Origin of the sequence: Succiniclasticum ruminis DSM 9236 (assembly GCF_900112895.1) — a bacterium.
GTDB lineage: Bacteria > Bacillota > Negativicutes > Acidaminococcales > Acidaminococcaceae > Succiniclasticum > Succiniclasticum ruminis.
Map to the genome: position 1 here is coordinate 1 of NZ_FONL01000011.1, position 57,671 is coordinate 57,671.

Consider the following 57,671-nt stretch of genomic DNA (forward strand, 5'->3'; position numbering starts at 1 on the left):
GAAATATAAATTTGGAAATCGAAAATTCTGGGCAACCGGATATTACGTTAGTACGGTAGGGCTGAATGCGCAAACCATACAGAAATATATCCGGGAACAGGATAAGATGGATCAAATGGAAGATTCGTTATTCAGTAAAGAATACGAAGACCCTTTTAAGGGTAGCAAGTAGTCATACCACTGCGGCTTGAACAAAGTGAAAGCCAGCGTCATTTAGGCGCTGGCCTGTGTTGGGCCCTTATAGGGCTAAGCGAACCACCCCTTGAAGGGGTGGAAGCGATTTGAATTACACTTTTTCCGCTTCGCCCATTTCGCTCCAGCCGGTGCGCAGTTCCGGCGGGCGCTGTACGGTGTGGTCGGTGCGCTGGGTAAAGCCCCGGCCGAACACGTCGCTGGCGTCCTGTACGATCATGAAGGCAAAGGGGTCCAGCTTTTTGACCAGCTGTTTGATCTTGGCCACCTGGGTCAGCTTGACCACGCAGAACAGCAGTTTCCGGTGCTGGTGGGTGTAGGCGCCTTCCCCTTCGATATAGGTGACGCCCCGGCCTACAATCTTGATGATGGCTTCCGCGATTTCTTCGTTGCGGTCGCTGATGATGATAATATTTTTCTTGAAGTCAAAGCCGTCGGTGAAGGCGTTGGAAACTTTAAATACGATGAAGTACGCGGTGAGGGTGTACAGGGCCGGTTCCAGTCCGAAGAAGAAAGCCCCTGCCGTCAGCAGCACAATGTTGATCAGGAAACCGGTGGTGCCGATGCTGATGCTGTAGAATTTCTGGACGATGGCGCCAATGATGTCGCTGCCGCCGGTACTGCCGCCCACCCGGTACAGGGTGCCCAGCCCGATGCCGTGGAGCACGCCGCCGGCGATACAGCTCAGCATGGGGTCGTGGACCTGTGTCAATTGCTGCAGCGGCGCGAACAGCTGCAGGAAGAAGGACAGGACCAGGGTGCCGTAGATGCCGCTGATGAAATAGTTGCGGCTCATCAGTTTATAGGCCAGGATGAACAGGGGGATATTGAAAATAATGTTGGTGACGCTGACCTGCCAGCCGAACAGGTAGTACAGGATCATGCCCAGGCCGGTGATGCCGCCGCTCAGTAAATGGTGGGGCAGGAAGAAAGCATTCAGCGCGATGCCGGAGATACAGGTTCCCAGCGTGATAGTGAGGTAACGTTTTATTTGTTTATTCATGCTATATAGCTCCTTGAAGTCAAACAGATTTCTATGTGTAAACGTTTTCAGAAAATGCATCAGTTCCTGTTGCCGGTTAAATTTCATAAACAGGTCAAACAGAAAATACTTACATAGCATACCACTCCCGCAAAAAAATGCAAGGGGGTAGTTTAAATAATTTGGCCGGTTCAATTAGGCAAAATCATTTTTTCCAAAGCAAATATTTAAAAAATGGCTGTAATGTGCTAAAATATGGTAGGTATTTTGTATACAGTATTATTTTGCTTTTGGGTAAGGCGATCCGGCCGGACTGTTTTCACATAACGCGCGGGTTGCCGAAGAGATAAGGAAATCGTGAATGAAGCTGACGGAAACAGGGTATGCCAAAATCAATCTGGGGCTTGATGTATTGGGGCTGCGTCCGGACAAGTACCACGAAGTGGCCATGGTGATGCAGACGATCAGCCTGGCGGATACGGTAACCTTTACGGAGAGTCCGGAACTGAAAGTGACCACGGACCTGGCCGGTCTGGAGGGGGGACCGTCCAACCTGGCCTGGAAGGCAGCGGTGCTCATGGGCGAATATGCCCACCGGGAGCCGCGGGTGCATATCCATATAGAGAAAAAAGTGTTCCTGGCGGCCGGGCTGGCCGGGGGAAGCACTGACGCCGCCGCGGTGCTGCGGGGCCTGAACCGGTTCTGGGAACTGGATCTGTCCGGTGAAAAACTGGAGAGGCTGGGCGCGAAGCTGGGTTCGGACGTTCCTTTTTGTGTAGCCGGGGGAACGGCGCTGGCAACCGGCCGGGGCGAGATACTGACCCCGCTGCCGGATTTACCGCCGCTGCAGCTGGTGCTGGCAAAACCGGCCTTGGAGATTTCCACGCCCTGGGCGTACCGGGAGTTTGACAAGCAGAAAAATGTGGTCCATCCGGATATCGAAGGTATGACGCAGGCGGTACGGGACGGTGACGTGCAGGGTGTGCTGCGCCGCTTCGGCAATGTGCTGGAGCCGGTGACGGCAGGCGCCCATCCGGAGATCCGGGAGATTCAGCGGCAGATGCTGGAGAACGGGGCGGAGCCTGCTATGATGAGCGGCAGCGGTCCCACGGTTTTCGGAATTGTAAAAGATAAAGAGACCGGCGAGAAGATAGCCGGGATATTGCAGGCGCAGCGTCTGGAAACGGCGGTTGCGTATATGACGGGGAGGAAGAATGTATGAGCGGACATCTGGAACAGATTCGTCTGGACAGTTATAAACCTTTGCGGGAGCTGGTGTGCGAACACATCAGGGAAGCAATCATCAACGGCGTCTTCGCGCCGGGGGAACGCCTGATGGAAATCCAGATGGCGGACGAGATGGGCGTAAGCCGCACCCCGGTGCGGGAAGCGATCCGCAAGCTGGAAATGGAAGGCTTTGTGGTGATGATTCCCCGGCGGGGCACCTATGTTTCCAATATGTCCATCAAGGACATCAACGACGTGTACGAGATCCGCATCAGCCTGGATACCCTGGCGGCGGGACTGGCGGCCGAACGCATCAGCGATGAGGAACTGGAAGAACTGCAGCGCCTGCTGGTAAAGGTGGGCAATGCCATTGAAGAGAATGATATGGCCAAAGTGGTGGAAGCGGATATCGAATTCCACGATGTGTTATACAAGGCCAGCCGCAACGAACGGCTGCGCAACATCATCAATAACCTGCGGGAACAGATTACGGTGATCCGGGGCGTATCCATGCGCTATCCGGGGCGTCTGAAAGATACCCAGGAAGAGCATCGACGCCTGGTGGAAAGCATCGCGGCCCGTGACGTGGAGAAGAGCCAGGAAGCCGCCCGCATCCATCTGGAAAACGCGGAACGGACTCTGATGGCTGCCATGTCGGAGCGGAAGGGCGGCGAGGAACTCCACAATTCCCTTGCGGCTAAACAGTGACGGAAAACCATGAATACAGAAATGACGAAACCTGGGGAGACGCTGGACAGCCGGCGTCTCTTTAAATATGATTTGATCATCCTGGCCGGCGGGGCGGGCACGGTTACCCTGCCGGGGCAGGGGGAACGGGCCAGGGCGCTGGCGGAACTGAAGGGCCGGCGTCTGCTGGATTATATCGTGGACGGCGTGCGGAAAAGTTCGCGTATCGCGTCCGTGGTCCTGGTGACCCACAGCGCGCATCGGGAAGCGTTCCGGCAGGCGGCCGTTCCGGGTCTTCTGTTATGCGCCTGTGACGGCAGCATGGCGGAATGCGCGGCGGCGGCGATCCGGAAACTGCAGGAGCAGCCGGGGCATGAAAATATTACAAAAGTTGCAACGGTATGCGATGACCTTCCGTTTCTGACCGGCGAAGCCCTGGACGACTTTATTGCCCGGGCGGAAGCGGCGGAGGCGGACGGGGTCTATGCCATTGTGCGGAAAGAAGCCTGTCTGCGGGAATTCCCGTCGTTGCGTCGCACGTTCTTTCATTTAAAAGAAGGTGATTTTACCGGCGGCAATGTTTCGCTGGTTTCCGTAGATTTATTTCCGGGCTGCATCGAAAAGATGAAAGAGGTTTTTGCCCTGCGCAAGAACCCGGTGAAACTGGCAGCCTGGCTGGGCCCTTTCTTTATTCTGAAGATGCTTTTGCATCAATTGTCTCTGGAAGATGTGGAGAAAAAGGTCTCGGACCTGTTCGGTTACCGGGGCCGGGCCGTTATCACGGATCACGCCTGCATCGGCACGGATCTGGATAAGGCGGAAGAATGGTCGGAAGCGGAAAAGTATTTGTAATTCTGTCCGCTGCATATTATAATGAGGCGAATGGATAAGCAGGTTTTGCGTTTTCAAATAACAATCTGGGCAGGCCAGAATAACCTCAGGGATTAAAGGAGAGAAGAACGATGGCAAACTTAACGGCGGTAATTCTCGCGGCAGGCAAAGGCACACGGATGAAGTCCAAACTGCCCAAGGTATTGCATAAAGTAGGCGGGCATCCCATGCTGGAGCATGTGATGGACGCGGCGGAAGCGGCAGGCTGCCGTGACAACGTGGTAGTGATCGGCCACGGCGCGGAACTGGTACGGGAACTGGTAGGCAGCCGGGCCCGGATTGCCCTGCAGGCCGAACAGCTGGGGACTGGTCATGCGGTGCTGCAGGCGGCGGATACCCTGAAAGATTTTACCGGCACGGTGATGATCCTGTGCGGCGACACGCCGTTATTGGAAGCGGAAGAGCTGAAGAAGTTTTACGCGGAGCATGTAAAATCCGGCGCGGCGGCCACCGTAATGTCCGCCATGATGGAAGATCCCTTCGGCTACGGCCGTATCCTGCGGAACGCCAACGGGGACGTGGCCGGCATCGTAGAGCAGAAAGACGCTTCCGAAGAACAGAAGCTGATTAAGGAAATCAACACCGGAAACTACTGTGTGGAAGCCCCGCTCCTGTTTGAAGTGCTGCGGACACTGGGCAACAATAACGCCCAGGGCGAGTATTACCTGACGGACGTGCTGGCCAAACTGCGGGCCATGGGCAAAAAGGTGGGCGGTGTGGTCACTGCCGACAGCGAGATGATCATGGGCGTAAACAGCCGCCGCCAGCTGGCCGAAGCGGAAAGCGTCATGCGCCGCCGCATTCTGGAAAGACTCATGGACGAAGGCGTAACGGTTATGGATCCGGCATCAACCTTTATTGAAAAAAGTGTAAAGATATCGCCAGATACCACCATTTATCCGTATACCTGGCTGCAGGGGAAAACCGTGATTGGGGAAGACTGTGAGATTGGTCCCAATGTGCGCCTGGAAAACGTGAAAGTGGCAGACGGATGCCGCTGCGGGTTTACCCATATGCATGACTGTGAAGTGAAGAAATAAGGAAGCATAAACTTATTTAGAAGAAGTATAAACATATTTAACCCATTTTTTCCGTAATAAAAATACTTGTAGGAAACAGGGGATTTGGTATATACTAAATAGGGATTTTAAAAAAGAACTTTGCGGCAAGTCATTTCAGGAATCCATGGGAGACGGGGAGGAAGTCCAAATGTTGGCAAATGAAGACAAATTCAGGATTTTTACGGGTAACGCAAATCCGGACCTGGCACGGGAAATCGCGGCTTATCTGGGGACTACGCTGGGTGATGCGGTCATCAACCGGTTTAACAACGGCGAAGTGCAGGCAATGATCAATGAAAGCGTTCGCGGCAAAGATGTGTTTATTGTCCAGCCCACATGCGGACCCATTGTCAATGATAACGTAATGGAACTGCTGATCATGGCAGATGCCTTCAAACGGGCTTCCGCCAATCATATTATTGCGGTGATCCCCTTCTACGGATATGCCCGTCAGGACCGTAAGGCCCGGGGCCGCGAGCCCATTACGGCCAAGCTGATGGCGGATATCCTGCAGTGCGCAGGCATTACCCGCGTGGTGACCATCGACCTGCATGCGGCCCAGATCCAGGGTTTCTTCAATATCCCGCTGGATCATATGCCGGCAGCTCCCGTACTGGCTGATTATATCAAACAAAAAAATCTGAAGGACATGATCGTAGTTTCTCCTGACCTGGGCGGCGTAAGCCGTGCCCGTGTCTTCGCGGAACGCCTGAACTGCGGTCTGGCCATTATTGATAAACGCCGTCCGGAACCGGGCGTGGCGGAAGTCATGAACCTTATCGGCAGCGTGGAAGGCAAGACGGCCATCATGGTAGACGATATGGTAGATACGGCAGGTTCCCTGACTGAAGGCGCCAAGGCGCTGAAAAAGTTTGGGGCCAGGGAAGTCTATGCCTGCTGCACCCATCCCATCCTGACCGCTCCGGCCATAAGCCGTATTGCTGCTTCGGATATTACGGAACTGGTAGTGACCAATACCATACCGCTGGCTCCGGAGAAAAAACACTCCAAGATCAAGGTGCTGTCTATTGCCCCGATCCTGGCAGAAACCATGCTGCGCATCTTTAACGACTGGTCGGTAAGCCAGCTGTTTGAAGAGGTATAAGAGGATTTTATCAGGCTCCGTGTCACGGTATGCGGAGCCTTTCTTTTATTTTTGGTAAGTAAGGGATTCTGATTAAGGAAACCGCGGTGCATGCGTCTGCGCATTTGTTTCCGTGCAGATGCAGTGACGGGGTTCCTCTTTAAAGGGTAGTATTTATGCGAGTATTATGTATCATGGGGGCCTTTTATCTGGCGGCCCTGGTTATTCTCTGGGCCGGGCGCCGGGGAAATGTGTCCCGTAAGCTGGCGGCGGTGGCCTCAGTGGTCTGCCTGCTGGCAGGTTCCGGCGCGCTGGCGGCGGCTGTGTACCCGTGGGGAAACAGTTATGGGATCACCGTGAACCGTCTGCAGGATCTGCCCGGCAAAGGGGTGGTTCCGGCAACAGCCGGGTATATGGCCCTGACCTTTGACGACGGACCTTATCCGCCTTATACGGACCGCCTCCTGGATGTACTGAAAGAGAAGAAGGCGCATGCCACGTTCTTTCTGGTGGCGGAACAGGCGCAGCGGCATCCGGAGCTGGTGAAACGCGCGCTGGCCGAAGGACATACGGTGGGTCTGCATGCCTTCCGGCACCGGGACTTCCTGAAGCTGACGGAAGAAGAAAGACAGAAAGATCTGGCGCTTGGGAAAAAAGTGCTGCATGACATTACCGGTAAAGAACCGGTGTACTGGCGGCCGCCCCATGGCTTCCGGGATTTTTCCGTGATGGAAGTGGCTGCCGCGGAAAAACTGACGGTGGTGAACTGGTCGGTGATTCCCCGGGACTGGACGGGGATCGGCAAACAGGAAATCCATAACCGGGTGATGGATAAGGCGGAAAACGGAGCCATCGTCCTGCTGCATGACGGGGACAGCCCTTTTTACAAAGCATCCCGCAAGGCAACGGTGGACGCAGCCGCGCTTCTCATTGACAGCCTGCGGGAAAAAGGGTATCATTTGGTATCGTTGGAAGAATATGTTCAGGCGGAGAAGCGGCCCGGACAGTAACGCGGAACTACAGCGCGGGATAAGATATAAAGTTTGAGGGATAAACAGATGAAAATCATAGCGGGACTGGGGAACATCGGAAAGGAATACGATAAGACCCGGCATAATATCGGATTTATGGTAGCGGACGAACTGGCCCGGCGCTGGAATCTGGAAGGAAACTGGCGGACGGACCGGAACGCCATGTACGTGGAGTACCGGGCGCCGGAAAAGGTGTTTCTGCTGAAACCGACAACCTATATGAACCTGAGCGGCAATGCCGTGGGTCCCTGGGCCCACTTCTTTAATATTGCCCCGGAGGACGTTGCGGTGGTCCATGACGATATGGACCTGCCCCTGGGAACCATCCGGATCCGGAAGAACGGTTCCAGCGGCGGGCATAACGGTATCAAATCCATTATCAGCAACCTGGGGACGGATGCCTTTCCCCGTTTCCGGCTGGGCATCGGCCATCCGGTCCACGAGCAGCAGGCGGTAATCAGCCACGTGTTGCAGCGTTTTGCCGGTGATGACAGGCAGCTTATTGAAGAAGCGGTGAAAAAAATGGCGGACGCATTAGAGCTGTGGTTGAAAGAAGACGGCGATCTCAGCAAGGTGATGCAACAGTTCAACACCAAACCGGCCAAAGCGAAGAAACGCGCGGCAAAAGAAGCTGAGGAAAAAGAAGCAACTGAAAAAGTTGCTGCAGAACAAGAAACGGCTGAAAAAGAAGTTGTAGATAGTACAAATGAGTGAGGCAGGCAGAAAAAGACATCGCAAAACGCTCACGGTTTGCTATTCCATGGATTCATTCGCCTGTGGCTTCGGAACTCGGGACTCCGTCCCTCAAACAGCCTCGCCACGACGTCGCATTTCATCTCATGGAATGACGCAACCCGCTCGAAGTTTTGCTTATGTCTTTCCCTGCCGGCATCACTTACATACATATAACAAAATTTTTCAAAACTGCCACTTGCGCTCTGCAAAAGAGTGTGATATTATAGTGAAGCGTTAATGTCGGGTAATATTAATGCAAATAAAAAAAGAGGTGCATAGAAATGAAAGAAAAAATCCATCCGAAATTTTATACTGACTGCAAAGTAACCTGTGGCTGCGGCAACACCTTCATCACCGGCTCCACCAAACCGGAGCTGCGCGTGGACGTATGCAGCAAATGCCATCCGTTCTATACCGGCCAGCAGCGCAGCGTAGCCGCCCGCGGCCGTATCGAAAAGTTCAACAAGCGTTACAATGTAGAAAGCAAATAAAAGCAACTCACACAGCAGAGCTTCGGCTCTGCTGTAGTTGTATTCAGACCTTTTTTGACAAAAGTGTAAACTATGGCAAAACTGAGTATTGGCGGGCAGGCGGTCATCGAAGGCGTGATGATGCGCGGTCCCAAAGACGTGGCGGTGGCAGTCCGCAAGGCGGACGGTACCATTGACGTGGACGTGAAACCGGTCAACAGTATCGCCGACCGCTATCCTATTCTTAAAAAGCCGCTGCTCCGGGGCGTGGTGGCTCTGGTGGAATCGCTGGTCATGGGCATGAAGGCCCTCAGCTATTCCGCCCAGGTGTCCGGCGAGGAAGACGAGCAGATGGATGATAAAGAGATGGCCCTGACCATGGTGACCTCCGTGGCCCTGGCTGTCGGTCTTTTTATTGCTGTTCCCACCTGGTCCATGCGCTTTCTGCAGCAGTGGACCCAGAGCAGCCTGACCCTGAACCTGGCGGAAGGCTTTCTGCGCATGGGCATCTTTCTGGTTTATATTGCCGCCATATCTTCCATGGAAGATATCCAGCGGGTGTTCAAGTACCACGGGGCGGAGCACAAGACGATTTTCACCTACGAGGCGGGCATGCCCCTGACGGTGGAGAATGTGCGGACCTTTCCCCGGCTGCATCCCCGCTGCGGCACCAACTTCCTGATGATCGTCATGCTCATCAGCATCTTTATCTTTGCCTTTTTAGGCTGGCCCGGCCTCTTGGAACGGATCCTGTCCCGGATCGTGCTGATGCCGGTAGTGGCGGGCCTCAGTTATGAACTGATCCGCTTTGCGGGGAAGAATAACGACAAACCCTGGGTGCACCGGCTGATTATGCCGGGACTTCTGCTGCAGAAACTCACCACCCGGGAACCGGACGATGAGATGATCGAAGTGGCCATCGCTTCCGTAAAAGCGGTGCTGCCGGAGGATGAGCTGCAGAAAGTGGAGATGCAGGTGCCGGACGCGATTGCGCTGCAGGCGCCGGCTGTGGCGGAGACGGTGTCTGTACCGGTCTCCTGTGAGGAAAAGACATGTTAGAAAAATTACACGGGGTCGAAGAAAAGTATCTGGATCTGGAAGCGAAGCTGTCCGACCCGGAGGTGGTTTCCGACCCGAAGGAATATCAGAAATACGCGAAGGCCCATGCCAAACTGCAGGAAATCGTAAACGTGTACCGGGAATATAAGGAACAGAAAGCCCTGTATGACGACGATATGGCCGTGGCGGAAGAAAACAGCGATCCGGAACTGGCGGAGATGGCCCGGGAAGAAGCGGAATCCCTGAAACCGGTGTTGGAGGACTATGAGAAGAAGCTGACTCTGCTGCTTTTGCCCGGCGATCCCAACGACGACAAGGATATCATTCTGGAGATCCGGGCCGGGGCCGGCGGGGAAGAAGCGGCCTTGTTTGCGGAGGTTCTGTTCCGCATGTATACCCGGTATGCGGATACCATGGGCTGGTCCGTGGAACTGATGGACGCCAACCCCACGGAGCTGGGCGGCTTTAAGGAAGTGGTAGCCCAGATTTCCGGTGCCGGGGCTTATGGCCGCATGAAATTTGAAAGCGGCGTGCACCGGGTACAGCGGGTGCCGGAGACGGAATCCCAGGGGCGGATCCATACATCTACCTGCACGGTGGCGGTGCTGCCGGTGGCGGAAGAGGTGGACGTGGATATCCGCATGGAAGATATTCGGATCGATACCTACCGGGCCGGGGGCGCCGGCGGGCAGTATGTCAACAAGACGGAATCCGCAGTGCGCATGACCCATATCCCCACAGGCATCGTGGCCCAGTGCCAGGATGAGAAGTCCCAGCTGAAGAACCGGGAAAAATGCCTGCGGGTGCTGCGTTCCCGTATCCTGGAGATGAAACAGCAGGAGCAGCAGCAGTCGGAAGCGGCGGAACGGAAGAGCCAGGTGGGCACCGGGGACCGCAGCGAGCGGATCCGTACCTATAATTATCCCCAGGGCAGGGTCACCGATCACCGGATCGGCCTGACGCTGCATAAGCTGGATACCATCGTGAACGGGGATCTGTCTGAGCTGCTGGACGCGCTGGCTACGGCGAGCCAGGCAGAAAAATTACAGCAGGTAAAATGATTGCCGGAGGAAACGCAGGCTGAAGAAAACCACAGCAGCATCCTGCGGGCAGAATGGAAGAAAAGAATGACAGAACAGGCCGTTTGGACTGTAAATAAAATATTGCAATGGACACAGCAGTACTTTTCCGGAAAGGGCCTGGAGAATCCACGCCTGGACGCGGAGGTACTGCTTTGTGACGTGTTGGGCTGCCGCCGGATCGACCTGTTCATGCGCCTGCAGCAGGAACTGCAGCCGGAAGAACTGAAAAAATACAGGGAATTCGTGTTGCGCAGGGCTGCCTGGGAACCGCTGGCCTATATTATCGGAAGAAAAGCATTTTTGCAGTGGGAGTTTAACGTTACGCCCGCCGTGCTGATCCCCCGTCCGGAAACGGAACTGCTGGTGGAAAAGCTGGTACAGTGCTGTACGGGGAAGAGCCTGACCCAATTGGAGAAGGAAACGTTCTGGCGGAAAAAGGCGGAGGAGGCGAAAGCCGCCGCTGAGAAGGTGAAAGCGGTTTCTTCGGAAAAGCTGCGGGACGAAACGGACCCGGAAAAGGCGGCTGTCTGGCAGCAGGAAGTGGCAGACCGGGAAGCGGTAGCCGTCCAGGCGGCGGAGCGGGCCGGCATGGCATGGCAGGCAGAATCTGCAGCCGTGCAGGAAAAATCGGGGAACAAAGGCCCCGATATCCTGGATATGGGGACCGGCAGCGGGGCGATTCTTCTTTCCTTATTAAAATTATTGCCGGAAAGCCGGGGGCTGGCGGTGGATATTTCGCCGGAGGCCCTGGCCGTTGCGAAAGAAAACGCGGCGCTGTTGGGCGTGGGAGACCGCGCCTGGTTCCTGCAGTCGGATATCTGGTCCCGGGTGCCGGCGAAAGCGCAGTTTGACATTGTGGTGTCCAATCCTCCCTATATCCCGGCGCAGGTCATCGGTACCCTGGCCCGGGATGTGCAGAAAGAACCGCGGCTGGCGCTGGACGGAGGAGAAGACGGGTTGAATGCCTACCGTAAGATTGCGGCAGGCCTGCCGCAGCATGTGAAACCGGACGGACTGGCTGCCTTTGAAGTGGGCATCGGCCAGGGGGAAGCCGTGGCTGCCCTGTGCCGTGAACAGGGCTTTGCGGTGACGGCGGTGGTGAACGATTATGCCGGCATTGACCGGATGGTCTTTGCCGCGAGGCCGGGCAGTCCCAAAGCGGAATGGGTGAAGAAACTTTTTTGATAAATTGGATTGCGCAGGGGAATAGAGTCATGGAAACAAAGTTCTGGGAAGTAAAAAAGAATCCGGAAGCTGCCATTGCGGAAGCGGCCGGCCTGATTGCGGCGGGAGAGGTGGTGGCTTTTCCCACGGAAACAGTGTACGGGCTGGGGGCGGACGGGTTAAACGCAGAGGCTGTGGCAAAAATATTTGCGGCCAAGGGCCGCCCGGCGGACAACCCGCTGATCCTGCATATTGCGGATACCGAACAGATATATCCTTTAACAAGCGGATTAAACGCGAACGCCCGGGCCCTGATGGATACCTTCTGGCCGGGACCGCTGACCATTGTGGTGCCCCGCTCTGAACTGGTGCCGGACATTGTGACGGCCGGGCTGGACACGGTGGCGATCCGAATGCCGTCCCATCCGGTGGCGGCGGCTCTCATCCGGGCGGCAGGCTGTCCTGTCGCGGCGCCCAGCGCCAATGTGTCGGGCAAGCCCAGTCCTACCAACGCGAAGGACGTGGCGGACGATATGACAGGCAAGGTAGCGGGGATTCTGGACGGCGGCAGCTGCGGCATCGGAGTGGAATCCACGGTTGTAGATACAACCTCTCCCGTGCCTACGATCCTGCGGCCCGGCGGTATTACCCGGGAAATGCTGGAAGAGCGGCTGGGCGCGGTAGAAATCGACCCCGCCCTGAACGGGGACCCGGCCCTGCGTCCTAAAGCGCCGGGGATGAAATACCGGCATTACGCACCGAAGGCGCCCATGTACCTGTATGAAGGGACACTGGCGGCGCAGCGGCTGACGGAGGCTGTCCTGCGAGCGCAGAAACAGGGGCTGCATATCGGGGTTCTGTGTGACGACGCGGTGAAAGGACGGCTGGAGGAAAGCCTGCGCCGCGGCCATACTGCGGAGATTTTTTCCTGGGGACAGGGAAAAGCGGACCTGGCGGAACACCTGTATGAAGTATTGCGTGACTTTGACAGGGTGTCGCCGGAACTGATCATCGCCATGGGCGTGGATGAAAAAGGCCTGGGCCTGGCGGTGATGAACCGGCTGCGGAAAGCGGCGGGCTACCAGATCCTGCAGGCGGAGGAAGGCGGCATAACCGTAAAAAACGGCAGCGGTTTTCCGGAATTTCTGTTCTCATAAACAATAAGTGGTACAGTACCTGTTTTTGTGATAAAATAGATTGAATAAGCAAGTCATAAACCGGCAGGCAATGAATACGGAACTGCCTGCGGAATAACACAGTATCTGGGGATGCCATCGCAATTAAATCCATGGGAGGCGCGGGACATGAAACTGGTAATCGGCAGTGATCACGGAGGAATCCACCTGAAAGAGGTGCTGAAACAGCATCTGGCGGAACGGGGCATTGAGGTGTCGGACGCGGGGACTTATACAGAGGAATCCTGCGATTATCCGGACATCGCGGTAAAAGTCTGCCGGGAGATTACGGACGGCAATGCGGAGCGGGGGATCCTGGTCTGCGGCACGGGCATCGGCATGTCCATGGCGGCCAATAAAGTCAAAGGGATCCGCGCGGCTCTGTGCGGCGATGTATTTTCCGCCACCATGAGCCGGGAGCATAATAATGCCAACGTCATCTGCCTGGGCGAGCGGGTGCTGGGCCCCGGACTGGCCCTATCCATCCTGGATGCCTGGCTGGATACGGAATTTGCCGGCGGGCGTCATGAACGCCGGGTGAACAAGATTATGGCGATAGAGGAATAAAGATGGAGTTAGCACAGATTGCGGCTGCGGTAACGTCGGCTGCGGAAGAACTGATCGCGGCGGCGCAGCCGAAACCGGGACGGATTTTTGTCCTGGGCTGCAGCACCAGTGAGGTGCTGGGGTCCAAAATCGGGACAGCCCGTTCGCCGGAAACGGCGGAAGCAATCCTTACGGCGCTGCTGGCTGTGACCCGTGCCCACGGGCTGTATCTGGCGGTCCAGTGCTGTGAGCACCTGAACCGGGCGCTGGTGGTGGAAGAGGCGGCGATGGATGCTTTCGGCCTGACCCAGGTCACGGTACATCCCGTGCCGGAAGCCGGCGGCAGCGCGGCCAGCCGGGCGTATGAACTGTTTGCGCGTCCGGTGGTGGTGGAATCTGTAACTGCTGATTTAGGCATGGATATCGGACAGACGCTGATCGGCATGCATCTGAAACGGGTTGCGGTGCCGGTGCGTCTCCGGGTGAAAACCGTCGGCGAAGCAATACTGACGGCGGCCCGGACACGTCCGCCCCTGATCGGGGGAGAGCGGGCAAAGTATTTTTAACATATATTAATTACATGAAAGGAGCCTTACCCATGAACGTACATGTAGTAGATCATCCGCTGATTGCCCATAAGCTGACCATGATGCGGGACAAGACCTGTAACAGCAAGAATTTCCGTGAACTGCTGGGCGAAATTGCCTCCCTGATGACTTACGATGTGACCAAGAACTGGGAAACGGAACCCTTTGAAATCGAGACGCCGTTGGAAAAGATGACGGGAACCCGCCTGAAAGGGGAAGTGACCATTATTCCGATCCTGCGCGCGGGGCTGGGACTGCTGAACGGCGTGCTGGCCATGATTCCGCATGCCCATGTAGGGCATATCGGTCTGTACCGCGATCCGGAAACCCATAAACCGGTGGAATATTACTGCGGCCTGCCCAAGCAGATGGACGCGAAATGCATCGTGGTAGACCCCATGCTGGCGACCGGCGGTTCCGCGGCGGCGGCGATTACCATGTTAAAGGAGAAAGGCCTGCATAACATCTGCCTCATGGTGCTGGTAGCGGCGCCGGAAGGCATTAAAGTTATCAACGAAGCGCACCCGGACGTGGAAATCTACACGGCTGCCGTCGACCGTGAATTGAATGAAAGAGCCTATATCCTTCCCGGTCTGGGAGATGCGGGCGACCGGGTCTTCGGCACACTGTAAGCGGAGAGTTAAGAGGATTATAATGAGCAATAAGAGTGAAGCAAGGCCGGACTGGGACCATTATTTTATGGAAATTGCCCAGGTGGTCAGCAAACGTTCCACCTGCCTGCGCCGCAGCGTTGGCGCAGTCATCGTGAAAAACAAACAGATTCTTGCTACCGGTTACAACGGCACGCCCAAGGGAATGCCCCACTGCGGGGAAGTGGGCTGCCTGCGGGAACAGCTGCATGTGCCTTCGGGCAAGAACCATGAGCTGTGCCGGGGGATCCATGCAGAGCAGAACGCGGTAGTACAGGCTGCGGTTCATGGCGTTTCGGTAGAAGGCGGTACCCTGTACTGCACGAACCAGCCCTGTGTCGTGTGTACGAAGATCCTGATCAACGCGGGCATTGAGCGGATCGTGTTTAAAGATCCTTACCCCGACAAGCTGGCGGAGGATATGCTGGCAGGTTCCGGGATCCGGGTGGAAGTGCTGGACGCGGAACAAAAATAGGAAGAGGTCTGTTGTTTGTATATTTTAGCTTTTGTCATTGCCCTGCTGGCCAGTTTTCTGTTGACACCCTATGTTAAGAAGCTGGCTTTTGCCATCGGGGCAGTGGATAAACCTGATAAAAGAAAAGTGCATACCCATATCATGCCCAGACTGGGGGGACTGGCTATTTTTCTGGCCTGTGTCCTTGCGGTTGTCTGCAGTCTGCCCATTACACGGGATCTGATGGGAATCCTGCTGGGCGGCGCCTGGATCGTAATCGTGGGCATATTGGACGACAAGTATTCCCTGCCTGCCAAAGTGAAGCTGCTGGGACAGATTCTGGCTGCCTGTATCCTGGTGGCCTTTGATATAAAGATTGAGTGGCTGAACAATCCGCTGGGCGGTTACTTCTATCTGGAATATCTGTCTATACCGTTTACGATTTTCTGGGTCATCAGCTTTATTAACGTGGTCAATCTGATCGACGGGCTGGACGGACTGGCGGCCGGTGTGTCCGGCATCGCTTCCATTACCATCATCCTGGTGGCGGTGCATCAGGGTTATTATCCCGTGGCGACTCTGACGGCGGCGCTGGCCGGGGGTATTTTTGGTTTTATCCATTATAATTTTAATCCGGCCACCATCTTTATGGGGGATACGGGCAGCATGTTCATCGGCTATATGCTGGCGGCGATTGCGATTCTGGGCGCGGTGAAGACTGCGGCTACCATCGCGCTGATCGTGCCGGCGGTTGCCCTGGGACTGCCGATCATGGATACGGCATTTGCCATTTTGCGCCGTTACAGCAACGGCAAGCCGATCTTCCAGCCGGACAAGGGGCATCTGCACCACCGGCTGCTGGCGCTGGGACTGACCCAGAAACAGGCGGTGCTGCTGATGTATGCCATCAGCATCATCCTGAGCCTGGGGGCATTTGTGCTGGCTATGGCCAATGTGTATGTTGCGGCTGCGGTGATCGTTGTGATTGTGATCGCGGTGGCTTTGGGCGCAAAGAAGATAGGTATTTTACGGAACCCCTGAGTAAGGAGGTCTTGCTTTGAAGAAACTGAGAATCATGACAGTATTCGGCACCCGGCCGGAAGCCATCAAAATGTGTCCGCTGGTGCTGGAGATGCGGAAATATACGGATTATATCGAACCCGTTGTGGCGGTCACAGCCCAGCACCGGGAAATGCTGGACCAGGTGCTGCGCCTGTTTGCCATAGAGCCTGATTATGACCTGAACATCATGACCAGCGGGCAGACCTTGTACGACATTACGGTGAAGGCGCTGCTGGGGCTGAAAGAGGTCATTGCCAAAACGCAGCCGGACCTGGTTCTGGTCCACGGCGATACCACAACAACGTTTGCCGGGTCACTGGCGGCCTATTACGCCCAGATTGAACTGGGGCATGTGGAGGCAGGCCTGCGTACCGGCAACAAGTTTTCTCCCTACCCGGAAGAAATGAACCGGAAGCTGACCGGTTCCCTGGCGGATTTCCATTTCGCTCCCACGGCGGTAAGCCGGGAGAATCTGTTAAAGGAAAATGTGCCGGAAAGCCATATTTTTGTGACAGGAAATACGGTCATCGACGCGCTGAATACCACGGTGCAGAAGGATTTTGTGTTTGATGATCCGGTCATTATGCAGGCGCTGGCCAGCGGCAAACGCCTGATCCTCATGACCACCCACCGGCGGGAGAACCTGGGTGAACCCATGCGGCAGGTGTACCGGGCGCTGAAAACAACCCTGGAACAGCATCCGGAAGCGGCGGCGATTTTCCCCGTGCATAAAAATCCCAAAGTGCGGGAAGTGGTGCAGGCGGAACTGGCGGGTACCGACAGAGTGTACCTGACGGAACCTATGGACTACGAACCTTTTGCCAACCTGATGAACCATGCGGATATCGTCCTGACGGACAGCGGAGGCATCCAGGAGGAAGCGCCGGCGCTAGGCAAGCCCGTGCTGGTGCTGCGGGATACCACGGAGCGTCCGGAAGCGGTGACCGCGGGTACGGTCCGACTGACGGGCACAGGGTATGACGTGGTGAAGGAAGAGACTTGCCGGCTGCTGGAAGACCCTGCTTATTACCGTTCCATGGCGGAAGCGGTGAATCCCTACGGGGACGGCCGGGCCTGTGAACGGATCGTGCGGGCTGTCCTGTCGGCAAAGGGATATCCGGTAGCGCCCCCGGAGGAATTTAAAGGTTGTTGATTTAATACGTGATACGGTGACTGCCACCTTTTTATGACCTGTCATAACTACAGAAGAGGACGGTTTGTGAAAATCGTTGCGCAAGTTTTTCCGGTCAGGGTAAAAAATTTACACATTTTTCAAAAAGGTGTTGGCAAAATGTCGATTTTATTGTAAAATACAAATGATTTATAGGTTGTATTTTGGGTTGAGGTATGCCCTGGAGACGCAATTATGTTGATTGAAATATAATCGCCGTTGGGGTATACTCCCGCGCACAAGGAGCAACATGTTCAGCTTTCAGGGAATGGACAAACGCGAGATCGTCGTGGCGCTGGCCGGACTTTACAGGCGCCAGGTTTATATAGCAGCGGCGGTGGTTGTGAGTGTCGCCCTGCTGATGAAACCTGCGCTGACAGGGGTCGGGGTCGGTATCGTCTGGAGCCTGCTGGACAGTCTGTTGCTTGTGATAAGCATACTGAAGGGCTTCAACAGGATGTCAGAGAGGGAACTTAAGTTCCGGGTGTTTATGAATTTTGTGAAACGCCTTGTTCTGGCGCTTGTTATGCTGTACCTGGTTTTCAGGTATAATGCCGGTATCGTTTGGATGCTCGTCGTATTTACGCTGATGCATCTTGCGCTGGTAGTAAATCTGTTAATTTTCACGGGCCGGAAAGAGCAGAAGAAGGTAAGCTGAGGGCCGTGAGGAAAGGAGAATAATATGGGTCCAGAGATTATTCATTATTTACCCCAGAAGATTGATTTCTTAGGTACCACCGTTCATATGCAGACACTGTATATGTCCTGGCTTACGATGGCTATCGTTATCATCATTGTTGCGGTGGCTACGAGCCAGCGTAAGCTCATTCCCTCGGGGGTGCAGAACGTGGTGGAGATGTTCATCGATTGGCTGGGAGACCTGATGGAAAAGAACATGGGCGTTGAAGGACGCCGCCTGATGACCCCGTTCATCATCACCTTGTTCCTCTACATCTTCGTAGGCAATGAACTGGGCATGCTGCCTGCCGTTGGCGTGCATTTCACTTCACCTACCAACGACATTAACGTGGCGCTGGGGCTGTCGGTTATGGTTGCCGTTCTGGTATATATAATCGGTGTAGCCCGTCACGGTCTGGGATATTTCAAGCATCTTATCTCGCCGACGCCGGTCATGCTCCCGCTTAATCTTTTGGAAGATTTTGCCCGCCCCATTACCATGGCAGCCCGTCTGTTCGGTAACATCCTGGCCGGCGAAATTCTGCTGGTCGTCCTGAACAGGCTGACCCCCTGGCTGGTTCCCGACATCTGGATCGGATTCAGCCTTGTTATCGGTTTTTTACAGGCCTTTATCTTCACGATGCTGACCATTGTTGCTTTAGCACCCGTATTTAAAGCTGTTCACGGCTGATATTGACAGTTGTGGACTGTTTAAAAAAATTTATTATTTTTATTAAGAGAAAGGAAGATTTTACAAATGGAAAATGCTCTTATGGTAGTAGCTTCTGTACTTGCTGCAGGTTTGATTGGTGCCGGTGCGGCTTTGGGCGCAGCGCTGGGCAACAGCCGTGTTACCAGCACGACGATTGAATGCATGGCCCGTCAGCCCGAGCAGGCGTCCAACTTTCAGGTTACCATGTTCATCTCTGTAGGCCTGATTGAATCCATGCCTATTATCGCCATCGTTATCGCGATCGTTCTTGTATTCGCCAACCCGTTTGTAGGCTGATAGTCAGGAATCCCGATACACCCGAACAGAAGTATTTTATAGAAAAGGAAGTGTGGGAAGTTGGTAAATATTGATGCAACCATTATTGCGCAGGTCCTGAACTTCATAATCCTGTTAGCTATTCTGGCTAAGTTCTGCTATAAGCCGTTGCTGAAGGTCATGGATGATCGCCGTAACCGTATCATCAATAACCTTGACTCTGCGGAGCAGACCCGCCTGGAGGCCGAGGAACTGAAGAAACAGTATGCGCAGCAGCTGGCTGACGCCCGTGCGGAAGCGACTGCAATCGTTGATAAGGCCAACAAGATTGGTCAGAAACTTCATGATGACTTTATGTCTCAGGCTCAGGAAGAGAAAGAACAGCTCATGGCTACTGCCCGTGAACATATTGAGCAGGAGAAACAGCAGGCTATGCTTGACGTCCGTACCGAGGTAATCTCCCTCGCCACGGAAATTGCCGGCAAAGTCGTTTCCGAAAAGCTTACCGGCGCTGAGGATCAGGCACTGATCGCCAAGACAGCAGACAAGGTTCTGAACAAGTAATCGAGTTTCTTTTTAGAGACTGTATTTCCGGCTAAGCAGCCGGCTGAAGCCTTGCGGTTTTATGCCGCAAGCAATCTCGCCGCCTGAAAGCGGGAGATATGGAGGTGATGGATAACAATATGAAGGATGAAAAGCTTTCTTTCATAGATAAAAGCCTGCAGGGTCTGCAGGTGAATCCGGAAGTCGTTAAACGTTGCGTCAAGGACGGCGCCGCCGTAATCAAAGCTACGGTAGCCGCGCCCCTGAACGAGGAAGAAACGGCTGCCGTAGCCAAGTTGATCGGCGCCCGTCTCGGCGCTGAGAAGGTTGCCCTTGAAACTGTAGTGGAGCCGTCCCTTATCGGAGGCATCATTCTGCAGATCGGCGACCAGATTTATGACGCCAGCACCAAACGCCAGCTGGAGCGTGTCAAAGGCGAGTTAGGCAAGGTAGATATGGTGGGGCAGAGCCTTTCCGCTCCCAAGGGTATCGCTGAAGCCCTTGCTGCCAAAGTTCAGGCCTACAAGGCCGATGTTGACCTGGAAGAATTCGGTATTGTTGAGAAGGTAGGCGACGGCATCGCTACGGTAACGGGCATGCGCGGCGCTATGGCTTCCGAGCTGGTAGAACTGCCTCACGGCGTAACCGGCATGGTACAGAACCTTCGCCCGAATGAGGTCGGTATCGTTTTGATGGGCAATGACCAGATGATCAAGCAGGGCGACGTAGTACGCCGTACCGGCCGCATCATGGAAGTTCCGGTAGGTGAGGCCATGCTGGGCCGCATCGTTAACGCACTGGGCCAGCCCATCGACGGCAAGGGCGAAATCCGCACCAGCGAGACCCGCTGTGTTGAATCCCCGGCCTATGGTATTGCCGACCGTAAATCGGTAGACGTTCCGCTGCAGACCGGTATCAAAGCAATTGACGCCCTGGTTCCTATCGGACGCGGACAGCGCGAGCTGATCATCGGCGACCGCGGTACCGGTAAGTCTGCTATTGCAATCGATACCATCCTGAACCAGAAGGATACAGGCGTTATCTGTATTTATGTAGCAATTGGTCAGAAGGCGAGCCGTGTTGCCCGTCTGTCCAAGACATTTGAAGAGCGCGGCGCCAACGCCTATACGATCATTGTTGCCGCTACGGCAGCAGATCCCGCGCCCATGCAGTTCCTGGCTCCCTATGCCGGCGTAACCATCGCTGAGTATTTCATGGACCAGAAGAAAGACGTCCTGATCATTTACGATGATCTGTCCAAGCACGCGGTTGCATACCGCGCCATGTCGCTGTTGCTGCGCCGTCCGCCCGGACGTGAAGCGTACCCCGGCGACGTATTCTATTTGCATTCCCGTCTGCTGGAACGCGCTGCGCGCCGTAATGAAGCGGCTGGCGGTGGCTCCATCACGGCTCTGCCTATTATTGAAACCCAGGCCGGCGACGTTGGCGGTTACATTCCTACGAACGTAATTTCCATTACCGACGGTCAGATCTATCTGGAATCCGAGCTGTTCTACTCCGGCGTACGTCCTGCTATCAACGTAGGTCTGTCCGTATCCCGTGTAGGCGGCAGCGCCCAGATCAAAGCTATGAAATCCGTAGCGGGCACCCTTCGTCTGGACCTTGCCCAGTTCCGCGAACTGGCTGCTTTCGCACAGTTCGGTTCCGATTTGGATAAGGCTACCAAGGCGCAGCTGGACCGCGGCCAGCGCATGACGGAAATCCTGAAGCAGGGGCAGTATGAGCCTATGCCTGTCGAAAAACAGGTTATTTCCCTGTATGCGGCGACCAACGGATATGTGGATGATATCCCGGTTTCCGATGTAGGCCGTTTTGAATCTGAACTCCTGCAGTACATGGCTTCCAACAACCCCGAGGTTGCGGAATCCATTAAAAAGGAGAAAAAGATTACCTCTGACAATGAAGAGGCTCTCAAGACCGCAATCAAGAACTTTAAGCAGACCTTTGCTTCCAGTGAAGCGAGGTGATTGATTTATGCCAAACCCACGCGAAATACATCGGCATATGCGATCCGTTACCAATATCAGGCAGATAACCAAAGCCATGAAGATGGTAGCGTCCGCCAGGTTGCGTAAGGCGCAGGAACGCGCCATTACCACCAAGCCCTTTGCCGAAAAGATTAAACAGCTTCTGCAGGACGCGGTAAGCGACCGCAGCGTTCTGGGGCATATCGATCCCAAGAGCATGCCGCTGCTGGAGCAGAGACCTGTTAAGCGTACCGGCTACATTGTAGTAAGCTCCGACAAGGGCTTGGCTGGTCCGTACAATTCCAATGTGCTGAAACACGCCCAGATGGAATTGATGGACAGCGACGATTACACTTTGATTACGGTAGGGCGTAAGGCCAAGGAATTTTTCAGCCGCCGCGGGTATGATATTTCCGAGGCGCTGTTTGGCTTTTCCGATAAGCCCAGTTATGAAAACGCGAACGACATCGCCCGCGCAGCCATCAAGATTTTCCTGAACGGCTCCGTGGATGAGGTTGTGCTGATCTATACTGAGTTTAAATCGGCGCTGTCGTCTACCCCGGTGACGAAGCATGTTCTGCCCATCGTTCCGCCTGCTGCGGCGGAAGAGACGGCCAGTTCGGCGTCCGGGGCTCAGGCTTCGGCTAACGAGATTATTTTCGAGCCTAACCCGGTAGACGTAATCAAACAGTTGCTGCCATATTATGTAAAAACGGAGATCTATGCCGCGCTTATGCAGTGCGCCGCCAGCGAGCTGGGCGCTCGTATGACTGCGATGAGCAGTGCCACTGATAACGCGTCGGACCTCATCCGCAACCTGGAGCTGTCTTACAATAAGGCCCGCCAGGCTGGCATCACGAACGAAATCAACGAAATCGTCGGCGGTGCGGAAGCGCTGAACAGTTAAGGGAGGAAAGCATTGATGACGACTGGCAAAATTGTAACGGTCCTGGGTCCTGTTATCGACATTCAGTTTCCGCCGAAACAGCTCCCTGCGATCTACAATGCTATTCATATTGACGGCACGGTAGGTGAAAACATCAAGATTCACCTGACTGCCGAAGTAATGCAGCATATCGGTGAAGATGTTGTCCGCTGCGTAGCCATGAGCTCCACGGACGGCCTCGTACGCGGTATGGATGCAATTGACACGGGGGCGCCTATTAAGGTTCCCGTGGGTCCCGGCTGCCTGGGCCGTATTTTCAACGTACTGGGCGAAACCGTGGATCATGATGACACAAAAGTTGAAGCGGCCGACTACTGGCCGATTCACCGTCCTGCTCCGGCCCTGGAAAACCAGGCCACTTCCGAGCAGATCCTGGAAACGGGCATCAAGGTCGTTGACCTGATCGCCCCCTATGCCCTGGGTGGTAAGGTAGGTCTGTTCGGCGGCGCCGGTGTAGGCAAAACAGTATTGATCATGGAACTCATTCACAACGTCGCTACGGCCCACGGCGGTTATTCCGTATTCGCCGGTGTAGGCGAGCGTACCCGTGAGGGCAACGACCTCTGGGGCGAAATGAAGGAGTCCGGCGTTATCGACAAGACCGTACTGGTTTACGGTCAGATGAACGAGCCGCCCGGAGCGCGTATGCGTGTAGGTCTGTCCGGTCTGACCATGGCAGAATACTTCCGTGATGTAGGCGGTCAGGACGTACTGCTCTTCATCGATAACATTTTCCGTTTTATCCAGGCTGGTTCCGAAGTATCCGCATTGCTGGGCCGTATGCCTTCCGCCGTAGGTTATCAGCCTACGCTGGCTAATGACATCGGCGCGTTGCAGGAACGGATCACATCTACCAAGCACGGTTCCATCACATCGGTACAGGCTGTATACGTTCCTGCCGATGACTTGACTGACCCCGCGCCTGCAGGAACATTCGCCCATCTGGATGCTACTACCGTACTTTCCCGTCAGATTGCAGAGCTTGGTATTTATCCGGCCGTGGATCCCCTGGACTCCACCAGCCGTATTCTGAGCCCGCAGGTTCTGGGCGAGGAGCATTACAAGGTAGCCCGTGGCGTACAGGCTATTCTGCAGCGTTATAAAGAATTGCAGGATATCATCGCGATTCTGGGTATGGAAGAGTTGGGCGAGGATGACAAGATTACCGTTGCCCGTGCCCGTAAGATCCAGCGTTTCCTGTCCCAGAGCTTCTTCGTAGCTGAACAGTTTACCGGTCAGCCCGGCCAGTATGTTCCGCTGAAGGAAACGATCCGCGGCTTCAAGGAAATCCTGGAAGGCAAACATGACGATCTGCCGGAAGGCGCGTTCTACATGGTCGGCACGATTGATGATGCTATCGCGAAGGCCAAGAGCATGGAAGTGGAGTGATTCTATGTCCAGTTTAATGCGTTTTGAGGTCCTGGCTCCGGACAAGTATGTACTGAAGTCGGATGCCATTTCCTATGTGGAAGCGGTTACCCTGTGGGGAGGTGTCGGCATTTTGCCGCGCCACGCCCCGCTGATTGCCGCCCTTAAGGAAGCTCCGCTGAAGTACCGCGATGCCGAGGGCATTGCTCATTTCCTGTGCATACAGGGTGGCTTTATGGAGGTTAAGGACAACAAGGTTGTGGTTATGACGGAGGCAGCCGAGACTGCCGATGAAATTGACGTTGACCGCGCCGAAGCTTCGGCTTTGCGTGCCCGCGAGCGTCTGGCAAACCCGGATGACGAGGTTGACATGGACCGCGTCATGGGCAGCCTGCGCCGTTCGGAAGCGCGCCTGAAGACCGTAAGGCTGGCGGCGGAATCCCGCTGACCAGAACCGGGCAGACCGTGATTTGGTCTGTATCAGTAAGGTTTAAGGAGGGATTCGTCCGGAATAATATTCGGACGAACCTCTTTTTTATCAAAATATCGTAATAATTTTATAAAAATATTTGTAATATTGTTTGCTGAATTTTCCTTGATCAGTATTTCCTTAAAAGTGTTTTCATGACTGCAGGCGGAGAGTCTTGAAACTTACTGGAGGTGTAAGTGTGGCAGTGCATCCGGGGGCTGTGATAGCTGTTGCGGGACTTGCCGTTGCGGGTTTTAAATTGTACACGGCTTTGAGTAATTCCGCACAGATTGTCAGAAGCAGTTTGGAACGTTACAATGACGAGAAAATCCGTTACTATACCGTTAATAAGCAGGTTCTCGAGACGGTTATTGATTACGGTAAATTCAAGCTGGAGATATGGGATGAGTTTGGCGCTTTGGCCCAGCTTTTCAGCCGTATGACCAACCCACCCGGACTTATCAGCTATAAGGGGATGGAGAGTGTGCATGCCGGGCGTCCGCAGATGGACGATATCCGCAATATGACAGCCGCTTTAAAGGCACTGCATGAGCAGCAGTGGGATGTGCTTGGCACAGGTATGCTGACAAGTCTTGCCATTTATGGAAAGACGATGACGCAGAAAGTGGAAAAAGACCAGGTACTGCACATCGAAGGGTTCCCGGATACCGAAGAAGGCGACAGCGTGCTTGACACGATGGGGACAGTTCAGGCCCCCCACCACAGCGATAATGGCATGATAGAAGAAGGCGCGGTTCTGAATGGAATACTGGGCGTGCCTGTCGTTGTGGATACGGATGCCTTGTATGCCGAGCTTTGCGATAAACCGATTACTGAACTCACCAAGGATGAAGCCTTCGCCCTGAAGGACCAGATTGACTGGCGCAGCCTGAAACTTGCCGACGCGGTAGGCCGGATACGCCGTCTGGGTGATACCGTTGACAGCCTCAGGAGTGATGTGGAACGCCTGAGGGACGTATGGAAGAGCAAGATAGAGGGCATCGGTCTGTTGGTGCAGAGAACCCCGGATTACAACGAATTCAGTCTTGCGGATAAGCAGGATTACCAGTTTGCGGTTATGCTGCAGCGGACCATGCGCCTGCTAACGCGCCTGGACCTGGTTCTTAAGCGCGGCAATATGTGCGTTCTGAACGCCATGACTATCAACGATTGCAAACGCCAGGCAGCGGAACTGGTGCCGCTTCCCGATCCCAATGCGCCCGAAAGGTAAATGGGGAGGGGCTTTAAGAGAAGATTCAGCGGCCAGGCCGCACTGTTTTTAGGAGGCTAAGGAGAAATATGGCAAAAGATGCTTTGAGCAGTTTAGCCGGCAACCGTATGGGGCAGCTCAAGAGTGAGATTGCGGACCTTAAGGCCCAGCTCAGGAAAGAGTTTGAACCGGATAAGATCGCTGAGCTGAAAAAGCTTATCAGAGAAAAAGAAACCTACTACAATATACTTGCTGACCGTCGAAGGGCAGGGTTTTAAGCATCATGGACGAGCAGTTATTAATACGTTTGGCACAGATTGCGATACGCTGCGTAGTAGCGTATTATGTGTATAAGGATGCTATCAAACATGAAGTTCCCAACAAGAACTTCTGGGTGGCGGCAACCTTTCTGTTCTGGCCCGTCGTTGTGGTGTACCTGTTCTACCGGCAGCGCGCGGCCCGTACCGTGGATCTTTCCTTTGAGCAGAAAGCGCAGCTGGAGATAGACCATAAGCGCGAGGAAGAGAAGCGGCGCATCGCGGCGGAACGTGCCGAGATGGAGATAGAGCGCAAACACGAGCTCGAAAAGAACCAGATCAGCGAGGAAGAGCTGGAAAAGATTCGTCTGGAACGCAAGGCTGCCAAGGCGAAGCGCATGAAGGAGCTGGAAGAAGAGCGTGCGGAACAGGAAAGACAGCATGCTGAACTTTTAAAGCTGAAGGAAAAGAAGCTGCAGGAAACCGTGGCAAAAAATCTCAGCAACCTGGACAAGTAGTAAGTAGTAGGATATATAATTTCATTACGGGCGCTGCGCTTACAGGCGTGGCGTTTTCTTTTTGCGCCCGCGGCACAGGGGAACTGAAGTAAAATTTTTTCGTTTCCTCTTGCTAAATGACGCTTATAATGATAGAGTTTAATTGTAAGGAAAACACTGGTTCATTCGTGTTACAAACTCATGGAATCAGTGTTTATTAAGTAAGACATCAAACGTTTTTTTAAAAACAACGGTAGGGGGTAAGCTTGTGGATAAGTTGATTGTCAGAGGCGGTAACCGCCTGGTTGGCACAGTAAAGACGAGCGGGGCGAAGAATGCGGTGCTGCCTATTATTGCAGCATCTGTTTTGGGAGAGACGCCCAGTCACCTGGACGAGATACCCAAGCTGGAAGACGTACGCACCATTTGCGGCGTATTGAGATATTTAGGCGTCAAAATCGATGACAGCAGGGAACATGAACTTACCCTGGATACGACCCGGATATCGGCTTATGAAGCTCCATATGAACTGGTCCGTACCATGCGGGCTTCGTTTGTGGTGCTGGGGCCGCTGCTGGCCCGTATGGGGCATGCCCGTATTTCCCAGCCGGGCGGCTGCGCGATCGGCAGCCGGCCCATCGATCTTCATTTAAAGGGCTTTGAAGCGTTAGGCGCGAAGATTTCCCAGGACCATGGCTTTGTAGAAGCTTATGCGCCCAACGGGCTAAAGGGCGCGGATATTTATCTGGATTTCCCCAGTGTGGGGGCGACGGAAAATATCATGATGGCAGCCTGCCTGGCGGAAGGGACCACTACGTTGGAAAATCCGGCGGAAGAGCCGGAAATCGTCGATCTGGCCAACTATCTGAATCAGATGGGGGCCCGTATCAGGGGCGCGGGCACGGATGTGATCCGTATCGAAGGTGTAAAACACATGCATGGGGCAGAGCATATCGCGATTCCCGACCGTATTGAGGCGGGCACCTATATGATTGCGGCAGCCATGACCCACGGCGATGTCATTATAGAAAATGTGCTGGCGGAACATCAGAAACCGTTGCTGGCCAAATTACGTGAAGCCGGTGTACTGATTGAAGAGGATATAGACCGGATCCATGTGGCCTGCCCGGGAGAACTGAAAGGCGTGAATGTGAAAACCCTGCCGTATCCCGGCTTCCCCACGGATATGCAGGCGCAGTTCATGGCCATGATGACGATTTCCCAGGGCCGCAGCACGGTGATGGAAACGGTATTTGAGAACCGGTTCATGCACGTGGTGGAGTTGAACCGCATGGGCGCGAATATTGCTACCACAGGCGCCCGGGGCGCCATCATTGAAGGGCCTGCCAAGCTGACCGGCTGTGAAGTGAATGCCTCTGACCTGCGGGCCGGCGCTGCCATGATTCTGGCCGGGCTGGTAGCGGAGGGCACGACGACTATCGGCAATCTGCACCATATCGACCGCGGTTACGAGGATATCGTCGGTAAGCTGAAGGGCCTGGGCGCGGATATCCAGCGCATCAGCGTAAAAGACTGACAGGACGGGAGAAACAATATGTTTGGTGGACATACAGACATTGGCATCGATCTGGGCACGGCCAATATTCTGGTTTATGTAAAAGGCAAGGGGATCGTGCTGAACGAACCGTCGGTAGTGGCGGTGGAAAAAGCGGGAAACAAGATTCTGGCAGTAGGGGCAGAGGCGAGGGACATGCTGGGCCGCACGCCCCAGGGAATCGTGGCGGTACGCCCGTTAAAGGAAGGTGTAATCGCCAACTATACAATTACCCAGAAGATGCTGGAATACATCGTGAACAAGGTGGCGGGAAAGAGTTTCTTTTTTAAACCGCGGGTCATGACCTGCATTCCGGTACACATAACATCAGTAGAAAAACGCGCCGTACTGGAAGCTACGATCCAGGCCGGCGTATCCAAGACGTATCTCATTGAAGAGCCGCTGGCGGCGGCTCTGGGAGCGGGGCTGGACATCATGGTTCCTTCCGGGAAAATGGTGGTGGATATCGGCGGTGGCACTACCGATATCGGCATCCTGAGCCTGGGCGGCGTGGTAGACAGCGATTCCGTCCGCATTGGTGGCGACAAGTTTGATGAAAGCATCGTCCGTTATGTAAAAAGGGAATACAACCTGCTGATAGGGGATACCACAGGAGAAAGTATCAAGAAGACGATTGGCAATGTGCATCCCGGAGCAGAGGTTAAGAGCATGACGATTCGCGGGAGGGACGGGATCAACGGTCTTCCGACCACTGTTACAGTAACGTCCGAGGATGTCCGGAAGGCGCTGGAAGAACCACTGGAGACCCTGATTGGGAAAATCCGTTCCGTATTGGAAAAATGCCCGCCCGAGCTGTCGGCGGACATTGTGGACAACGGTATTTACCTTACCGGCGGCGGCGCGCTGCTGGGCGGGTTTGCCAAAGTGCTGGAAGAGGATACCGGCATCCGCGTGTTTGTGGCGGAGAATCCGCTGGACTGCGTGGCCATCGGTACCGGCAAGGCGCTGGAGAATCTGGACAAGCTGCGGCCCGGCACCGTGTACAGCAATGCCATGTTTTAAAAACGAAATACTTTCAGGACGGTTTGGGAAGGATTGTTTGTGATTTGCTTCCATGCCGTCCTGCTGATTTTACAGGGTTATGGACAATGAATAATTATTTACTCCGGATTTTGACAGGGGCGGGCAGGATCGTTCCGCTTTTTACCGTGTTTTTCGTCTTGCTGCATGCTTCTGCCCAGGCGCAGATCACAGGCATGCGGGCGGGCAGCGGCGCCGCCAGGATACGCATCGTGCTGGATATGGACAGTCCGGCAAAATTTAAAGAAAGCAGCACGCAGGACAGGATCACCCTGGACATCGATACGGCTGTAAAAAAGAAGCTGCAGCAGACTTTTAACGATGCTTCGGTGAAGGATGTTTCCATAGAAAAAACAGGGAAAAAAACATCCCGCCTGCAGATTAACCTGAAGAAACCGGCGCAGCATAAGGTTATTGTGCTGAAGAAACCAAACCGGCTTGTTATAGACGTGTACCGCATCCAGATTGTAAGAATCACAAAAGATCTGGGGGGCGGGCTTGCCTACACCTATTGGCAGGATGACATGAGCGGTCTGCCGGTGCGTTTGTACGTGCTGAGCCTGGCTCCGGGCAGCAACTATGAGCTGCGGCCTTTTTCCGGCGCAGGCAGTGCCAACGGCCGGGGAAGGCTTTCCCGGGCTGTGGCGGCGAGCGGCGCCAGGGCGGCTGTCAATGCCTGCTATTTTGATACGGATGGCTGGGTCATCGGGAACTGTAAATGGAACGGCAGTTTTTTTGGCACCGACGCGACGCCTCGCAGCGCGTTTGTGGTGGATAAAGAAGGAAAAGCATCCGTACAGAAAGATCTTGCCTACCGGGGGACGGTTTCCCTGCCGGGCAGCCGTATCCTTACCATAAAAGGCCTGAACCGGCAGCGGATTACAAATGATCTGGTGCTTTTCAACCGGAACTATGGAAGTTCTACCCGGACCAATGAACACGGCCGCGAGGTCCGGATCCGCCAGGGGCGGGCTGTGGAAATTTCCTCAAAAGGGAATATGGCGCTGGACAACAATTCCCTTGTGTTGTCCGGCCACGGTGTCAATGCGGATGCGCTGGCACGCATCAGACGCGGCGATCGTGTCGCAGTCGACCAGACCCTGGGCAGCCGTACGGCCGATGAAGCCAGACTGGTCGCGGGCGCAGGGCCTCTTCTGCTGGAAAACGGGCAGGTCAATGTCCGCGTCAGGGAGGAAGCGATAGCGCCGGATATCGCGTACGGACGCGCGCCCCGGACCGGGGCCGGTGTCACGGCGGACGGAACCGTCCTGCTGATGGTCGTGGACGGCCGCAGCCAGAATTCAGCCGGCATGACATTAAAGGAGTTTGCGCAGTATCTGAAACGTTTCGGAGCGGTTTCCGCCGTCAATTTCGATGGCGGGGGATCCTCTGAAATGGTATTGGACGGCAGGATCATGAACCGTCCTTCCGACGGGTCGGAACGGCCGGTAAGCATCGGCCTTGGCGTGTTCCGGAAATAGCAGAGGACAGTCTGTTTTTCCTCATGTAATGCAAATTTGTCACAACGGTGAATTCTGCACAAAGTGTTTTGCCAAATTTTTTTTTTCGTTGTATAATTAAGTATTATAATGGTTGTATTATGCAATAAAAAAGGAATTCATCCATGAAGAAACTATTTCTTTTGCTTTTTTTGTTTTTATCTGTGGGGTCCCAGGCTTTTGCCAGAACTCCGCTGATGCCCGTGGAGGATCTGAAAGCGGGGATGCGGGGTTATGCGAAGACCGTAATTTCCGGTGACACCATAGAAACCTTTCCGGTGGAAGTGCTGGGAGTCACGGGCAGTGATTCCATGGGCTATCAGATTCTGATCAGGGCCGGCGGGGACGTGATTGCCCGCAGCGGCGGCATTGCCCAGGGGATGAGCGGCAGCCCGGTCTATATTGACGGCAGGCTGGCAGGCGCCATTGCCTACGGCAAGGCGTTTACCGACCCGCACTACTGCCTGCTGACACCGATCCATGACATGCTGGATATACTTGACAAGCCGGAACCCCACAGGGACGTTTCCCCTTCTTTGCTGCCCAAAGGTACGCCACTGCTGGCAGGGGGATTTACGCCTGCGGGCATTTCGCTGTTGGAAGAGGGGCTGGAGCCCTTTGGCATGACAGTTGCGGATAGCGGCGCTCCCGGTACTGCTTCGTCGGCTAAAGATCTGGAACCGGGCAGTTCCGTGGGGGCAGCCCTGATACAGGGGGATCTGACGCTCGGAGCGTTGGGCACGGTGACATGGACGGATGAACAAGGCAGGATCCTGGCCTTTGGCCATCCCTTTATGAGCCGGGGCGCCGCTGATTTCTTCCTGACAAAGACCTGGGTGCTGGCATCCCTTCCGAATCTGCAGGCTGCTTATAAAATAGGCAATATCGGCGCGGCGGCGGGCACGTTCAGCCAGGACCGCGGCGCGGGGGTCGCGGGACAGATCGGACGTCTGCCTGCGTACATACCCATGTATGTTTCGGTTTCGGATACCACTCGCTCGCAGAATGGGAGCGCCAGGGTCAAACTTGTCAATGACGAACAGCTGGCTCACAAGCTGGCGGCCTCAGTCCTGGTGAGCCAGGCTGCCAAAACCGTGGACCACGGCAAAGGAGGCAGCGCCCGGATCCGGTTTGATATAACTGCCCGGGACGAAAAAGGGGAACTGCTGCATATCTCCCGTGATAACATGTATTTTGACAAGGAGTCCGTTGTAAAACCACTGCCGGCCGAATTGCAGGAAACTGTCCAGGTGTTGCTTCAGAACAAGCTGGAAAGGGTCAGGATCACGAATATTGACGTGGATGTGGACGCCAGCACGGAGGCCCTGATCGCGGAGATAAAGAAAGTTTCGGTGAAGGAAAAAGAACCGAAGCCGGGAGACACGATCCATTTGCAGGTGACGCTGAAACCCTACCGGGAAAAGGAATTTGTCCGGACCATTGCTTATAAAATGCCCAAAGACGCGAGCGGCGAAGTGCAGTTAAATGTCAGGGGCGGCGCCTCGATGGCCTGGATCCGGGAACTGTTGCGGAAACAGAAAGACGGAGAAGAAGAACAGGCAAAAAAGGAAGAAAAGAAAAAAGATGTCAAACTGTCTGACTATGTCCGGGAAGTTAACCAGGCGGACCGCAATAACGATATTATCATCGAATTCGCGCCAGACCATAAACGGAAGGCTGTCCGGGAGGAAGAGGAAGAAGAATCCCTGGCTTCCCTGTTGAAAGGCGGGCGTAACAAACAGTCCGTGGCTATCGACTATATTGTGGATGGCGAGCAGAAGGTCACGGTCAGACTGCCTTAAAATTGCCATAAGTTTTTAATATTATACGTTTAAGAATTACAAGATGATGTATTTCAGTATTATCGGGACCGGCTGTAATCACAGTTTCGTTTTCCGGGGAAAGGAGAGCAGCATATGTTGCAAGGTGCATGTGCGTTTGTTGGCGCCGCAGTCCTGAATTTTTGCCAGGCTGCCGGACGGATGATGCTGCTCTTTATAGATACGCTGTCTAAAATTAAAGAAGTCAACATCAAAGAAATGCTGCGGCAGATGGCGCTTCTGGGCGCGGATTCCCTGCCTATCGTCCTGCTGACCATGCTGTGTACCGGAATGGTATTCTCTGTGCAGACGGCGAAGGAATTTGTTGAACTGGGAGCATCCGGTACCGTAGGCGGCATAGTGGCGATCGCCATGGGACGGGAACTGGTTCCTGTCCTGACGGGAGTTGTCGTCGCCGGGCGTATCGGTGCGGCCATCGCGGCGGAACTGGGTACCATGAAAGTGACGGAACAGATCGACGCGCTGCGGGTCATGGCCACCAGTCCGGTGCAGTATCTGGTAGCGCCCCGTTTTCTGGCGATGGCGTTGATGATGCCGGTATTGATCGTTTTCGGTAATTTTATCGGCAATGCGGGTGGTTTTTTTGTCGCTCATTACTACGCCGATATCGGTTCCATGACATACCTGAATTCCATTAAACAGTTTTGCGAGCCTTTCGACCTTTTCGGCGGTATGATCAAAGGCGTGGTATTTGGCGCTATCATCAGTATCGTGGGCTGCTTCAAAGGCCTGAACGCAAAGCAGGGCGCGGAAGGCGTCGGGCTTGCCACTACGGCTTCGGTGGTCCTTTCCATCATATTGATTTTCATATTCGATTACTTTCTGACGGTTTTGTTGTATGTAGGTGAATGAGCGAGGCACTATGGCTGAATCTGTGATATCCCTGCAGGGACTGGAACTTGCTTTTGGTGAGAAAAAGGTGCTGCAGGGGGTTGACCTGGAAGTGAAAAAGGGAGAGACCATGGCGGTCATCGGGCCTTCGGGCACCGGCAAAAGCACCATCCTGAAGGTGCTGATCGGTCTGCTGGCTCCCACAGGCGGGAAGGTCCTGATTGAAGGACGGGATGTATCCAACCTGACCGAAGAGGAATGGAACGAGATCCGTAAGCATATCGGGATGGTGTTCCAGTATTCCGCGCTGTTCGACTTCCTGAATGTCGGTGAAAATGTCGCGTTTGGCCTGCGGCAGCATTTCCGGCTGCCGGAGGAGAAGGTGCGGCAGAAAGTGGACGGACTGTTGCAGGATGTGGGGATGGAGGACGCGAAACAGCTTTATCCGGTGGAACTTTCCGGCGGCATGAAAAAGCGGGTGAGCCTGGCCAGGGCGCTGGCGATTGAACCGCGCATCGTCCTGTATGATGAACCTACGGCAGGACTGGACCCCATACGCATGATGAATATCAGCCGCCTGATCCGGGAGACACAGCGCAAGCATAAAGTGACTTCCATACTGGTGACCCACGATATGGATTCGGTGTACGTGGCAGCCGACAGGGTCGCGCTGATTAATAACGGAAAGATTGTAGCGGTTGGAACGCCGGAAGAATTCAGACATTCGGACAATCCCCTGATCCGGGGCTTTATCACCGGGGAAGAGATTGCAGGAGCAACGGAGGCATTTCGATGAACACAAGCGAGACAAAGGTTGGCGCTCTGACGCTGGGCGGGGCAGTGATCCTGGCCGCCATGATCAGTTTTCTGGGAGCCTTTAAATTATTTGACAGCGGGTATGACCTGCATGTGTCCTATCCCTCGGTGAACGGCCTGAAGGTAGGTAGCCCGGTACGCTATGCCGGCGTTCCCATCGGGACTGTCAAGGAGGCAAAAGTGGAACCGGACCAGGTTATGATCACCATGCATGTCAACAAAGACGTGCAGATACCGCAGGAATCAGAGTTCACGATTGGTTCGGACGGCGTGATGGGGGAGAAATACGTGGATATACGCGCGCCTAAAAAATACAGCGGCGTGTATCTGAAACCGGGCAGCAGCCTGACCGGCCAGCCCGGCGGGGACATCAACGATTTCATGGCAAATTCCGGGAAAGTGCTGGAAAAAGTGGAAGGCATAGCGGATGCCCTGAATAATGTATTCGGCGATAAGGAAGTCCAGAAATCCATGCGGGACGGCTTTATCAATGCCCGTGAAATCAGTAACAACCTGAGTAAATTTACAAAAGTGATGGCTGAATCTGCCAAAGAAAACCAGGCGGAAATCCGGAATATGGTAAAACAGTTCAACCAGATGAGCGTCCGCATGAACAAGGCCATGGCACATATGGAAAGCCTGATGAAAGGCGTCGATGCAAACGGGCAGACCGGGAGGAACGTTGCCGCAATGGCCAGGAATCTGGCGGTTACCAGCAAAAACCTGGAAACGATTACGAATACGCTGTCAGATGTTGCAAAAGATCCCCAGACAAAAGAGGACCTGAAGGCAACGATTCATAACGCCCGGGGCGTAACGGAACGGGCCAACAAGATTCTGGGCATGGGAGACGGCATGAAGGTAAAAAGTCATGCGGATGTTTTCCACAATATCAAGGGCAGCGACTGGCGCAGTAATTTCGGGGTACAGTTTGAAAAACCGAATAAAGGAACATTCGGTTACCTGGGCGCGTCCAGCATCGGAAATGATACCAAGCTTGACCTGTACCTCGGGAAGCGTTTCCATAACATGAATGTCAGCGCAGGGGCCATGCAGGGGAAATTCGGCATAGGGCTTGGATACGATCTCAACAACAGGTTCCGTATCTATTCCCAGCTGTATGATTTTGATGACAGCAAGCTGCGCTTTGGCGGAGAATATATGATTAAAAATGACATATTCCTGGTTGGAGAGAGCCTGGACCTGCTCCATGGCAGCAGACGGGATGTGTACGTGGGTGTGCGGGCTTACTTCTGATAAGCCGGCATACGGAGAGGAACGGTTTTCCCGGGCGCATCGTATGATGGGCCTGTTGCTATAATTGACTTTTGTGTCAAAAACCATATATAATTATTTGGCTGGTTTTTTCAGTCAGAAAACTGGAGGTATGGAAATGAAGATGAAAAATACTGCTCGTACAGCTTTGTTGGGGGCATTGTTTACAGTGCTGCTGGTTCCGGGCGCTTTTGCACAGGGAACATTGCCGATCGATCTGCAGACTGCCCTTGATAAAGCTTTTGCTTCCCATGCGGATATTAAAAAAGCGGAGTACAGCCTGGATGCGGCGCGGGCGGACTATAATGCCGCCAGGGAGAGCTTCGGGCCCAAGGTGACATTTTCCCATAACACCAACCGGGGCGGCTACTGGGATGAACAGCCGGTAATAGGTGGCGGTTACAGTAAAAATCTCAGGACAGCGCACAGCAACAGTTTTAGTCTTTCCGTACCCATTTTTAACGCCGGCCTGAATGCGGCGGAGAAACAGGCCAAAGCCAGATACCAGAGCGGCGTGTTAGGGGAGGAACTGGCGTTCATCCGGCTGAAACAGACCGTTTCCAATGCCTATTATACCCTGCTGGCGACCATTGACGCCCAGGAAGTCTGTGAGCAGTCGGTAACGACCCTGCAGGACCATCTGAAAAACGTGCAGGCCCAGTATGATGTGGGCGTGGTAGCCAAGGTGGACCTGCTCCGCAGTGAAGTGGAACTGACATCGGCCCAGCAGGACCTGCTCAAAGCAGAAAACCAGCACAGTATTGCGGAAGCAAGGCTGAACAATATCATGGGGATTGCCCAGGATACCAGGCTGGCTCCGGTGGAAGAGCTGGGTTACAAGACCTATGGGGAAACGCTTCCCCACTGCATCGGTTATGCCATGCTCCACCGCCTGGATCTGCAGCAGAGCCGTCTGCAGGTAAAAGCGGCGGAAGCGGCGCTGAACGGGGCAAAAGCCGGCTGGACGCCTACGGTTTCCGGTTCCCTTTCCAACAGCTGGTCGGACGACAGATGGCCCGGTGACGAGGACAGCAACTGGGGCGCCGGTGTAGGTATCAACATGAATGTGTTTGACAGCGGCGTGACGAAGTCCAATGTGGCCAGGGCCAAGGCAAATCTTATGGCTGCCAAGGAAACCTACCGGCAGGACACGAATAACGTGGAACTGGATGTGCGGAACTGCTATAATACCCTGCGGGAAGCGGAAAAACGCATCTCAACCACCCAGGTTGCCGTAGCCAAGGCGGAGGAAGATTATCATATCGCCCAGGTCCGTTACGAAGCCGGCGTCGGCACCAATACGGATGTGCTGGACGCCCAGGTGGCGCTGAACAGGGCCCGCAACAATTTTAACAGTTCCCTGTACGATTATAACCTTGCGAAAACGGCCCTGGATACCGCCATGGGTATCGAAGCCCGTCCGGATGACTACAGGTACCTGACTTACGGCGAACGCTATAAAGCAACCAAGGCTGTATACAATGCGGCAGTGGAAGCTACCGATTCCGACAAGACGCTGAAAGAGACAGTAAAGGCGATGGAAAAAGCCCGGTCAGAACGGCGGAAAGCGGCATCGGCAGCTAAGAAGAAAGCCTGACAATTTTATAGTTCCTTACAGGATAAAACAGGCTGTTGGCCGGAACATCATTTCGGATGATGATCCGGCCGGCAGTTTTTTTGTCAGATATTGTGCCGCAGCGCTGGTTTCAGTGAAAAATTCACAGATGTGATACAAAAAAATGCTGTCATTCTGTGTCTCTTTTTGCTATAATATTTCTAATATGGGATATTAGTTTTATTTTTGCAATCATACCGGCTTACGAATGCGGGATGCGCACGGCAGACCTGTATGAATCTATTTTAGAAACTTGACGGGGGCGCGATAACGAAATGAATCGGCTGGTAAAATGGCTTGCAGGCATCGCAGCGGTTTTCTGCGTCCTTTTTTTGGGGATCACGCAGCTGGTTCTGCCGGGTTTGCTGGAAAAGGCGGGCTCTTATGCGGAAAAAATGGCGGCGGATTATGTGAACGGGACCGTACAGATCGGTTCGGTCGCACAGTCCGGCCTGACCGGGTTCGTGGTGAGAGATGTGACCGTAAAAAACGGGAAGCAGCAGATCATTGCCTCCCTGCCGGAAACCAGGGTATCCTTGTCCCTCAACCCTCTTAAAGCGCTGGGAGGTCTGGAAAAGGCTGTTTCGGCGATAGATATGGAAAAGCCTGTTTTGTATTTGGAACAGGACAAAGAAGAAAAGTGGAGCTTTCAGAACTTATTGAAACCTTCGCAGTCGGAAACGACCCCATTCTACGGGAAGGCCAACGTACACGGGGGAACCGTGAAGGTGAAGCTTCCTGAAGGGAACTGGGAATTCAGCGTGGAAGGGTCGGTGGACGGAAGCTATAATCCTGCCTTTGACCTGGACTTCAGGGTGAATGCGCCCGGCATGGAAACAGCAACCGTATTGGGCAGTATTGACAATAAAGGTGTGGGCAAAATCGTCATGAAATCGGACCGGGTGGATCTGGCGCCCTATCATGCCCTGGCGTTACGCTATGGCGGGGTTAAAGAGGCGGCCGGCCAGGTTACGGGGATTGACGGGGAATGGAACAACGACGGAAAGGACACCGTTTTAAAAGGAAAATGCGTTTTGCAGGATGTACGGGGCCGATACCAGATGAACGGGCAGGAACTGCCGTTCCGGATCACAGGTAACGTGTCTTCGTCAGATCATGTCATAACCGCGGATAGACTGCAGGTCAGCCTGAATGAGCAGGCTGCCGTCCTGTCCGGTGCCCTGGACATCCATGATCTGGATAACCCGGAAGGCCATCTTTCCCTGCGGTCGGACAAGTTTACCTATAATGGCGAAACGCTGAAGAATATTGAAGCGGAAGCGGTGCTGGCCGAAAACAAGGCGGCTGTGAATTATTTTACTGCCGCGTACAGGGGCGGCAGGATCAGCGGGCAGGGTGTATATGAACTGGCTTCCGGGAAACTGACGGGAACTGCTGATATCCGGAAAGTGACCCTGGACGGCGAAACGTTCAACGGGGAAAAGTTCCTGCTCAATGCCGCGCTTGCTGGCAGCGGCACCTATAACCAGGAAGATGGCAGACTGGATGTGAATGTGGCTGCCAACACGATGAATCTGCAATGGCGTGATACCCGGCTCAATGCGGTGGATTTTGATGCAAATCTGACTAACAGCGCCGTAGATATTCAAACATTTTCTGCTTTGGCAGGGAACGGCGCGTTGCAGGCCGCCGGCAGGGTGTCCTTTGACGGCGGTTACGACCTGAAGGGGAAGATGGCGAATATGCCCCTGGACCCGGTCATGGCAGTGGCCGGACAGCAGGGAGGCGGGTTTGTTTCTTCGTCTTCGTACCACCTGTATGGCCAGGGAAGCCGTGTTAATTTTGAAGGCCCGGTACAACTTCAGCAGGTTGCCTGGAAAGATCTGTTTGTGCAGGATGGCAGCGGCTATGTTACCGTTCGTGATAATGTTGCGCAGTTAAAAGACTATCAGCTGGTTATGGACCGGGGAAGCCATACGGCAAACGGAACCGTCGATCTGCGGGGCGGTGAACCGCGGTTCGATCTGGCTCTGGACACGGAAAAGGTCCGTATCGAACCGTTGCTGGCGGCAGCCGGGTTACAGGATGTGATTACCGCTACGGGCAACCTTTCAAACCGTATGTATATAACAGGGACCTTGTCTGACCCTGCCGTACAGGGTGACGCGGATATGTCTGACGGCAGCGTGGAAGGATATCTTGTAGACTCCCTGACGGGCAGATATTTTTATCATAAAGGTTCCCTGCGCCTGGATAATGTTGTAGTAAAGGCACTGTCATCCACGTTAAAGCTCCACGGGGTCATGGATGCGGACCGTCATCTGGATTTTGAGGCGGAAGCGACGGATGTGGACCTGAGCCGTCTGCCGGTACGTGAGGAGAATGTGGCGCTGGCCGGTTTTGTTTCCGCGAAGGGGCATTTGTCCGGAACGGCGGATACTCCGCTGTTTGCGGGCAATGTTTCCAGTGAAGAGTTTTCCATCAATGAAGTCCCGGTTAAAAACCTGAAAGGGGTTCTGGTCAGCAACGGCAAGGATATCAACTCGTTAAAAGGCGAGTGTGAGCAGACCAATACGGACGGGCTGACTTCCGCCTATATGATCGACCTCACCCTGAACAGGCCAAAGCGCGACCTGAGGGGCAAAATGGGGATCATGTATGGGGACCTGCAGAACATCCTGAAGATGGCCAAAGTGGATTTCCCGGTCAAGGGGCTGGCAGCCGGCACATTGGAATTTAACGGCCCGGACGCGGATACGGTGGCGGATTTCTGGGGCTACAATCTGGATGTCAACGGTGTAAAGTACGACCAGATGGCGCTGAAGGCGCGGCTTAACAAAGGTCTTCTGACCGTTGAAAATATTAAATTGCAGGAAGACAGGGCCTTTTTCCGGGAAGGAACGATTGCGCTCCGGGGTACCGTGGACCTCCGCAGGCGGGAAATGAACATGAAGGCGCAGGCGGTGGATGCGAACCCGGCGATCCTGACCGCGTTTATGCAGAAGCCCGCAGTCCTTACCGGTTCGCTGAACATGTCAGCGCAGCTGGAAGGTCCGTGGGATAAACTGAAAGGAAATGGTTCTGCGGAAATCTTACAGGGCAGTCTGGAAGAAGTGCCGTTTGACAAAGCTTCGGCGGAGTTTGTCCTGGATAACGACATCATTACGCTGCGCCAGGTTTCCGCAGAGCAGGATGTTTATAAACTGATAGCGCAGGGCAGGGTCCCGGTAGACGCATTCCGCGCCAGGGAAAACCGGAAAAATCCCGATGCGCAGATGGACGTAAAAGTAGATTTCAATAAAGCCAGCCTGGCGGTTTTCGGGGCGCATCCCAGAATAGACTGGAGCCTGGGAGACACAAAAGGCATCGTTACTGTGGCAGGCACGCTGGACGACCCGCAGTTATTCGGAACCCTTGCCGTTGCGGATGGCTGCGTGAAACTGAAAGACATCCATTCGCTGATTGATAAGGTTAACCTGAAAATGACTTTCAGCGGAAGCAAGGTCCTGGTAGAACAGATTTCCGCTGTTTTGGGAAAAGGCACGCTGGAAGGAAGCGGCAGTTATGATTTCAGGGCTTCCGGCGAACAGTCTTATCTGTTCAACGCCACAGCGAAGAACGCCGAGATTGATTCGGCAATCTTTAAAGGACGCATCAACGGAACCTTTGCCGTATCTCCTGAGCATTACCGGGTTCCGCGGCGCCTTCTGCAGAAACAGGTTGAAGGCGCGGCGCCGGCAGACAAAAGTGCGCCGCAGGTGACGGGGACAGAAGAAGGCTGGCGGCCTAAAATTACGATGACCGCCACGCTGGACGATGTCACGGTCAATATGCCCACGATCCCCTCCCTGGGGGAAGGCAGCGCGAACCTTGGCTTGAATGTTTCTGTGAACCTGGGTTCCAAAGTACACCTGTATAATAAATATCTGTATGACCTGTGGCTGAAGGGTTCGGTGAAGGCAGAGGGAAGCACGGTCTTCCCGCGGGTCAGTGGCGGCATTGATACGGATAAAGGCACCGTGACCTATCTCCGGACCCGTTTCAAAGTGGAGAAAGGCTCTTTGCGGTGGTCACAGCCGGGCACGTTCCTGCCGTATGTCAAGCTGAACGCCAACACGAAATTCAGCCGCTACCGCATTGCGCTCCAGGTTGACGGTTCGCTGAACAAAGACAATCTGGATATGAAACTGCAGTCGAACCCGTATCTGTCGCAGAACGCCATCGTCCGGATGCTGACATTGCAGCGCGCTTCCGCCGGAAGCGACGACATAACGAATGAAGACATGCACAATCTCCTGATCGCAGGGCTGGAGACCGGTTTACTGGGGGATGTGGAGCATTCAATCCGCAGAGCCCTCGGCATCGATGAGTTCCGTGTATATGTCGGGAAACTGGACAACGGTGTGGATTTTGACAACCGCATCATCCGTGAACTGACGCAGGAAGAAAAAGAGCAGTATAATTTCCTGGTTGCGAAAAACCTGACGGACCGCTGGAAAATCGGTTATACCAGCAGTTTTGACGGAAAATATGAGAACGTCTATACACAGTATCAGCTTACGGAACATATGAACATCACTCTTTCCCAGAATGAAGACCACGAAAGGCGCTACAGTGTGGAATACCGTATTACGTTCTGAGGAAAAACCGGTGAATCTGCCGGCAGGGGCGCAAAACCGGCTGGCAGCACTTTCCAGAATCAGAGAGGGGTTATGATGTTACAGAAATATCTGGAAGAACTGAAAAAAGTAAAACTTCTTTCCCCGGAGGAAGAGAAGGAACTCTGGATCCGGGAAGCGGAAGGGGACGGGACTGCCCACCGGATACTGATCAGCGCCTATCAGCCGCTGGTATTTAAAACGGCTGTCCGGTTCCATATGCCGGAAGAGACTACCATGGAGCTGATCCAGGAAGGCACGGTGGGCCTTCTGGAAGCCGCGGAGAGTTATGATCATACAAAGGGTGTGGCATTCAGCCTGTATGCGGTTCACCGTATCCGGGGCAGGATGTGTGATTTTCTTAACCGGGAGTTTTCCCGCGACGATCTGTCACTGGACCGGGAAATGGCAGAAGGCTGGCGCCTGACGGAAATATTGTCTGCTTCCCAGCCGCTTCCGGAAGAAGTAGCGGAACGCCGCGCGGTCTCCGACCGGGTGTCCCGGGCGGTGGAACGGCTTCCGCAGAAAGAAAAGCAGGTCCTGCAGGGGATTTTTCTGGAGAACAGGACGCCGTCTGATCTGGCTGCCGATATCCATGTAACGCCAAGTCACATATACCGTCTGGAAAAGCAGGGGGTCCGCAGGATACGTGGGATGCTGTCCCGTTTTATGAGCGAGTTCAGGAAGTGAAACGGGAATTACGTATCAGGTAAAACCATAAAGATAATGGGTCCAATTCAGTAAAAAACCGCAGAAAAAGACAGATAATCTGAAATAATTGACTGTTTTTACGTTTTTTTTGCAAGTTAATTTGCCAAGTTAATTCAGATTATATATAATCATATGTAAGTTTGGGGGTGTAACCGTATGAATCAGAGCCGGTCTGTGTGCAGCCGGATCCGGAACGCGAAAGCCAGCCTGGACAATGCGGAACGCAGTTTCCGCAGCAATCAGGAGGTCCGCGGCGAACTGGATCTGATGCTGGCGGAAGCAGAACTGGATAATCTGCGGCAGAAACGTCCGGGCATTTCCTGGACCCGCCATACGCTGGCGGCGTGTTTTGCCGTGCTGGTGCTGGCCTCGGGATGTTTGGGCTGGTGGTGGGCTTCTGCGTACGGAGGGAACACGACCAACGCCGCAGGATTACAGGGTACGCCGGCGGCTGCGGAAATTAAAGAATCGGTAAGCACGGATAAGCAAATGCCTGCTTCCCGGCAAAACGCCGCAACTTCAGCTGTTATGCCTGAGAAGAAAGCGGTCATCAGGGAAAAACCGGATGCTCCGGTACAGACTGCCGCGCCGCAACTGAAGCAACCCGTTAACAGGGACGGGGGAGTCCGTCTTTCTGCCGGCCAGATGCGCCAGCTGATCCGTTCCGGGAAACAGGAACTGGAAAATATGCGGTAAATACGTAAAATATTTGTCAAAAAGTCACCATCAGGTGTATAATATAACATTAAGTGATTAACACAGCATTCGGTAAGAAATTACCAGCTTTACAGGGAGGTTAATTGGTATTATGAAACACGCTTTGGGAAAGCAGCTCACAGTCAGTTTGATGGCAACATTGCTGGTTGCAGGTCCGGTTTTTGCGGAAACGACAACGACCGTATCGGATTCGATCGGACTCAAAAAGAAGCCTGTTGCAACGACCGGTGAGGATAAGGCTGCGCAGACACGTGGGGGCGGAACTGCAGGATCGGCAGCCGTCAGGACGAACCCGTTAAATCTCCCTCCCGCGAGCAGACCGGTTCCGGGGCAGAATATAGGGGTGCAGGAAGAAGCAGATAGCGAGCTGGCTCCTTACCTTAATAAGACACTCACAAAAATCAGTGTTGAAGGAAATGAGGAAATCCCGTCAGAGGATATCCTGAAAGTAACCTACAGCAAACCGGGTCTGCCGTTGACAGAAGAAGACATATCCAGAGACATCCAGGCCATTTACGGCATGGGCTGGTTTTATGAGATCCGGCCGTCATTCCAGACCGTTCCGGAAGGGGTACAGGTAACCTATCATGTGCTGGAAAACCCCCGGTTTGACCATCTGGAAGTAACGGGGAACACCAAGATTTCCACAGAAAAGATACGCCAGATCGTGAATCTCCCGAAAGGCAAGATTGTCAATGTCCGGGACTCCAACAAGAAATTGGGGTTTGTTGAAGAACAGTATAAAAGGGACGGTTATATCCTTGCCCGTATTACAGATGTAGGCTTCATGCCGGGCGGGATTCTGGCTATAAAGATCAATGAAGGCATTGTAGAAGATTTTAAAGTGAAAGGCAATGTCAAGACAAAGGACAAGGTAATTTTGCGGGAAATCCGCCTGAAAAAGGGCGAACCTTTCAATTCGGCATTAGCCCGCCGCTCCCTGAACCGCATCCAGAATCTGGGATTTTTTGAAGATGTCAATATGAAGCTGAATCCCGGCCGCCAGCCTAACGCGGTGGAAATGGAAATTGATGTGGTTGAGATGAATACAGGCACGTTCGGCATCGGCGCAGGTTACAGCGATGCGGACGGCTTTGTCGGCATGATTTCCGTCGGTGATAAGAATCTCCGGGGAACCGGCGACAGCATCCTGTTCCGCTGGGAATTTGGCGGTGAAGATAATAAAAACTATGAGATTTCGTACCGTAAGCCCTGGCTGGATAAGAAGGAAACCTCATTGGGCGTCACCCTGTATGATTTAACCCATGAATATGCGGATTACGACCGTCAGGGGGATGAAATTGCCCGGTATGATAAAAAACGTGTGGGGCAGGAAATGACCCTTGGCCGCCCCCAGGGAGAGTTTGTACGGCATGCTATTACACTGAAACATCGTGAAGATAAGTATGTTAAGCAGATTAAAGGCTATAGCATGCAATATTATGAGGATTCTTTTGACAAGCAAATATCAGATCCCAAGGGCAAGTATCATCAATTTGAGGGGAAGTGGCCGGCGACTGCGCGGGAACGCCGTGACGAAAACTTCGGCACGACGAACAGTATAACGTATACCCGCGTGTATGATTCCCGCGACAACATCTATGACCCCCATGCCGGCAAGCGTAATTCGTATTCTCTGGAGTTAGCCGGCCTGGGCGGGGATTTCACATTTGAAAAGATCACCGTGGATTACCGTTATTACCTGCCGCTGCCCAAAAACCGGGTGCTGGCCTTTGATTTGTCTGCCGGCTATGCCTGGGGCGATCTGCCTCTGTCCCAGCGTTTCTCGATAGGCGGCGCGGATACCCTGCGTGGCTACAAAGACGACCAGTTCCGAGGCAACAGCATGCTGAGGGGGACGGCGGAATACCGTTTCCCCATCCGGAAAAAGATACAGGGCGCGTTATTCTATGATATCGGGTACGCCTGGGATAAACGGGACCAGAGCGCTTTTGACCTGGGCCTGCTGGAATCCGGTTACGGTATCGGCCTGCGGATCAATTCGCCGTTAGGACCGATCAAGCTGGATTGGGGTAAAGGAAAGCAGCGCAGCCGGTTCCACTTTAGCTTTGGCGGACAGTTCTGATTATTATGTTTAAAACAGCAAGCTTGTTTCTGGCCTGCCTGCTGTGGACAGCAAGCGTCCTGGCGGCGCCGGTGACAAAGGTGGATGTGACCATCCGTGATGAGGCTGGGAAAACCAGCCCCGTCCTGCTCCGCAAGATGGAAGACAGTATGCAGGTGGTGGCTGCCCAGCTGTTTAATGGCAGGGACTCGGAATTTATTGCAGCAGACAGAACGGGTTATGAGCGCCTGCTGTCGGAAATTTCCGACCGTGTGATTACCGGATACCAGACGAACCGGGTCGTTCTTTCCACGGAACAGGGACGGGACGGGATGACGGTAAATCTGGCCTTTGCGGTTGCGCCCTGGGCGCAGACCGTGCAAAAGGTGGATGTGGACATACAGTTTTCCGGCGTCAGTCCCTTTGCTGCAGCAGCATTGGAGGAGAAAATACCTGCCTTGCGGGAACAGCTCCGGAAAACGCTGGAAGGAGCTTCGCTGGATGCGGCCGACTGGGCAGGAGGTATTCTGCGGGGCCAGGTAAAAAGCTGTGTAGAGACGGCTTTGCCGGATTTCAAGGCAGCCGTGGATCTGACGACCCGGGATGATAATGCGGCAGTGCAGGTGATTATTTACCCGGTGGGGGAACTGGTGCGTAACGTACAGTACAGCATGGTTTCCCGTTCCATACCGAATATACTGTTGATGAAGCTGAAATATAAATACGCGGACAAGGCAAAATCCCTGCAGGGGCTGCCGGTTTCTTACATTGAAACAGAGTTTAAGGAGCTGGCTGACAGGCTGCAGCAGGAACTTTCCCGGGAACCTCAGGTCAGGCGGCACCATCTGACGCCGGAGATCGGGATCCGACCCGGGCCGGAAACGCAGCTGGATATAACTCTGGAATCCGATGAGTATAAAATCTGGTTTGAAGGATACGGTGATATAGGGAGAAAAGACCACAATCTTTCCGGTCGTGCCCATATCGGCAAGTTTATTTCCCACCGGGACGAGATTTTCGGTGAAGCCGGCCTGGACCTGAAAGATGTAAGATGGGATTTCAGTGCCGGTTACGCGTATCACTGGGGCAAGACAACCCTGTCCTATATGCGCCGTGTTCCGGCGGGTGCAAATGTATACCGGCTGGAATATGATTTTACGCCGAAATGGCGTATCCGCTACGAACATTTCGGGGACAGAAAAGAGAACGAGTATGCGGTCCGGTATCGGATTCATGAATTCCTGAGCGGGGAATATGTGTACTCGACAAACAAGTCCTATTTCCGGATTGTGGGCAATCTGTAAAAAAATCTTGAAATATCCGGTGAAATGTTGAAAGTACCGGCATGGGCTGGTATAATATATGCATATAATTATTTTTTAAGAAAGCAGGTAATTTCTATTATGATGGAAAAATTACGGAATCCTAAGAATGTAAAAACCATTTCGCTGATTGTTGCGGCAATCTTTGTCATCGGCTGTTTCACACTGGCCATGAGCGCCGGCGGGTTTGGCAGCAGCGTCGCTTCTGCCGCGTCGAGTGAATCGGCTATCGGTGTCGTGGATTACCAGGTTCTTGTTTCTCAGTCCCCGCAGCTGGAACAGGTCCGTTCAGATATGCAGAAAGCGATTGCCGAGACCCGCAGGGAATTTGACAATAACAGCCAGAATATGAATGAAGAAGAAAAAGAGCGGTATTACAGACAGATGCAGGAACGCCTCGCTACTAAGGAAAAAGAGTTAATGGATCCGGTTCTGACCGGGATCAACGATACTATTAAAAAGATTGCGGAGAAGAAAGGCCTGAAAGTTGTAGTTGATAAATCCACCGTGGTTTACGGCGGTACGGATATCACCGATGAAGTGGCCAAAGCACTGCAGAATCCGAAGAAATGATAATGCATGAAATGAGGCTCTGCAGGAGCCTCATTTTCCATTGTAGAAGGAGGAAACATGATGCGCTGGCTTTTGATAATTTTCACGGGTCTGGCGCTGATGCTTTCTGCCTGCAGTAAAATCGGAAGCGGGGAAAAGATCGCGGTTGTGAATTGGGAAAAAGTCCTGCAGGAGCATCCGCAGCATGCCCGTTTGCAAAAGCTGAAAGATGATTACGGCCTGCTTTTGGATAAGCGCAGGGAACAGGAAATCATCGGAAAAACCCAGATGAGCAGCCTGGCGAAACTGTATCAGTTGAAGCGGAACAGTAAGCAAAATTTCCTGTCGGCTGATTTTTTCACCCGCATGACGGAAAAACAGACGGCAGAACAGCAAAAACTGAAGCAGTTGAGCGATCAGCTCGCAGATCAGGTAGATAAAGAACTGGCTGCTGAAGAAAAGAAACTGGAAGAACATTACCAGCTGCGCCTGTTTAATCTGCGGCTTAAACTGGATACGGTCCGTATGGTTCCGGAGGACCGTAAAAAGGTAGAGTCGGAACTGAAAGCTGCGCGGGCTGACAGAGACCGTGACCGGATGTTGCTGATGCAGCACAAGATGGGGCTGGTGAACCAGCGGATGCAGCCGCATATAGACGCTATGCGGCAGCGGCTGGATGCATACGCCCGTCAGCTGCAGGGGCAGATGATGGAAGAAATGAAAAAAGGAACGGATGACCCGCTTCTGCAAAAGGCTCCGGGGGTTCTGAAAGAACTGCTGGGTACAATAGATGAGGAACTGGACAAGCGCCAGCAGGGCATTGAAACACTGGAAACCTCAATAAAAAAGGAGACGGAGAGCATCGTTATAAAGCTAGCGAAAGAACGGGGCTATTCTATCGTTTTTCATAAGTACCGCACCAATGTTGCGGCGGATGATGTGACCGGGGACGTAATTTCCGGTTTGAAAAAGCTGGGGGCCCGTGCGGAAGCGGCGGAAGCGTTAAACAAAAAAACGGCAGGAAGTTCAACAGGAAAATAATAAACTTGACAATAATTCAGGAAGGACGAGTAAAGAACATGAAAAAAGTAGTAGCGTGTCTGATGGTGGTATGTGCATTGCTGGCATTTGGCTGCAGCGGGCGCAATGCGGCTTTTGGCGTGGTAGACATTAAAAAAGTCGAGGCCGAAGCGCCGGCTGTAAAGACAATTAAAGAAGACCTGCAGAAGAAAGCAAAAGAACTGCAGGAACAGATGCAGAAAGAAACAGAAGGAAAGAGCCGGGAAGAAGCGGAAAAAATCGTACAGGATAAAAGAGCCCAGATGCAGGTTGCATCTTCTGAAGCCCAGGCCAAGCTGAAAGCGAGCCTGGATACTGCTTTGACGGAAGTTTCCAGGGAGAAAAACCTCGGCGCAGTCCTGGTCAAGGATGCAGTTCCTTCCGGTGGTGTGGACGTGACGGAAGAAGTTATTAAAAAGATGAAATAATACGGGAATTCGCCGTAATTCGATCCTCTTTTCAAAATCGTAAAAGAGAGTATTTTTTGTTTCACCCATAGCGGGCGGAGTTTCGTCCGCCCGCTTTTTGCTTGGCAAACATCATCGGAAAAGGTAACGGGAGCGGAACCGGCTAAACTATCCTTGATTATTAACATTTAAGATAAAAACAGAGGGGTTGTAGAACTATGGAAAAGACATTACAGGAACTGGCTGCGTTTCTGCATGGCACACTGGAAAACGATGACCCTGGGTTACGCATTACCGGTGTGAACGGTCTGGTGGAAGCCGGACCGACAGAAATTTCATTTGCGATTCCGCCTTATGTGGAATTCTGTCATAAAAGCCGTGCCGGCGCCATGATACTGGCTCCGGGGGACAGAAAACTGGACCGTCCTGTGATACGCGTGGAAAATCCCAAGCAGGCTTTTGCAGAACTTTTGGAATTGTTCCGCCCGCAGGAAGAGGTGGCCCGTGTCATCAGCCCGCTGGCGTATGTGGCAGAGGATGCTAAAGTCGGCGCGAATGTGGCCATCCAGGCTTTTGCGGTGGTAGAATCCGGAGCGGAGATCGGGGATGGGACGGTGATTTTTTCCCATGCGTATATCGGGCGCCACGTGAAGGTAGGCAAAGACTGCGTGATATATCCGAACGCTACGGTGCGGGAAAGCTGCGTCATCGGCAACCGGGATATACTGCAGTCCGGCTGTGTCATCGGCGGTGACGGCTTCGGTTTTGTAACGAACAACGGGAAACATAACAAGGTGCAGCAGACCGGCAATGTAGTGCTTGGTGATGACGTGGAGATCGGTTGCAACTCCTGCATTGACAGGGCGACCGTTGGCAGTACGGTTGTCGGCAATGGGACCAAACTGGATAACCTGGTACATCTGGGACATAACGATGTGGTAGGCGAGAACAACCTGTTTGTGGCTATGGTAGGAATCCCCGGTAGCGTAACCATAGGCAATAACAATACCTTTGGCGGGCAGGCTGCTACGGTGGGGCATATCACCATCGGCAGCAACAACACGATGGCAGGCCGCTGCGGCGTCATCAGCGACGTGGGGGATAACCAGGTATTGGCCGGATTCCCGCACATGTCCCATGTGGAGTGGCTGCGCCAGCAGTCCAAACTGCGAAAGCTTAATGAGTTGATGAAAACAGTCAAAGCCCTGCAGAAAGAAATTGCAGAGCTGAAGCAAAATAAATAATCCGGAGAGAGTATGCTCACATATTACGTAATGAAACTGGTCAGCAAAATATTCTGCCTGCTTCCCCGGAGTGTGGGAATGGCCTTTGGTAGCCTGTTGGGCAGGGTGGCGCCGCTTTTTGTGGAGGAATGGCGCATGAAGATGGCGGCGGCTAACGTGCAGGAATGCCTCGGGGTATCACCGGAGGAAGCCCGGAAGATTGCCCGTCAGAGCGTAGTCAAGTTTGGCCGCATGATTGTGGAAGTGCTGCGGTTTCCGCTGTTGAACAGGGATACGATACACTCTGTTGTGAAAACGGATGGCCTGGAGTACCTGGAAGAGGCTTACGCCAAAGGAAAAGGGGCCCTGATGTGTACCGGGCATTTCGGCAACTGGGAATTGCTGGGGGCGACCGTTGCCCTGCACGGTTATCCGATGCTGAGTATCGCCAGAAAACAGAATAACGGTGCAATGGACCGCTTCATTAACGAATACCGTGAGATCGTAGGGCAGAAAGTAGCCTACAACCAGGGTAAGGAAGGGATCCTGGCCATGGGGCGGTATCTGAAAGAAAAACATCTGTTAGGCATTTTGTATGACCAGGATACCAACGACACAGGCGTTAAAACTGTTCTGTTCGGGAAAGAAGTGATTACGCCGGCAGGTCCTGCAGTTTTCAGCCGGACCTTTGGCTGTCCGATCCTGCCTATTTTCATGCATTACGATGAAGACGGCAGCTGCCGTGCTAAAATCTATCCGCCGCTGTACGCAGAAAAGACAAAGGATAAAGACAGGGACCTCTCCCGGGTGACAGAGAAGATGATGGCAATCCTGGAGCAGGAAATCAGGGAAAACCCGCCTATGTGGTTCTGGGTGCATGACCGTTGGAAAGACGGCAAGAAACGGTTCAGACCGAAAAAATAGAATGTTGAGGGAATGTATATGGAAAAACAGGTAACATTAGCGGCCGGAATAAGTTATTCCGGCGCGGGGCTGCATTCCGGGAAAGATGTGACCATGACATTAAAGCCGGGCAAGCCGGATACTGGTATTGTTTTTATCCGGACGGATCTGCCGGGGACACCGGAGATCCATGCCCGCGGGGAACTGGTTACTTCCACGCTGAAAGCAACGACCCTTAGTGAAAACGGTGCCCAGGTCTTTACTGTGGAGCACTTGCTGGGAGCGCTGTTTGCCATGGGAATCGACAACTGCCGGATTGAAATGGATTCGCCGGAACCGCCGGTAACAGACGGCAGCGGGCTTGTGTTCGCGCAACTGGTACAACAGGCCGGGCGGGCGGAACAGGACGCGGAAAGAAAGATATGCGTGATTGACAGGGCCTTTTCTGTATATGACGGGGACAAGTTTATGATGATACTCCCTTATGACGGGACGCGGATATCCTTTACATCCGTCAATCCGCATCCGTTGCTGGGGACCCAGTATTTTGACCTGTTGTTGACGGAAGAGACTTTTTTGAAAGAAATTGCGCCGGCCCGTACTATCGGCTTCATGCATGAAGTGGAACAAATGCGGAAGATGGGGCTGGGACTGGGTGGAAATCTGGAAAACGCGCTGGTGTATGATGACACAAAGTGCCTTTCCGTACCCCGGTTTCCGGATGAACTGGTAAGGCATAAGATCCTGGATGTGTTAGGGGATCTGTCCCTGATCGGTCCCTGGAAAGGGCATGTTATTGCAGTAAAATCAGGACATTCATATAATTCGCAGCTGGCAAAACAAATTATTGCTTACAGGGAGGGTAAATAATGGCTATTACACTGGATGTTACCGAAATCAAGAAAATTCTGCCGCATCGTTTTCCCATGCTTCTGGTAGACCGGATTCTGGATCTGGAACCCATGAAATGGGCCGTTGGCATCAAGAATATTTCAGTGAATGAGATGCAGTTCCTGGGACATTTTCCCGATAACCCTATCATGCCTGGCGTACTGTTGATCGAAGCCATGGCTCAGGTAGGCGGGGTGGCTATGCTGTATCCGCCGGAAAACCGGGGCAAGATCGCGGTTTTTGCCAAGATTGACAAAGTCCGCTTCCATAAGCAGGTGGTTCCCGGTGACCAGGTAGTGACCCGGGCGGAAGTGGTGAAGATCCACGGCAATATGGGCGTGATCCACTGTGCCGGCAAGGTAGACGGGGAACTGGCCTGCGAATGCGACTGCTTCTTTGCAATCCAGGACAAATAAAGAATACTGTAGGCGAAATCACGGCAACACAGAAATAACAAGAATCCGATTTCCTGTTACCGGATAAAAAAGAAGAAAATTGAAGAAAAAAAGTAATATTGCCTATTAAAAGTAATACAATACAGGATAAACGGAAAATTTGGCAGAATATGAAATAAAACGGGAAACAAAAAAACACGGGTTTACAGGATTATATTTTTTAAAGTATTAGCATGTGGGAATTTTTGTGCTTTTCTTTTTTGGCGTTGTACAAAAATTTTGCAGACAACATTCGATAAGGATGATGAGGGGTCTGACTTCAGGGGAGTGAGGAAATGGCATCGGTAGTTACGCCGTTACAGAAGATACACGAGACTGCGATTATTGAGAAGGGCGCAGAAATCGGTAAAAATGTGGTAATTGGTCCGTATGCGGTGATAAAACATGACGTGGTATTGGGGGATGGCTGCATTGTAGGTCCGCATGTAGTGATCCATCCGTATACAACGATTGGCAAAGACTGTAAGTTTTTCCCGGGGGCTTCTATCGGCAGCGTTCCCCAGGATCTGAAGTTTAAAGGGGAACGCAGCTATACCGTAATCGGCGACCGGGGCGTTTTCCGCGAATGCGTCACCGTGAGCCGTGCCTGCGGGGAAGGAAACGAGACCCGCATCGGCAACGATATCCTGATGATGGCTTATACCCATATTGCCCACAACTGTATCGTGGGCAACAACGTGATCATGTCCAACGTGGCTACCCTGGCAGGCCATGTGGTCGTGGAAGACCGGGCCGTCATCGGCGGTCTGGCCGCGGTGCATCAGTTCTGCCGTATCGGGCGGAACGCCATGGCCGGTGGCATGAGCAGAATTTCCCAGGATATTCCGCCGTTTATGCTGGTAGCGGGGGATCCTGCTTTTGTAGCAGGCCTGAACAGCGTGGGTCTGGCCCGGGCCGGGATGCCGCTGGAAGTCCGCACCCAGCTGAAAAAAGCGTTCCGGATCCTGTACCGCAGCGGGCTTTCGCTGGAAGAAGCGGTAGCAACCATGGAGCAGGAACTGGACAGCAGCGAGCCGGTGGAACATCTGATGCGGTTCCTGCGTAATGCGGAACGGGGCATCATCCATACGCGTAAATAGCAGGCGCGCGGTTAAAAGCAGGAAAAAGGCAGCAAACTCTTTCAAAACAGTTAAGTGAAGGCAGCGGATCGTTTCGCTGCCTTTAAATCATAAATGGGTGGTATACATATGGAAACCTTGGGTTTACTGGCCGGAATCGGTCATCTGCCGGTTGATGTGGCACAGTCCGCAAAGAAGCTGGGATATAAAGTCGTCGCTATTGCTGTGGTTCCGGAAACGGATCCGGAACTCCCGGAAAACGCGGATGTGTTTTATACCATCAACGTGGGCAAGGTGGGAAAGATCCTCCAGACGCTGAAGCAGAATGATGTAAAGAACGTAACCATGATTGGCAAGGTCACGAAAGAAGTGTTATATAAAACCGGGGTGGTGATCCCGGATCTGACCACCATCAGGGTACTGGCATCCCTTCCCGACCGGAAGGATGATACCATTATGAACGCCATTGTAAAACTTATCGAAGATGCCGGCATGCATGTGATGGACCAGACAGTGCTGGTCCGGCCGCTACTGCCGGAACCGGGCGTGCTGACGAAACGGAAACCGACGGAACAGGAATGGAAAGACATGCAGTTCGGCTTCCGTATGGCCAAGGAACTGGGGCGTCTGGACATCGGGCAGACGGTAGTAGTAAAAAACCAGGCGGTCATGGCCCTGGAAGCCATTGAGGGAACCGATGCCTGCATTCTGCGGGGAGGCTTTCTCGGCAAGGGCGGCGTCATCGTGGCCAAAACAGCCAAGCCTGCCCAGGATAACCGTTTCGATATGCCCAGCGTGGGAACCACCACGCTGACTTCCATGATTCATGCGGGGGCCACTGGTATTGTGATTGAAGCGGGCCGGACCTTGCTGGTGGACCGCAAACGCACACTGGCCATGGCGGACGAAAAAGGCATAAGCATTGTTTCCCTGAGTGAATCGGAACTGGTTTGACGGAAACCGGCAATGCGATTTTCTCGTATATGCGTTGGCAGGAACATATCGTGACAGGGCCGGCGTTCACAAAAAATGAAATATTTATGGAATCAGCAGCTGAAAGGTTTATTCAGCTGCTTTTTTGTGTTATAATAAGATGATTTAGTATGTATAAAAATGGATAATTGTTGGCTGCGGCAGGAAACCTTCCTGACAGGGTAAGTTTTGCATTAAAAATTCCTGCAACAGCCAGCAGTACACAGGGGTATCATGACCAGGATATTGATTTCTGCGGGGGAAGCATCCGGCGATTTGCATGCCGGCGCCGTGACTCGCGCCATAAAACAACTGGAACCGGAAGCGGAAGTCTTTGGTATGGGTGGCGGCTGTCTGCGGGAAGCGGGCGGGGAGGTGCTGTTCGATATCAAAGACCATAGCGTCATGGGATTTGTGGAAGTGCTGAAACGGCTTCCGGATATCTGGAAGCTGCGCAACGCGTTTATCAAACTTATGGACCGCCGTAAACCTGACGTGCTGCTGACCATTGATTATCCGGGCTTTAATATGCGGCTGGCAAAGCTGGCGAAAGAACGGGGAATCAAAGTGGTTTCCTTTATCGCTCCTTCTGCCTGGGCATGGAGACCCAGCCGGGCTGCCGGTGTGGTGAAGGTCGTGGACAAGATCGCGTCCATTTTTCCCTTTGAGTACAATCTGTATAAATCCTATGGGGCCGATATTGAGTTTGTCGGTCATCCTCTGGTGGACACGGTAAAACCGTCACTGCCCCGCAACGAAGCAGAACAACTGGCGGGAAAACGGGGCGGGCATCCCCTGATCCTGTTGATGCCCGGCAGCCGTACCATGGAGATTCAGCGTCTGCTGCCAGATATGCTGGCGGCGGCAAAGATTTTAAAACAGAAGCGCCCGGATATTGATTTTGCCATGCCCCGGGCGGTGACCATTGCCAGGGAAATGCTGGAAGGCCCTGTCAAACAGGCAGGTCTGGATATAAAACTGACCGAAGGACATAATTACGACGTGATGAGCGTGGCGGATCTTGCCATTGCCACCAGCGGTACGGTGACGCTGGAAGCGGCGTTGTGCGGTCTGGGTTGCGAAATACTGTACAAAGCGTCCCCAATCAGCTTCTGGATTGCCAAACAGGTGGTGGAGATTCCCAACATCGGTCTGCCCAACATTGTGGCGGGAAGACTGATTGAGCCGGAGCTGCTGCAGGATGACTGCACGCCGGAAAAGATTGCGGCCGCAGCGCTGGAGCTGTTGGAACCGGAACGTTTTGCCCTGTTGCAGCGCGACCTGCAGGAAGTTAAAGAAAAACTGGGAGAACGCGGCGCCGTAAAACGGGTGGCGGAACTGGTGCTGCGCGTGGCCCGGCAGAACCGGGACAGGCATCTCCTGCCGCGCTGATAATGATAAGAAAAATCGTTGATTCTGCAAGGAGTTCAGATGATCTTATATAAGCGTATCTTAAGTTATATCAAACCATATCTTCATATATTATCAATAGCGCTTTTATGCACTATGCTGGCGGCAGCAGGAAATCTGTACCTTCCCTGGATCTTCAGGGATATGATCGACAAGGTGCTGAATGCCAAAGACTATTACATGCTGAATGTGATTTCAGCCAGTATCGTGGTGATTTTTTTGCTGCGGGGAATTTTCCTGTACGGGCAGAATTACCTCATGAGCTATGTAGGACAGCATGTTATCATTGATATCCGGAGTGAAGTGTTCCGCAAGCTGCAGCGCCTCTCCATGTCTTTTTATGATAAGAATAAGACAGGTACCATCATGAGCTATGTGACCAATGACGTCAATGCCCTGCAGGGCGCCATGGTGGACAACACCATTGAACTGGTCACGGAAGGCATCATTCTGATCGGTTCTGTCTGCGCCATGGTCTATCTTGACTGGAAGCTGACACTGTTTACCATTCTGACATTCCCGGTAGTACTGTATTTTATGAATTATTTCGGAAAGAAGATCCGCCGTTCCGGTGGACAGATTCAGGAAGCTACGGCAGATATCACTTCCGTGCTGCAGGAATCGGTTTCTTCTGCCCGGGTGGTCAAGTCTTTTGTGCGGGAACAGTACGAGATTGAACGTTTTGAAAGGGAAAATGAGGCAAATCTGAAGGCAAATCTGAAGAACGCAAAATACATGGCTACCCTGACGCCTACGATCGAGTTCGTAGCGGCGCTGGGGGTGACGCTGATTCTGTGGTATGGCGGCAACAACGTAATCGCAGGCGAAACCACGGCCGGTTCTCTGGTTGCCTTTTTGGCATATGCGGTGAATATTTCCAATCCTATCAAGCGGATAACCCGTGTAAGTGGTAATATCCAAAGGGCGCTGGCAGCAGCCCAGCGTGTATTTGATGTGCTTGATCTGCGGGAAGAAGTTCAGGATCTGCCTGACGCAAAAGCGCTTCCTGCGGTGACTGGCAATGTCAGCTTTGAGCATGTGACATTCTCTTACAACGCCGGGGATGAGATTCTCCACGATCTTTCTTTTACTGCAAAACCGGGTCAGGCCATTGGCCTGGTAGGGCCTTCCGGCGCCGGAAAGTCGACCGTTGCCAGCCTGCTTCCCCGGTTTTATGACTGTGATGCCGGCACAATCCGCATTGACGGGACGGATATCCGGCATGTTACGCTGGATTCCCTGCGGAACCAGGTAGGCATCGTGCCCCAGGAGACCATCCTGTTTAACGGTTCGGTGTACGACAATATTTTATATGGCCGGCTGGATGCCACAAAAGAGGAAATTGAAGAGGCCGCCAAAGCAGCCAATGCCCATGATTTCATCATGGAACTGCCTGACGGTTATAATACGATGCTGGGAGACCGTGGCGTGAACATTTCCGGCGGACAGCGGCAGCGTATTGCCATTGCCAGAGCTATCCTGAAAGATCCGCGTATCCTGGTGCTGGATGAAGCTACATCCGCTTTGGATACGGAAAGCGAGCGTGTAGTGCAGGAAGCTCTCAATCGCCTCATGGTAGGGCGTACCTCTATCATAATCGCCCACCGTCTGTCTACCATAAAAAATGCCGACCGGATTCTTGTGCTGGATAAAGGGAAGCTGGCGGAAGATGGAACCCATGAGGAGCTGATGGCAAAGAACGGGTTATATGCCCACCTGTATCAGATTCAGTACCGCACCAACAAGGAAGAGAGCTGAACATAACGTATGATGTATATTCTTTATAACACTTTAGGACTGCTGGTATTTTTCATCGTAATACTGCCGTTTTTTCTATATCGCCTATTTACGGAAAAGGGCTTCAGCGGACGGTTCCGGCAGAGTCTCGGGCTGATTCGCCGGGAAGAAATCGCGGATGTGATGAGCTGTGACTGTATCTGGATCCATGGCGCATCGGTCGGTGAAATTGTTGCGACCAGCCCGATCGTGAAAGAAATCAAAAAAATCATGCCGGAACGGAAAGTGCTGGTTTCTGCTTTTACCGTAGCCGGTTACAATATGGCGAAGCAGATCATACCGGAAGCAGACGGCTATATCTATTTCCCGCTGGATCTGCCCTGGGTGGCGGAGTCCGTCGTACGGCGCGTACACCCCGGTATCTTCCTGCCGGTAGAAACAGAATTGTGGCCGAACTTCCTGCGGGCGATCCGGGACAGGAACATCCCCGTGATGATGGTCAACGGCCGTATTTCCGAAAGGTCAGTGAAGACGTATCAGTATCTGTTCAGTATCTGGCGTGATATGCTGCGGACCGTAAGCCGTTTCTGCATGCAGTCCAGCATTGACGCCAATTACATTACCCATTTGGGTGCGGATCCCAAAAAGATTTTTGTGACCGGTAACACCAAATTTGATCAGACCTATGCGGAAGTGACACCGGAAGATCTGGCCAACTATAAAACAGAACTGGGATTGGGAGACGACGCATATCCGGTCATCGTGGCAGGTTCCACGCATACTCCGGAAGAAAGTATCCTGCTGACAGCTTTTACCGAACTGCGCAAACAGTATCCCAAAGCA

General features: G+C 53.4%; 55 protein-coding genes and 1 pseudogene (1 of these 56 running past the window's edge). 55 read left to right on the top strand and 1 reads right to left on the bottom strand.

The window, feature by feature from the left end; all coding sequences use genetic code 11:
- Positions 1-172: pseudogene (locus BM159_RS08080) on the top strand (IS200/IS605 family transposase); the annotation flags it as partial.
- 114 nt (positions 173-286) lie between these two features.
- Here the strand turns inward: BM159_RS08080 and BM159_RS08085 are convergent.
- Positions 287-1,195: a YitT family protein gene (locus BM159_RS08085; protein ID WP_093913814.1), complete on the bottom strand. Its 909-nt coding sequence runs from the start codon at positions 1,193-1,195 to the stop codon at positions 287-289.
- A 340-nt stretch (positions 1,196-1,535) separates the two neighbouring features.
- On the opposite strand from BM159_RS08085, the gene ispE reads away from it, so the two are divergent.
- The 54 genes from ispE to lpxK form a co-directional block, all read left to right on the top strand.
- The gene (gene ispE / locus BM159_RS08090) at positions 1,536-2,396 is read left to right on the top strand and encodes a 4-(cytidine 5'-diphospho)-2-C-methyl-D-erythritol kinase (RefSeq protein WP_093913747.1); all 861 of its coding nucleotides are present in this window, start codon (positions 1,536-1,538) and stop codon (positions 2,394-2,396) included.
- Positions 2,393-3,109 (top strand): GntR family transcriptional regulator, encoded by a 717-nt coding sequence (locus tag BM159_RS08095; protein ID WP_093913748.1) that lies wholly within the window; start codon positions 2,393-2,395, stop codon positions 3,107-3,109. Before ispE ends, BM159_RS08095 begins: the two co-directional genes overlap by 4 nt.
- A gap of 9 nt (positions 3,110-3,118) precedes the next feature.
- A complete protein-coding gene (locus BM159_RS08100; RefSeq protein ID WP_093913749.1) occupies positions 3,119-3,940 on the top strand; it encodes a nucleotidyltransferase family protein in 822 nt (273 codons plus the stop codon).
- 110 nt (positions 3,941-4,050) lie between these two features.
- Positions 4,051-5,019, top strand: coding sequence for a bifunctional UDP-N-acetylglucosamine diphosphorylase/glucosamine-1-phosphate N-acetyltransferase GlmU (locus tag BM159_RS08105; protein ID WP_093913750.1), 969 nt, complete (start codon positions 4,051-4,053; stop codon positions 5,017-5,019).
- A 169-nt stretch (positions 5,020-5,188) separates the two neighbouring features.
- Entirely contained in the window at positions 5,189-6,145 is a 957-nt protein-coding gene (locus tag BM159_RS08110; protein ID WP_093913751.1) for a ribose-phosphate diphosphokinase, read from the top strand.
- Between the two features lie 155 nt (positions 6,146-6,300).
- Positions 6,301-7,134: a polysaccharide deacetylase family protein gene (locus BM159_RS08115; protein ID WP_093913752.1), complete on the top strand. Its 834-nt coding sequence runs from the start codon at positions 6,301-6,303 to the stop codon at positions 7,132-7,134.
- Positions 7,135-7,182: 48 nt separating this feature from the next.
- Positions 7,183-7,869, top strand: coding sequence for an aminoacyl-tRNA hydrolase (pth, locus tag BM159_RS08120; protein ID WP_093913753.1), 687 nt, complete (start codon positions 7,183-7,185; stop codon positions 7,867-7,869).
- A 302-nt stretch (positions 7,870-8,171) separates the two neighbouring features.
- Positions 8,172-8,381 carry a 50S ribosomal protein L31 gene (gene rpmE / locus BM159_RS08125; protein WP_093913754.1) on the top strand — a complete coding sequence of 70 codons (210 nt, stop codon included), beginning with the start codon at positions 8,172-8,174 and terminating at the stop codon, positions 8,379-8,381.
- A 72-nt stretch (positions 8,382-8,453) separates the two neighbouring features.
- Positions 8,454-9,419, top strand: a complete 966-nt coding sequence (locus BM159_RS08130; protein ID WP_093913755.1) for a DUF1385 domain-containing protein — start codon at positions 8,454-8,456, stop codon at positions 9,417-9,419.
- Positions 9,413-10,480, top strand: a complete 1,068-nt coding sequence (gene prfA, locus BM159_RS08135; RefSeq protein ID WP_093913756.1) for a peptide chain release factor 1 — start codon at positions 9,413-9,415, stop codon at positions 10,478-10,480. Before BM159_RS08130 ends, prfA begins: the two co-directional genes overlap by 7 nt.
- Complete coding sequence (locus tag BM159_RS12175) at positions 10,481-11,686, top strand: N5-glutamine methyltransferase family protein (protein ID WP_245763681.1); 1,206 nt, start codon at positions 10,481-10,483, stop codon at positions 11,684-11,686. It abuts the gene before it with no gap.
- A 29-nt stretch (positions 11,687-11,715) separates the two neighbouring features.
- Positions 11,716-12,822 (top strand): L-threonylcarbamoyladenylate synthase, encoded by a 1,107-nt coding sequence (locus BM159_RS08145; RefSeq protein WP_093913757.1) that lies wholly within the window; start codon positions 11,716-11,718, stop codon positions 12,820-12,822.
- Between the two features lie 147 nt (positions 12,823-12,969).
- Positions 12,970-13,407 carry a ribose 5-phosphate isomerase B gene (gene rpiB / locus BM159_RS08150; protein ID WP_093913758.1) on the top strand — a complete coding sequence of 146 codons (438 nt, stop codon included), beginning with the start codon at positions 12,970-12,972 and terminating at the stop codon, positions 13,405-13,407.
- A gap of 2 nt (positions 13,408-13,409) precedes the next feature.
- Complete coding sequence (locus tag BM159_RS08155) at positions 13,410-13,952, top strand: TIGR01440 family protein (RefSeq protein WP_093913759.1); 543 nt, start codon at positions 13,410-13,412, stop codon at positions 13,950-13,952.
- A 32-nt stretch (positions 13,953-13,984) separates the two neighbouring features.
- Positions 13,985-14,605: a uracil phosphoribosyltransferase gene (gene upp, locus BM159_RS08160; RefSeq protein ID WP_093913760.1), complete on the top strand. Its 621-nt coding sequence runs from the start codon at positions 13,985-13,987 to the stop codon at positions 14,603-14,605.
- A gap of 22 nt (positions 14,606-14,627) precedes the next feature.
- Entirely contained in the window at positions 14,628-15,098 is a 471-nt protein-coding gene (locus BM159_RS08165) for a deoxycytidylate deaminase (protein WP_093913761.1), read from the top strand.
- Positions 15,099-15,113: 15 nt separating this feature from the next.
- The gene (locus BM159_RS08170) at positions 15,114-16,118 is read left to right on the top strand and encodes a glycosyltransferase family 4 protein (protein ID WP_245763682.1); all 1,005 of its coding nucleotides are present in this window, start codon (positions 15,114-15,116) and stop codon (positions 16,116-16,118) included.
- A 16-nt stretch (positions 16,119-16,134) separates the two neighbouring features.
- Complete coding sequence (gene wecB, locus BM159_RS08175; protein WP_093913762.1) at positions 16,135-17,292, top strand: non-hydrolyzing UDP-N-acetylglucosamine 2-epimerase; 1,158 nt, start codon at positions 16,135-16,137, stop codon at positions 17,290-17,292.
- A gap of 286 nt (positions 17,293-17,578) precedes the next feature.
- Positions 17,579-17,968: a hypothetical protein gene (locus BM159_RS08180; protein WP_177205974.1), complete on the top strand. Its 390-nt coding sequence runs from the start codon at positions 17,579-17,581 to the stop codon at positions 17,966-17,968.
- Between the two features lie 24 nt (positions 17,969-17,992).
- Complete coding sequence (atpB, locus tag BM159_RS08185) at positions 17,993-18,679, top strand: F0F1 ATP synthase subunit A (RefSeq protein ID WP_093913764.1); 687 nt, start codon at positions 17,993-17,995, stop codon at positions 18,677-18,679.
- A 66-nt stretch (positions 18,680-18,745) separates the two neighbouring features.
- Positions 18,746-18,997, top strand: coding sequence for a F0F1 ATP synthase subunit C (gene atpE, locus BM159_RS08190; RefSeq protein ID WP_093729045.1), 252 nt, complete (start codon positions 18,746-18,748; stop codon positions 18,995-18,997).
- Between the two features lie 60 nt (positions 18,998-19,057).
- Positions 19,058-19,540, top strand: a complete 483-nt coding sequence (gene atpF, locus BM159_RS08195; protein WP_093913765.1) for a F0F1 ATP synthase subunit B — start codon at positions 19,058-19,060, stop codon at positions 19,538-19,540.
- Between the two features lie 107 nt (positions 19,541-19,647).
- Positions 19,648-21,507: a F0F1 ATP synthase subunit alpha gene (gene atpA / locus BM159_RS08200; protein WP_245763683.1), complete on the top strand. Its 1,860-nt coding sequence runs from the start codon at positions 19,648-19,650 to the stop codon at positions 21,505-21,507.
- A gap of 7 nt (positions 21,508-21,514) precedes the next feature.
- Positions 21,515-22,414, top strand: coding sequence for an ATP synthase F1 subunit gamma (gene atpG / locus BM159_RS08205; RefSeq protein ID WP_093913766.1), 900 nt, complete (start codon positions 21,515-21,517; stop codon positions 22,412-22,414).
- A 15-nt stretch (positions 22,415-22,429) separates the two neighbouring features.
- On the top strand, positions 22,430-23,842 hold the full coding sequence (gene atpD, locus BM159_RS08210) for a F0F1 ATP synthase subunit beta (protein WP_093729048.1): 1,413 nt from the start codon (positions 22,430-22,432) through the stop codon (positions 23,840-23,842).
- Positions 23,843-23,846: 4 nt separating this feature from the next.
- A complete protein-coding gene (atpC, locus tag BM159_RS08215; protein ID WP_176760348.1) occupies positions 23,847-24,269 on the top strand; it encodes an ATP synthase F1 subunit epsilon in 423 nt (140 codons plus the stop codon).
- Positions 24,270-24,489: 220 nt separating this feature from the next.
- The gene (locus tag BM159_RS08220) at positions 24,490-25,521 is read left to right on the top strand and encodes a hypothetical protein (protein ID WP_093913768.1); all 1,032 of its coding nucleotides are present in this window, start codon (positions 24,490-24,492) and stop codon (positions 25,519-25,521) included.
- A 68-nt stretch (positions 25,522-25,589) separates the two neighbouring features.
- Positions 25,590-25,778: a hypothetical protein gene (locus BM159_RS08225; RefSeq protein WP_093729051.1), complete on the top strand. Its 189-nt coding sequence runs from the start codon at positions 25,590-25,592 to the stop codon at positions 25,776-25,778.
- A gap of 5 nt (positions 25,779-25,783) precedes the next feature.
- Positions 25,784-26,275, top strand: a complete 492-nt coding sequence (locus BM159_RS08230) for a hypothetical protein (RefSeq protein WP_093913769.1) — start codon at positions 25,784-25,786, stop codon at positions 26,273-26,275.
- Between the two features lie 247 nt (positions 26,276-26,522).
- The gene (gene murA, locus BM159_RS08235; RefSeq protein WP_093913770.1) at positions 26,523-27,791 is read left to right on the top strand and encodes a UDP-N-acetylglucosamine 1-carboxyvinyltransferase; all 1,269 of its coding nucleotides are present in this window, start codon (positions 26,523-26,525) and stop codon (positions 27,789-27,791) included.
- Positions 27,792-27,809: 18 nt separating this feature from the next.
- The gene (gene mreB, locus BM159_RS08240; protein WP_093913771.1) at positions 27,810-28,832 is read left to right on the top strand and encodes a rod shape-determining protein; all 1,023 of its coding nucleotides are present in this window, start codon (positions 27,810-27,812) and stop codon (positions 28,830-28,832) included.
- Between the two features lie 86 nt (positions 28,833-28,918).
- Positions 28,919-30,331 carry a phosphodiester glycosidase family protein gene (locus BM159_RS08245; protein ID WP_093913772.1) on the top strand — a complete coding sequence of 471 codons (1,413 nt, stop codon included), beginning with the start codon at positions 28,919-28,921 and terminating at the stop codon, positions 30,329-30,331.
- Positions 30,332-30,474: 143 nt separating this feature from the next.
- Positions 30,475-32,151, top strand: coding sequence for a SpoIVB peptidase S55 domain-containing protein (locus BM159_RS08250; RefSeq protein ID WP_093913773.1), 1,677 nt, complete (start codon positions 30,475-30,477; stop codon positions 32,149-32,151).
- A gap of 114 nt (positions 32,152-32,265) precedes the next feature.
- Positions 32,266-33,042: an MlaE family ABC transporter permease gene (locus BM159_RS08255; RefSeq protein WP_093913774.1), complete on the top strand. Its 777-nt coding sequence runs from the start codon at positions 32,266-32,268 to the stop codon at positions 33,040-33,042.
- Between the two features lie 10 nt (positions 33,043-33,052).
- The gene (locus BM159_RS08260; protein WP_093913775.1) at positions 33,053-33,817 is read left to right on the top strand and encodes an ABC transporter ATP-binding protein; all 765 of its coding nucleotides are present in this window, start codon (positions 33,053-33,055) and stop codon (positions 33,815-33,817) included.
- Positions 33,814-35,094, top strand: coding sequence for an MlaD family protein (locus BM159_RS08265; RefSeq protein ID WP_093913776.1), 1,281 nt, complete (start codon positions 33,814-33,816; stop codon positions 35,092-35,094). Before BM159_RS08260 ends, BM159_RS08265 begins: the two co-directional genes overlap by 4 nt.
- Positions 35,095-35,230: 136 nt before the next feature.
- Positions 35,231-36,709, top strand: a complete 1,479-nt coding sequence (locus tag BM159_RS08270) for a TolC family protein (protein ID WP_177205975.1) — start codon at positions 35,231-35,233, stop codon at positions 36,707-36,709.
- 293 nt (positions 36,710-37,002) lie between these two features.
- The gene (locus tag BM159_RS08275) at positions 37,003-41,328 is read left to right on the top strand and encodes a translocation/assembly module TamB domain-containing protein (RefSeq protein ID WP_093913778.1); all 4,326 of its coding nucleotides are present in this window, start codon (positions 37,003-37,005) and stop codon (positions 41,326-41,328) included.
- 72 nt (positions 41,329-41,400) lie between these two features.
- Positions 41,401-42,036 carry a sigma-70 family RNA polymerase sigma factor gene (locus BM159_RS08280; protein WP_093913779.1) on the top strand — a complete coding sequence of 212 codons (636 nt, stop codon included), beginning with the start codon at positions 41,401-41,403 and terminating at the stop codon, positions 42,034-42,036.
- A gap of 177 nt (positions 42,037-42,213) precedes the next feature.
- Positions 42,214-42,753 carry a hypothetical protein gene (locus BM159_RS08285; protein ID WP_093913780.1) on the top strand — a complete coding sequence of 180 codons (540 nt, stop codon included), beginning with the start codon at positions 42,214-42,216 and terminating at the stop codon, positions 42,751-42,753.
- A gap of 112 nt (positions 42,754-42,865) precedes the next feature.
- The gene (locus BM159_RS08290; protein WP_245763684.1) at positions 42,866-44,860 is read left to right on the top strand and encodes a BamA/OMP85 family outer membrane protein; all 1,995 of its coding nucleotides are present in this window, start codon (positions 42,866-42,868) and stop codon (positions 44,858-44,860) included.
- A 5-nt stretch (positions 44,861-44,865) separates the two neighbouring features.
- Entirely contained in the window at positions 44,866-46,143 is a 1,278-nt protein-coding gene (locus BM159_RS08295) for a hypothetical protein (RefSeq protein ID WP_093913781.1), read from the top strand.
- A gap of 99 nt (positions 46,144-46,242) precedes the next feature.
- A complete protein-coding gene (locus BM159_RS08300; protein WP_093913782.1) occupies positions 46,243-46,734 on the top strand; it encodes an OmpH/Skp family outer membrane protein in 492 nt (163 codons plus the stop codon).
- Between the two features lie 57 nt (positions 46,735-46,791).
- Positions 46,792-47,754: an OmpH/Skp family outer membrane protein gene (locus BM159_RS08305; protein WP_143089415.1), complete on the top strand. Its 963-nt coding sequence runs from the start codon at positions 46,792-46,794 to the stop codon at positions 47,752-47,754.
- A 38-nt stretch (positions 47,755-47,792) separates the two neighbouring features.
- Positions 47,793-48,200: an OmpH/Skp family outer membrane protein gene (locus BM159_RS08310; RefSeq protein ID WP_093913784.1), complete on the top strand. Its 408-nt coding sequence runs from the start codon at positions 47,793-47,795 to the stop codon at positions 48,198-48,200.
- Between the two features lie 197 nt (positions 48,201-48,397).
- Positions 48,398-49,423: a UDP-3-O-(3-hydroxymyristoyl)glucosamine N-acyltransferase gene (gene lpxD / locus BM159_RS08315; protein WP_093913785.1), complete on the top strand. Its 1,026-nt coding sequence runs from the start codon at positions 48,398-48,400 to the stop codon at positions 49,421-49,423.
- Positions 49,424-49,453: 30 nt separating this feature from the next.
- Positions 49,454-50,326, top strand: coding sequence for a lysophospholipid acyltransferase family protein (locus BM159_RS08320; RefSeq protein WP_245763685.1), 873 nt, complete (start codon positions 49,454-49,456; stop codon positions 50,324-50,326).
- A gap of 18 nt (positions 50,327-50,344) precedes the next feature.
- On the top strand, positions 50,345-51,175 hold the full coding sequence (gene lpxC / locus BM159_RS08325; RefSeq protein ID WP_093913787.1) for a UDP-3-O-acyl-N-acetylglucosamine deacetylase: 831 nt from the start codon (positions 50,345-50,347) through the stop codon (positions 51,173-51,175).
- The gene (gene fabZ / locus BM159_RS08330; protein ID WP_093913788.1) at positions 51,175-51,612 is read left to right on the top strand and encodes a 3-hydroxyacyl-ACP dehydratase FabZ; all 438 of its coding nucleotides are present in this window, start codon (positions 51,175-51,177) and stop codon (positions 51,610-51,612) included. Before lpxC ends, fabZ begins: the two co-directional genes overlap by 1 nt.
- A 314-nt stretch (positions 51,613-51,926) precedes the next feature.
- The gene (lpxA, locus tag BM159_RS08335; RefSeq protein ID WP_093913789.1) at positions 51,927-52,730 is read left to right on the top strand and encodes an acyl-ACP--UDP-N-acetylglucosamine O-acyltransferase; all 804 of its coding nucleotides are present in this window, start codon (positions 51,927-51,929) and stop codon (positions 52,728-52,730) included.
- A gap of 108 nt (positions 52,731-52,838) precedes the next feature.
- Positions 52,839-53,663 carry an LpxI family protein gene (locus tag BM159_RS08340; RefSeq protein WP_177205976.1) on the top strand — a complete coding sequence of 275 codons (825 nt, stop codon included), beginning with the start codon at positions 52,839-52,841 and terminating at the stop codon, positions 53,661-53,663.
- Between the two features lie 252 nt (positions 53,664-53,915).
- A complete protein-coding gene (gene lpxB, locus BM159_RS08345) occupies positions 53,916-55,073 on the top strand; it encodes a lipid-A-disaccharide synthase (protein ID WP_093913790.1) in 1,158 nt (385 codons plus the stop codon).
- Positions 55,074-55,112: 39 nt separating this feature from the next.
- Positions 55,113-56,849, top strand: coding sequence for a lipid A export permease/ATP-binding protein MsbA (gene msbA, locus BM159_RS08350; RefSeq protein ID WP_093913791.1), 1,737 nt, complete (start codon positions 55,113-55,115; stop codon positions 56,847-56,849).
- 9 nt (positions 56,850-56,858) lie between these two features.
- Positions 56,859-57,671, top strand: partial view of a tetraacyldisaccharide 4'-kinase gene (lpxK, locus tag BM159_RS08355; protein WP_245763686.1) — the beginning only. It continues 1,773 nt past the right edge of the window; only the first 813 of its 2,586 coding nucleotides appear in the window; it begins with the start codon at positions 56,859-56,861; the stop codon falls past the right edge of the window.

Excerpts from the sequence above, each read along its gene's own strand:
- BM159_RS08085 (WP_093913814.1), bottom strand. The coding sequence starts at position 1,195 with ATGAATAAACAAATAAAACGTTACCTCACTATCACGCTGGGAACCTGT.
- ispE (WP_093913747.1), top strand. The coding sequence starts at position 1,536 with ATGAAGCTGACGGAAACAGGGTATGCCAAAATCAATCTGGGGCTTGAT.
- BM159_RS08095 (WP_093913748.1), top strand. The coding sequence starts at position 2,393 with ATGAGCGGACATCTGGAACAGATTCGTCTGGACAGTTATAAACCTTTG.
- BM159_RS08100 (WP_093913749.1), top strand. The coding sequence starts at position 3,119 with ATGAATACAGAAATGACGAAACCTGGGGAGACGCTGGACAGCCGGCGT.
- BM159_RS08105 (WP_093913750.1), top strand. The coding sequence starts at position 4,051 with ATGGCAAACTTAACGGCGGTAATTCTCGCGGCAGGCAAAGGCACACGG.
- BM159_RS08110 (WP_093913751.1), top strand. The coding sequence starts at position 5,189 with ATGTTGGCAAATGAAGACAAATTCAGGATTTTTACGGGTAACGCAAAT.
- BM159_RS08115 (WP_093913752.1), top strand. The coding sequence starts at position 6,301 with ATGCGAGTATTATGTATCATGGGGGCCTTTTATCTGGCGGCCCTGGTT.
- pth (WP_093913753.1), top strand. The coding sequence starts at position 7,183 with ATGAAAATCATAGCGGGACTGGGGAACATCGGAAAGGAATACGATAAG.
- rpmE (WP_093913754.1), top strand. The coding sequence starts at position 8,172 with ATGAAAGAAAAAATCCATCCGAAATTTTATACTGACTGCAAAGTAACC.
- BM159_RS08130 (WP_093913755.1), top strand. The coding sequence starts at position 8,454 with ATGGCAAAACTGAGTATTGGCGGGCAGGCGGTCATCGAAGGCGTGATG.
- prfA (WP_093913756.1), top strand. The coding sequence starts at position 9,413 with ATGTTAGAAAAATTACACGGGGTCGAAGAAAAGTATCTGGATCTGGAA.
- BM159_RS08145 (WP_093913757.1), top strand. The coding sequence starts at position 11,716 with ATGGAAACAAAGTTCTGGGAAGTAAAAAAGAATCCGGAAGCTGCCATT.
- rpiB (WP_093913758.1), top strand. The coding sequence starts at position 12,970 with ATGAAACTGGTAATCGGCAGTGATCACGGAGGAATCCACCTGAAAGAG.
- BM159_RS08155 (WP_093913759.1), top strand. The coding sequence starts at position 13,410 with ATGGAGTTAGCACAGATTGCGGCTGCGGTAACGTCGGCTGCGGAAGAA.
- upp (WP_093913760.1), top strand. The coding sequence starts at position 13,985 with ATGAACGTACATGTAGTAGATCATCCGCTGATTGCCCATAAGCTGACC.
- BM159_RS08165 (WP_093913761.1), top strand. The coding sequence starts at position 14,628 with ATGAGCAATAAGAGTGAAGCAAGGCCGGACTGGGACCATTATTTTATG.
- BM159_RS08180 (WP_177205974.1), top strand. The coding sequence starts at position 17,579 with ATGGACAAACGCGAGATCGTCGTGGCGCTGGCCGGACTTTACAGGCGC.
- atpB (WP_093913764.1), top strand. The coding sequence starts at position 17,993 with ATGGGTCCAGAGATTATTCATTATTTACCCCAGAAGATTGATTTCTTA.
- atpE (WP_093729045.1), top strand. The coding sequence starts at position 18,746 with ATGGAAAATGCTCTTATGGTAGTAGCTTCTGTACTTGCTGCAGGTTTG.
- atpA (WP_245763683.1), top strand. The coding sequence starts at position 19,648 with ATGGATAACAATATGAAGGATGAAAAGCTTTCTTTCATAGATAAAAGC.
- atpG (WP_093913766.1), top strand. The coding sequence starts at position 21,515 with ATGCCAAACCCACGCGAAATACATCGGCATATGCGATCCGTTACCAAT.
- atpD (WP_093729048.1), top strand. The coding sequence starts at position 22,430 with ATGACGACTGGCAAAATTGTAACGGTCCTGGGTCCTGTTATCGACATT.
- atpC (WP_176760348.1), top strand. The coding sequence starts at position 23,847 with ATGTCCAGTTTAATGCGTTTTGAGGTCCTGGCTCCGGACAAGTATGTA.
- BM159_RS08225 (WP_093729051.1), top strand. The coding sequence starts at position 25,590 with ATGGCAAAAGATGCTTTGAGCAGTTTAGCCGGCAACCGTATGGGGCAG.
- BM159_RS08230 (WP_093913769.1), top strand. The coding sequence starts at position 25,784 with ATGGACGAGCAGTTATTAATACGTTTGGCACAGATTGCGATACGCTGC.
- mreB (WP_093913771.1), top strand. The coding sequence starts at position 27,810 with ATGTTTGGTGGACATACAGACATTGGCATCGATCTGGGCACGGCCAAT.
- BM159_RS08245 (WP_093913772.1), top strand. The coding sequence starts at position 28,919 with ATGAATAATTATTTACTCCGGATTTTGACAGGGGCGGGCAGGATCGTT.
- BM159_RS08250 (WP_093913773.1), top strand. The coding sequence starts at position 30,475 with ATGAAGAAACTATTTCTTTTGCTTTTTTTGTTTTTATCTGTGGGGTCC.
- BM159_RS08255 (WP_093913774.1), top strand. The coding sequence starts at position 32,266 with ATGTTGCAAGGTGCATGTGCGTTTGTTGGCGCCGCAGTCCTGAATTTT.
- BM159_RS08260 (WP_093913775.1), top strand. The coding sequence starts at position 33,053 with ATGGCTGAATCTGTGATATCCCTGCAGGGACTGGAACTTGCTTTTGGT.
- BM159_RS08265 (WP_093913776.1), top strand. The coding sequence starts at position 33,814 with ATGAACACAAGCGAGACAAAGGTTGGCGCTCTGACGCTGGGCGGGGCA.
- BM159_RS08270 (WP_177205975.1), top strand. The coding sequence starts at position 35,231 with ATGAAGATGAAAAATACTGCTCGTACAGCTTTGTTGGGGGCATTGTTT.
- BM159_RS08275 (WP_093913778.1), top strand. The coding sequence starts at position 37,003 with ATGAATCGGCTGGTAAAATGGCTTGCAGGCATCGCAGCGGTTTTCTGC.
- BM159_RS08280 (WP_093913779.1), top strand. The coding sequence starts at position 41,401 with ATGATGTTACAGAAATATCTGGAAGAACTGAAAAAAGTAAAACTTCTT.
- BM159_RS08285 (WP_093913780.1), top strand. The coding sequence starts at position 42,214 with ATGAATCAGAGCCGGTCTGTGTGCAGCCGGATCCGGAACGCGAAAGCC.
- BM159_RS08290 (WP_245763684.1), top strand. The coding sequence starts at position 42,866 with ATGAAACACGCTTTGGGAAAGCAGCTCACAGTCAGTTTGATGGCAACA.
- BM159_RS08295 (WP_093913781.1), top strand. The coding sequence starts at position 44,866 with ATGTTTAAAACAGCAAGCTTGTTTCTGGCCTGCCTGCTGTGGACAGCA.
- BM159_RS08300 (WP_093913782.1), top strand. The coding sequence starts at position 46,243 with ATGATGGAAAAATTACGGAATCCTAAGAATGTAAAAACCATTTCGCTG.
- BM159_RS08305 (WP_143089415.1), top strand. The coding sequence starts at position 46,792 with ATGATGCGCTGGCTTTTGATAATTTTCACGGGTCTGGCGCTGATGCTT.
- BM159_RS08310 (WP_093913784.1), top strand. The coding sequence starts at position 47,793 with ATGAAAAAAGTAGTAGCGTGTCTGATGGTGGTATGTGCATTGCTGGCA.
- lpxD (WP_093913785.1), top strand. The coding sequence starts at position 48,398 with ATGGAAAAGACATTACAGGAACTGGCTGCGTTTCTGCATGGCACACTG.
- BM159_RS08320 (WP_245763685.1), top strand. The coding sequence starts at position 49,454 with ATGAAACTGGTCAGCAAAATATTCTGCCTGCTTCCCCGGAGTGTGGGA.
- lpxC (WP_093913787.1), top strand. The coding sequence starts at position 50,345 with ATGGAAAAACAGGTAACATTAGCGGCCGGAATAAGTTATTCCGGCGCG.
- fabZ (WP_093913788.1), top strand. The coding sequence starts at position 51,175 with ATGGCTATTACACTGGATGTTACCGAAATCAAGAAAATTCTGCCGCAT.
- lpxA (WP_093913789.1), top strand. The coding sequence starts at position 51,927 with ATGGCATCGGTAGTTACGCCGTTACAGAAGATACACGAGACTGCGATT.
- BM159_RS08340 (WP_177205976.1), top strand. The coding sequence starts at position 52,839 with ATGGAAACCTTGGGTTTACTGGCCGGAATCGGTCATCTGCCGGTTGAT.
- lpxB (WP_093913790.1), top strand. The coding sequence starts at position 53,916 with ATGACCAGGATATTGATTTCTGCGGGGGAAGCATCCGGCGATTTGCAT.
- msbA (WP_093913791.1), top strand. The coding sequence starts at position 55,113 with ATGATCTTATATAAGCGTATCTTAAGTTATATCAAACCATATCTTCAT.